Below are 57,671 nucleotides of genomic sequence, written 5' to 3' on the forward strand. Positions count from 1 at the left end.
GAGCCCGGCGCCGCTGCTCTCCCGCGCCTGGCTGGCGGCGGTCAGCGCTTGCTGGCTGAGGGTCGAGGTGGCGCGCTCGGTGGCAATCATCACGTCGGCACTGCTGACGATCTGCTCGGCCGCGTTGACTTGAGACTGCAGCTTGCCCGCCAGTTGCCTGACCGAAAACGCCACGGCCGCAGCAGACAGCGCGTTGCGGCTGGTGCTCCGGGACAGATCACGGGTCAGGCGCGTCATGTTGTCTTCGCCCGACTCTGCCAGGGCGACAGGCGTTCGCCCCGAAAAAAATCGCGGCACCCACAACAGCAACAGCGCAACGGGGAAGCACAGGTAGACGGACACATTACCCCAGGCCATCGCCGCGAACAGCAGACACAGCCCAAGGCTTTGCAGGGCGGGCGTCAGCCAGCGAGAACCGGTGACGACCTGCTGGTCGGCATCCCCGTGCGTCGGGTGAGAGGGTATTGCTGCGTGACGACCTTTCGCATCCATGTCCCGGACCTGCCCTGCTTTCATCATTGTGAAAGCATTAAACGCCCAAATAGCGGCCATGCGCCATGAGTCATTGGTGGTAGTCGGTCGGAATGTGCGGCGAAGGGGGCGTTAGAGGGGAAGAGCAAGGACGGTGCGCAGTGGAACGGCTCGACCACCCGTTGCGGGCGGTCGAACCCGATGGATCACGCCTGACGCTGGTGGCGGTCGATCTGCTCGTGACGTTCTTGAGCTTCGATGCAGTACTTGGTGGTCGGGCTGATCAGCAGGCGCTTGAGGCCAATCGGCTCGCCGCTGTCTTCGCACCAGCCAAAGGTGTCGTCAGTGATGCGGCTCAGGGCCATTTCCAGCTGTGGCAGCATGCGCTGGTCGCGGTCAATCACGTTCACCAGCCAGTGACGCTCTTCTTCCACGGAAGCTGCGTCGGCAGGGTCAGCCGGGGTGTCCAGGCTTTCGATCGCGATACGGCTCTGCTCGATGCGCGCGTGGATTTCGACTTTCATGGCTTGCAACAGGTCGACGAAGAACGCGTGTTGCTCGGCGTTCATGTAGTCATCGGCCGGCATCGCCAGCAACTTATCCTTGGTCATTGATTTCTCTATAAAAAAACGTGCATTAAGGCGATCTCAAAGGTGCGCCTCAACCTGGCATTAAACGCGCCGTAGTCTCGAAGCGCCGCTTGGCACTCAATTTACGAGGGGCGGCAGTCTAAGGCCGGGTTCGGTACTCGGCAACATAATTGATCAGGATTCGTCCAACAAGGGCTTGAATACCCGGTGGCGTTGGGTCGCGCCGGGGTTTTATTGCACACTTCGCCCGGCTTGGGCGTCCTCAAAAAGAGGCAGATGGTGTCTGACCGGCCGTGGCGTGATCGGTTCAAACCGATAAAAAAACGAAAAGGGCCTGCGAACAGGCCCTTTGTATTAACGCATGCTCGACTCAGCGCTTGAGCTTGCGCTTGTTGCGGTACTGATCGATGACCACGGCGACGACGATGATCAGGCCTTTGATGATGTCCTGCACGTAAGCATCCACGCCGACAAAGGTGAAGCCGCTGGCCATGACCCCGAGGATCAACGCGCCGATGACGGTGCCGGTGATCCGGCCGACGCCACCGGCCAGGCTGGTGCCGCCGATCACCGCCGCCGCGATGGCGTCCAGCTCGTAGGAAACGCCCATGCCGGCCTGCCCCGTGGCCGCCCGCGCCGAGGCCACCACCCCGGCCAGCCCGGCCAACAGACCGGCGATGCTGTAGACGATCACCAGATGACGCTTGACGTTGATCCCCGAGGTGCGCGCCGCCTGCATGTTGCCGCCGATGGCATAAGTGTATTTGCCGTATTTGGTGTAGCGCAGGGCGATGTGAAAGATGACCGCAACCACCAGAAAGATGATGACCGGCATGGCGCCCTGCCCGATCGCGGTGTAGGAATCGTTCAACATGCTGACGGGCTGGCCGCCGGTGTAATAGCGCGCCAGGCCCCGCGCCGACACCATCATGCCCAGTGTGGCAATGAACGGAGGGATCCCGGTAATGGCGATGATGCTGCCGTTGATCGCCCCGGCGAGCAGGCCCACCCCAAGTCCGGCGATGACCGGCGCCCACACCGGCAGATCGGTCAGCGACGGAAACACCGCGCGGGTGTAATCCGACGATTGCGCCAGGCTGGCGGCAATCATCGCCGACAGCGCCAGCACCGAGCCTGACGACAAGTCGATGCCGGTGGTGATGATGACCTGGGTGACGCCGATGGCCAGCAGGCCGATGATCGAGACCTGCAGAATCATCAGCACCAGCCGCTGGGAGTTCATCAGAAAGCTCTGATCACGGACGATCCAGCCGAACAGCTCGAAAATCAGGCCGATGCCAATCAGCACCAGAAAGATGCTCAGTTCGGTGGGCATTCGGCGCTTGTGCTTGCGAGGCGCCAGCGCGGGTTTGTTTTCCAGCATCGTGTTCATCTTCATGTGTGCCTCTTGTTCTTTTTCGACCCGACTGGGGCATTACGACTGGGCCGTGGCGCAGTACTCGAATCGGCGTTTCAGTCGCCAGAGATCTGGTGAACGGGGAGTCAGTGAACAGGGTTTCCGGACGCCAGGTGCATGACCCGCTCCTGGGTGGCTTCGGCGCGGTCAAGGGTGCCCATCATTTCGCCTTCGTGCATGACCATGACCCGGTCGCTCATGCCCAGCACTTCCGGCAGCTCGGAAGAAATCATGATCACCGCCATGCCTTCGCTGGCGAGCAGGGAGATCAGCCGATAGATCTCGGCCTTGGCGCCGACGTCGATGCCGCGGGTGGGCTCATCGAGAATCAGCACCCGCGGATTGGTCATCAGCCAGCGCGCCAGCAGGGCTTTCTGCTGATTGCCGCCGGACAGCGTGTCGATGCATTGCTCAAGGGACGGCGTTTTCACCCGCAGCTTCTTGCACATGTCTTCGCACAGCACACGCAGGGCTTTCTGGTGGACAAAACCGTTGCCGACGTAATGGGGCAGCACCGCCATCTCCATGTTTTCCAGCACCGACAGGCACGGAAACAGACCGCTGAGCTTGCGATCTTCGGTCAGCAGCGCAAAGCCTTTCTCGATGGCGAAGTGCGGGTCGCTGACACGGATCGGCGTGCCGTCGAGGAGGATTTCTCCCCGTGAACTCGGCGTGATGCCGAAGATCGTTTCAGCGACATTGGTGCGCCCCGAGCCCATCAGCCCGGCGATGCCCAGCACTTCACCGGCGTGCAGGTCGAATGACACGCCTTCGAACACACCGTCCAGAGACAGGTCGCGCACCGACAGCAGCAACTTGCCCACCGGCTGATCGCGTTCCGGAAACAGCTGGGTCAGTTCACGTCCGACCATCATCGAAATCAGGCTGTCGCCGTTCATGCTGTCGGCCCGCTGCAGGCCGATGTAGGCGCCGTCACGGAACACCGCCACTTCATCGGCGATGGCGAACACTTCGTTCATCTTGTGGGTGATGTAAATGATGCCCTTACCCTGGGCGCGCAGGTCGGCAATGATCGAAAACAGGTGGGCCACCTCCGTCTCGGTAATGGCGGAGGTCGGCTCGTCCATGATCAACACGTCGGAGTCGTAGGAAACGGCCTTGGCGATCTCGACCATCTGCCGTTCGGCGATGCTCAGGTTGCCGACCTGCTCTTCAGGATCGAGGTTGATGCGCAGGCGTTCGAGCAATTCTGCCGTGCAGCGGTGCATCGCGCGGTGGTCGACCATGTGCAGGCCGTTGAGCTGCTCGCGGCCGATCCAGATATTCTCGGCGATGCTCATGTGGGGCATCAGGTTGAGCTCCTGATGGATCATTGCAATGCCCGACTGCAGCGCCGCCAGCGGCGACTGGAACACCACCGGCTTGCCGCGCAGGCGGATTTCGCCGGTGTCGGGCTGGTAGATGCCGGCGATGATTTTCATCAGCGTGGACTTGCCCGCACCGTTCTCGCCCATCAGCGCCAGTACGCTGCCGGGGCGCACGCGCAGTTGCACGTTATCCAGCGCCACCACCCCGGGGAAGCCCTTGCTGATGTTGGTGATCTCCAGCAAATAAGGGTGCTCGGCGTCGTTCGCCGTCCCGGAGACGGGCGGGTTCGTTGAAGCCGAAGCGGTTGTGGAAGCGAACATGGTCACAGGCTCCTCGGGTGACAGGGTCGGCAGAGGCACGGCCGGGCCGTGGTCTGCCGGGTGTCAGTCGGTGTGAGGTGAGCGGTTATTTGAAGGTATTGACGTTGTCCGGCGTGATCAGCTTGAAAGGGATCACGATGGCCTGTTCGGGCAGCGTTTCCTTCTTCGCCAGTTTCACGGCCGCATCAATTGCGCCCTCGCCCTGACCCTTGGCGTCCTGGAAGACCGAGACAGAGAGGTCGCCCTTCTTCACCGCGCTCAGGCCATCCGGTGTGCCGTCGACGCCGGCCACAAACACCTCACCTTTCTTGCCCGCCTGCTTCAGCGCCATGGCCGCGCCGATGGCCATTTCGTCGTTGTTGGAGATGACCGCTTTGAAGTCGCCGCCCTGGGTCAGCCAGTCATTGGTGACGTCCATCCCCTTCTGCCGCTGCCAGGCGCCGGTCTGCTCCTGGGTGACTTTGATGTTGGGGTAGTTTTTCAGGACTTCTTTCACACCCGCCGTGCGGTCGCGGGTGGAGTTGTTGGCCAGCTCACCGAGCAAGATGACGACATTGCCTTTGCCGTCCATCTTCTTGGCCAGGTATTCCATCTGCATGCGCCCGGCTTCCTTGTCGTCGGAGGTCACGGAAGCAACGCCTGCGGGCAGTTTCGGATCGTCCGGGCGGCGGTTGACGTAAACCAGCGGGATGCCGGCGGCCGTGGCCATCTTGGTGATGCGGTTGGTCGCTTCGGTGTCGACCGGGTTGACGATGAGCGCATCGACTTTTTTGCCGATCAGCTCTTGCACCTGATCGAGCTGTTTGTTCACGTCATTGCGGCCATCGACGAACTGCAGATCGACGCCGCCCATGGCTTTGACTTTCTTGTCCATGTCCTCGCGCATGTAGGTCAGGTAAGTGTCATCGAACTGCGACATGGATACGCCGATCTTCAGGTCGGCGGCCAGGGTGGCGCCGCTGCTCAGCATCAGGGCCAGGGCGAGTGAGGTGAAACGGAGCGGGGTATTCATGAACGGTCTTTCTCCAGATTCTTGTTGTTGTAGTGGCAGGAATAACGACTGCTGGAGGTGCTGATACTTAGCGCGGAGCCATTGGCGCCGTGTCTGAGAGATGCGCGACCGACCCGCCCGATGGCCCGCACACCACAACGCCGCGGCTTTGGACGCAGAGCACGTGAGCGATGGTTTCAAGGGCGGATTCGAAAGCCGGGGCGGCGTTGGTCAATCTGTCGGAAACGGAGCGGGGAATGGCGGGAAGCGCGAGTAAGAAGGGACGGCAAGCCTTGGCGGCTGATCTGAAGATGTTCATCGGCGGTACCTGTCTGCGATTGGCTTTCTTGTTTTTGTGTCGCGCGTCCGGCCTGCTGCCGGGAGACCCGGCACCAGGCGCTGACGGCGATCGTCGGCAACCTGGAAATGACTCTATTGGAAAATAATTTCTACTTCAACAGCTTTTAGAATTAATTTCTATTTTGATGTTTTGTCGCCTGAAGCTCAGTTATCGGGGGGTGTACACGATGCCCTGTAGGCGCGAGCTTGCTGGCAAACACGGTGTGTCATTCACCTCCCCGGGTACAGGCCCATCGTGGGTTCGCCAGCAAGCCGGCTCCAACGGGTCGGGTGAGTCATCTCCATTTCTGGTGCAGACCCACCGTGTTCGCCAGCAGGCCGGCTCCTACGGAGTGAGATGCGTGCAGACCTCTCACAGCACCACCACCCTGCCCTCCATTGCGCTGATCCTCGCAGCATCCAGCACTTTGGCCGAAGCCACGGCATCGTTTGCATCCACAGGATTACGCCCCTGATTCATCACCGCCTCCTGCAGCTGCCGGTAAAATTCAGTCCAGCAGCCACGCTCCGACGGGACCCGCTCGCGGTGCTCGCCCTGCTCGAACCAGCCCCAGCGTCGATGTTCTTCCACGCCCCAGCGTTCGCCTTCTGACTTGGGAGATAAGCCTGCAAGTGCAGCGGCTTCCTGACCGTCGAGGCCCTCCACGGTATAGCAGCCCTGGGAACCGTTGACCCGAAATCTCGGGCCTTGAGCGTTCTGCAGGCAGTTGCCCCAGAGGTGCGAAACCACGCCATTGGCATGGGTCAGTGAAACAAAGAAGCCGTGATCGGCTTTCTGCTCCGGCGTGGCGAACTCAAGCTCGGCGTATACCCGCTTCACCGGCCCGAACAACAGCAGCGCCTGGTCCACCAGATGGCTGCCGAGATCGCGGAGAATGCCGCCGCCGCTTTCCTTGCCCACGGAGGACGGCGAATAGCGCTCGACCCGGGACTCAAAGCGGCTGATGTCGCCGAGAATGCCCTGATCGATCAGTTTGCGCACGGTGAGAAAATCCGAATCCCAGCGGCGGTTCTGGTACACACCCAACAGCACGCCTCGGCGTTCGGCGGCATCCACCAGCTCTTTTGCAGCCTGGGCATCCGACGCGAACGGCTTGTCGCTGACCACGGGGACGCCCAGTTCGATAGCGTCCAGAATCAATGCACGCCGGGAGGCCAGCGGTGTCGAGATCACCACTGCATCAATACCGGCGGCGACCAGATCGGCCAGGCTGTCGAAGGCCGGGACTTTGGGGTAATCGTTGCGCAGGTCCTGACGGCGTTCCGGCGAACGGGTGACCACGCCGGCAAACGTCACGCCGGGCTGGCTGGCAATCAGCGGGGCGTGGAAATAGCGCCCGCCTTTGCCGTAGCCGATGAGTCCGATTTTCATGTGTAATCTCCTTGCAACACCTTGTCTGGCTCCTACAGGACAAATGTGTCTCAGCAGGATGAAAGCGTTCCCACTGTAGGAGTGAGCTTGCTCGCGATAGCTTTCCGTCCGGTACATATATGTATCTGATACACCGTCATCGCGAGCAAGCTCACTCCTACAAGGGTCATATCCATTAATACTGACGCGCCTTGGCCAGCGCCGCTTTTTGCCGCTCATACGCCTCGGCCGTTGTGCCGGTGGTCGACACCTGCGCCACGCCCACGCGCCACCACGACAGGTAGCCGTGGATCATGGTTTTCGGCAGCACCTTGATGTCGATCAGCGTCGAAACCGTCTGCGTACGCGCATCGGCCAATGCCGCCTCCAGCTCCTGGGCGTTGCTGACCTTGTAGGTCTTGCAGCCATACGCCGCCGCACTCATCGCAAAATCCACCGGTACAAAGTCGCCATCCAGCTGACCGGTCTCGGGATTGCGGTAGCGGAACTCGGTGCCGAAGCTGCCCATGCCGTTGCCCATCTGCAAATTGTTGATGCAACCGAAGGCCATGTTGTCCAGCAGCACCACATTGATCTTGCGCCGTTCCTGAATCGACGTGGCCAGCTCCGAGTGCAGCATCATGTAGGAACCGTCGCCGACCAGCGCGTACACCTCACGCTCCGGCGCCGCCATTTTCACGCCCAACGCGGCGTTCACCTCATAGCCCATGCACGAATAGCCGTACTCGACGTGATAACTGTCGACACTGGTGCTGCGCCAGGCCCGCTGCAAATCCCCGGGAAGGCTGCCAGCCGCCGCGACGATGACGGCGTCCGCTGGCAATTGCTGGTTGAGCACGCCCAACATCCGGCTCTGGGTCAGGCATGACCCGGTCATCTCGATGAAATCGCGCAGCACCTGAGGGTCGAGATGGCCGCTGACTTCCGGCTCGAAAGCCTCGGTCTGGTATTCCACGGCGTACAGCCGGTCCACTTCCGCGTCCAGGGCGGCCCTCGCCTCTCGCGGCTGATCGCCCCATTGCGCGCGGTAGTCGCCCAACTGATCCGCCAGCGACTGCAACGCCAGACGCGCATCGGCCAGCACCTGCACGCCATCGAGTTTCTGCACATCGAATGCGCCGACGTTGAGGTTGAGAAATTGCACGTCAGGGTTCTGGAACAGGGATTTGGAGCCGGTGGTGAAGTCGCTGTAACGGGTGCCGACGCCGATGATCAGGTCCGCTTCCCGGGCCAGGGTATTCGCCGCCAGGGTGCCGGTCTCGCCGATACCGCCCATGTTCAGCGGATGGGCGGAGACGATGGCGCTCTTGCCGGCCTGGGTTTCGCTGAACGGAATGCCGAAGCGCTCGGCGAACGCCTGCAACTCGGCGGCCGCACCGGAGTAACGCACGCCGCCGCCACAGATCAGCAGCGGCTTGCGTTTGCCTTTGAGCAGCGCCACGGCGTCGTTGAGCATGGCTTCGGTGGGCGGACGTCGGTCGATGCGGTGCACGCGCTTTTGCAGGAATGAATCGGGGTAATCGTAGGCTTCGGCCTGCACGTCCTGGGGCAGCGCCAGGGTGACAGCGCCGGTTTCGGCAGGGTCGGTGAGTACGCGCATAGCGTTGAGGGCCGCGCTCATCAGTTGCTCGGGGCGGTTGATGCGGTCCCAGTATTTGCTCACGGCCTTGAAGGCGTCATTGGTGCTGATGCTGAGGTCGTGGAACTGCTCGATCTGTTGCAGCACCGGATCGGGCTGGCGGCTGGCGTAGACATCACCGGGCAGCAACAGCAGCGGAATGCGGTTGGCCGATGCGGTGGCCGCAGCGGTGATCATGTTCGCGGCACCGGGGCCGACCGATGAGCTACAGGCGTAGACCTTGCGCCGCAGGTGTTGCTTGGCAAACCCCATGGCAGCGTGGCACATGCCTTGTTCGTTGCGGCCTTGATGGACGATGAGCCCGCCGCTGTCCTGCTCCAGCGCCTGGCCCAGGCCCAGCACGTTGCCGTGACCGAAAATGGTGAACACCCCGGCGACGAACTTGCTCTGCACGCCGTCGACTTCGACGTACTGGTTATCGAGAAACTTCACCAAGGCCTGGGCCATGGTCAATCGAGTCGTGATCATGCTTGCACCTTGTTGTTATTAGAGGTGATTGCTTCATCTGCTCACCGCGATCCCCTGTAGGAGTGAGCTTGCTCGCGATTGCTATGTGTCATCTGCACAGGTCTTGGCTGATACCACGCAATCGCGAGCAAGGTGGAGCGCCACCCCGGTCACTCCTACAAAGGTGATGCATCGCAGGCAGGATTGATGTGGCCTCTTACTTCGCCGTCGGCATGCTGAATTCCGCGCCCTTGGCGATGCTGTCCGGCCAGCGCTGCATGACGCTTTTGTAGCGGCTGTAAAAGCGCAGGCCTTCTTCGCCGTAAGCGTGGTGATCGCCGAACAGCGAGCGCTTCCAGCCACCGAAGGAATGCCAGGCCATCGGCACCGGGATCGGCACGTTGATGCCCACCATGCCGACCTTGATGTTGCGCGCAAAGGCCCGGGCGATGCCGCCGTCGCTGGTGAAGCACGACACGCCGTTGCCGAATTCGTGGGCGTTGATCAGCTCCACCGCCGAAGCGAAATCTGGCACGTGGACGATACCCAGCACCGGTCCGAATATTTCTTCCTTATAAATAGTCATCTCCGGCGTCACGTCATCGAACAGCGTGGCGCCGACGAAGAAACCCTGTTCCGCTCCCGGCACGCTGAAGTTGCGCCCGTCGACAATCAGCTTCGCGCCTTCCTGCACGCCCTGGGCGATGTAGCCCTCGACCTTGGCCTTGTGCACCGCGGTGACCAGCGGGCCCATGTCCGAATCGGCGTTCATGCCGTTGCCGACCTTGAGCGCATCGATGCGCGGCAGCAGCTTGTCGATGAGTTTCTGCCCCACGTCACCCACCACCACGGCGATGGAAATCGCCATGCAGCGCTCGCCTGCCGAACCGTAGGCCGCGCCGATCAATGCGTCGGCGGCCTGATCCAGGTCGGCATCGGGCATGACGATCATGTGGTTTTTCGCACCGCCGAGGGCCTGCACGCGTTTGCCGTGTGCAGTGCCCTGCTGATGAATGTATTCGGCGATGGGCGTGGAGCCGACAAACGAAATCGCCTCGATGCCCTTGTGCTGCAACAGCGCGTCCACGGCGACTTTATCGCCCTGCACCACGTTGAACACGCCATCGGGCAGGCCCGCCTGTTTCAACAGCTGCGCCATCAGCAGGCTCGCGGACGGGTCGCGCTCGGACGGTTTGAGGATGAAGCAGTTGCCGGTGACCAGCGCCATGGGAATCATCCACAGCGGCACCATCACCGGGAAGTTGAACGGCGTCACGCCAGCGCAAACCCCCAGTGGCTGACGCAGGTTCCAGTTGTCGATGCCGCCACCGATGTTGTCGCTGTAGTCGCTCTTCAACAGGCTCGGCGCGCCACAGGCGAACTCGACGATCTCGATGCCTCGAACCACTTCACCCTTGGCATCGGAAAACACCTTGCCGTGCTCGCGGCAGATGATGGCCGCCAGTTCGTCATGGTGCTGGTCGAGCAATTCCTTGAACTTGAACATCACCCGCGCACGGCGCAGGGACGACTGATCCGCCCAGGCGGGAAACGCCGCCTGGGCAGCGGCAACGGCTTCGTCGACGGTCTTCAGTTCCGCCAGCGCGACCCGAGCCTGCACGGCGCCGGTGGCCGGATTGAACACGTCGCTGAAACGCTCGGCGCTGTCGTGAATCTGGCCGTTGATGTAGTGGCCGATGATCGGGGCGTTGCTCATGACGGGCTCCTTCAAAAAAATTCGGGTTACAGATCCAGCAGCCAACTGTGCTGCGGATCATTGTGAAATTGCCATGCGCGTTTGGGGCCGGCCATCACGTTCAAATAATAGGACTCGTAACCATACGGCACGGTGACCGGGTGATACCCCTTGGGCACGGTGACCAGATCATTGTTCTCAACGGCCATGGCCTGATCGATGCTGCGATCGTCGGTGTAAACGCGCTGGAACACATAGCCCTGGGGCGGGTTGACCTGATGGTAATAGGTTTCTTCGAGAAAGCTCTGGTGCGGTAAATCATCTGTGTCGTGCTTGTGCGGCGGGTAGCTCGACGAGTGGCCCGAGGGCGTGCGCACCTCCACCACCAGCAATGAATGTGCAGGTTCGGAATCGGGAAGGATGTCGCAGACGTAACGGGTGTTGGCCGCCCGGCCGCGCACGCTGCGCTTCATCGTGTCGGGCGTAATCAGCCGCGCGGGCAGGTCTTTGGACGCATCACCCGGCGCGACGCACACGGCAATCTGCACTGCGCTCAACGCCGTGACTTCGGCCTGACTCCCCGGCGGCAGGTACACAGCGAAAGGCGATTTGTCCTCGAACACGGACTGCCGATCGCCGAGGTTTTCCCAGTTGAAACCGCCCTGCCCCGGCGCCTCGCCGCTGACGCTGATGCGACCGCTGAGCAGCACCAGGCAGATTTCCTTGTCGCCCGCACTCACCGGCAGACGTTCGCCGACGCTGAGTCGGTGGGCGGAGAACCCGACGTAGGTCAACACGCCGTCGGCCAGCGCTACGACGTCGCGCCCTTCTGCTTTGCTCTTGACCAAGAGATTCATGTTCACAGGCTCCTGTGTTCAGGCGGTTGTTGAGGCGTGCTGTGTTGTTGAGCGGAGTGATTCACCTGCGCGGCGGCCAGCAACGTGCGCAGGGTCTCGTAGCCCTTCTTCGCATAGACATAGCTCGGCGCGACGGCCGGGTCCTGTTCCGCTTCGACCACCAGCCAGCCTTGGTAACCGGCCTGCATCAACACGTTCAGCAGCGCGGCGAAATCGATGTCGCCATCGCCGGGCACGGTAAAGGTGCCGTTGACGATGCAGTCCGGAAAGCTCCACAAGTTGTTGCGCGCCAGTTGCACCACCGGCTTGCGCACGTCCTTGAAATGCACGTGGCAGACGCGATTGATGTGTTTGCTCAGCACCTCCAACGGTTCGCCGCCACCCATGTAACAGTGACCGGAATCGAACAGCAGGCCGACTTCGTCGCCGGTCAGGATCATCAGCGTGTCGATGTCCTCAGGGGACTCCACGTACGCGCCCATGTGATGGTGATAGGCCAGGCGAACGCCCCGGGACAGCGTGAACCGGGCCAGCTCGGTGAGTTTGTCGGCGTAGGCCTGCCAGGCACTGGCGCTGTGGAAGCGCGGCCGCTCGACCAGTCGGATGCGCTGGCCCTGAATCGAATCGGCCACTTCACCGTAGACCAGCACCGTGGCGCCGCTGTGCTTGAGCAGTTCGACGTGGCTGGCGATGGCGTCGATTTCCTCGGCCGCCGAACGGCTGGCGAGTCGACCGGAATACCAGCCTGACACCAACGCCAGGTCATACGGGCGCAACACACCGGCCACGCCTTGGGCGTCCTTGGGGAATTTGCCGTTGAGCTCGAAGCCTGCGTAGCCGATCTCCTTGCCCTCACTAAGGGCCGTGCTCAGAGGCGTTTCCCCGCCGAGGGCCGGGAGGTCGTCGTTGCTCCAGGAAATCGGGTTGATGCCAATTCGGATTGCAGAAGCGGGCATGGCTGCACCTTTATTGTTGTTATCTCGTTCAACTGAAAACACAGGCCTGGCGTGCTGACGTCAGGCCCGGGCGTCGCGCCAGGATTCGATCAGGAAACCGAAGTTGCTCTGCACCCGAGTGATCAGGTCCGCGTCATCGATTTCGCCCTCCAGCCAGGCTCGGCTGGGCTCGTGAAAGATCGTGCGGCCTACGGCAAAACCCCGGCAGGTGGTACTTTTCGCCGCCTGACGAAAGCCTTCCGCCAGGGTTTCGGCGGGCGCGTTCAGCCCCAGCAACACCACGCCCCGGCAGTACGGATCGCGCTCGTGGATCAGCGCGTCGAGTTGCTCCCAGACCTCGGCAGTCTGCGATTCGATTTTCCACCAGGCCGGGTAAATGCCGAGGTTGTAGAGGCGCTTGAGGGAACGGTAGATGACGTCCGGGTGGGTCGAAGGATGATCCTTGGGCGGGATAACCTCCAGCAGCAGTTCGTGCCCACTGGCCAGAGACGCCTGATACAGCCCCAACAACTGCGCTTCCTGCTCCAGGCGCAGCATCGGCTCGTCGTCCGGGTGGTATTGCACCAGGCACTTGATGATTTGTTCCTGAGGCCAGGCCAGTAACGTGCTGCCCACCGAACGCCCGTGTTCGAACGCCAGCGGGCGTGAACCCTGCACTTCCACCGGACGGGCCACCCACCAGCCGCGCCCGCTGGCGGCATTCAGTGAATCCTGAGCAAAGCGCTGATCTGCAAGCACGCCGACATCGGCGACGATGCCGCGCTTGTGCAAGTCGGCCTCGACCCGCGCGACCGCCTGAACGAACAACTGCTTGAGCGGGCCGATGCAGGCCGGATCGCGCCCGGCCTTTTGCGCCAGTTCCACCAGTTGCCCGCGATGATCGAAGGCAAAAATGAACAGTTGCTGCCACTCGCGACGGGGCACGCTGGCACGATGCAGGCGTTGCAGCACCGGGTCTTGATCGGGTCGGGTAATCGGCACCGGGCTGTTGAACAGGTATTCCAACTCAGTCAGCGTCGGCATGGCCGGCGCGCAGGCGTGGCGCGATACCACCAGACCACCGCAGGCATTCGCCAGCTGGCAGCAGCGCTCGTCGCTCTCGTCGTTGAGCCAGCCCTTGAGAAAACCGGACATGAACGCATCGCCCGCGCCCAGCACATTCAACACTTCCACGCGCACGCCGGGGTAGATCGCGCCGTCTTCAAGATTCGCGGGAATGGCTCCGTGAATCACCGTACAGCCTTGAGGCCCGAGCTTCACCACCAAAGTCGCGGCACTGAGCTCGCGGACCCGGCGCAGGGCGCTGAGCAAATCGGTCGAGCCGCCAGCGATGAGAAATTCTTCTTCGGTACCGACGATCAGGTCGAAGCGCGGCAGGATGCGCTGCACGTGCTGGCTGACGGTGTCGTTGGCGACGAAGCGCGTCTCGCCGTCAGCCTTGCCGGCCAGGCCCCAGAGCACCGGGCGGTAATCGATGTCGAGGACACGTTTGACGTTGTGCTTTTCGGCGTAGTCCAGCGCCTGACTGCTGGCGCGGAACACCTGATCGGTGGAGAAATGCGTGCCGGTGATCAACAGCGCCTTGCTGGAGGCTATCTGCGCTTCTTGAATGTCTTCCGGTTGCAGCGCCATGTCGGCGCAGTTTTCGCGGTAGAACACCAGCGGAAAGGTTTCGCGGTCCTTGATGCCCAGCAGGACCATCGCGGTCAGGCGCTCGGCGTCGACCTTGATGCCGCTGATATCGCAGCCCTCCCGCGCCAGGGATTCCACCAGAAAACGGCCCATGTGGTCGTCGCCCACGCGGGTCAGCATGGCTGACTTCACCCCCAGCCGTGCGGTGCCAAAAGCGATATTGGCGGAGGAGCCGCCCAGGTATTTGGCGAAACTGCTGACGTCCTCCAGGCGCGCGCCGATCTGCTGCGCATAGAGATCGACGCCCAGGCGCCCGAGACAAATCACGTCCAGCTGACGCCCGGTGGCAAAACGAGTCTGGCCCATGCCGGCCCCTCTTCTTTTATTGTTATGGGTTTGATTGCTGATGCCCTCGCCCGCAAACGCAATGCTTGCACGCGAGTTCGTGGATGCAGACTAGAACGGCGCCGGGCCTTGATCAATGAATTTTTCTAAATTATTTTCAGGTGGAATATTTATTCCACTTTGCATTGCGGGTCGCAGCCTGCAAAACTGGCCGCCTGTCTTCTGCACAATTTGCCACGCCACAACCCGCCAAAGGATTCGCACGTATGCCCAGCCTCGATCAGCCAGGCTCTCCCGACACCGGAACCGACGGTTTGACGCCCGTCACCGCCGCGCCCGAGACCGCCGATGCACTGCTCAAGCTGATCACGGCCGAATACGAGAGCCTGCCGCGTCAGCTCAAGCGCATCGCCAGTTACATGAGCCAGCAGAGCGACCGGATCATGGTCGACCGCATCAGCGACATCGCCCGGGAATGCGAGGTGCATCCTTCGGCCATTGTGCGGTTCTCCCAGCGCTTCGGCTTCAGCGGGTTCAGCGAGATGCAGGCGCTGTTTCGCGAGGCCTACACCCACAAAACCACGCCCGTGCAGAACTACCAGCAACGCATTCGCAGCATGATCGCCAACAAATCCCAGAAGGCCAGCGCTGGCGACCTGGCCCGCGAATGTGTGAATGCCACGCTGTCGGGGCTGGAGCGGCTGGCGCTGGAACTGGACGACGAAGCGTTCGAGAAAGCCGTGGACCTGGTGGTCAACGCCGACAATATCTACGTGGTCGGGGTGCGACGCTCTTTCGCCGTCGCCGATTATCTGGTCTACAACCTGCAGCACACCAACAAGCGCATCCACCTGATTTCCGGCCTCGGTGGCAGTTACCGCGAGCAGATGCGCAGCGTGCGCGCCAATGACCTGGTGATCGCCATCAGCTTCACGCCCTATGGCAAGGAAACCCAGCATTGCCTGCGCATCGCCCAGCACCATCAGGCCAAGACGTTGATCATTACTGACAGCAACCTTTCGCCGCTGGCCAAGCGCGCCAATGCCGTGCTGCTGGTCAACGAAGGCAGCTCGTTCGCGTTTCGTTCGCTCAGTGCCACGTTGTGTCTGTGTCAGGCGTTATTCATTGCCGTGGCCTATCGACTGGAGCTGAAGGTGGACGAAATCTCCGAACAGGCCGGTTTCGACGACTGATAACCGACGACCCTGTACACACCCGACGAGCTGTACAAGCTTTGTATAGCTTTTGACATCACGTACGTGATTATCCGCTGCATTGCACATGGAACATGCATCTGAGCTGACTCTCGCTCGCAAGGTCATGGATCAGGACCACACCTCATCCACTTGCCTGAGCCGCCATCATGTTTTTCGACTCGTCCAAGAACAAAACCATCCAGGACCTGCATCTGACAGTCGCCCATCAGGCCAGCCTGCTGGAGGCGATCAATCGCTCGATGGCCAGCATCGAATTCGATCTGAACGGTGTGGTGCTCAAGGCAAACGACAACTTCTTCAAAACCATGCGCTACCGGCCCGAGCAGGTCATCGGCAAGGAACACCGCCTGTTCTGCACGCCGGAGTATGCGCGCAGTCCGGAGTACGCGCAGTTGTGGTCGCGCCTGCGTAACGGCGAGTTCGTGTCGTCAACCTTCCAGCGCATTGCGAGCGATGGCAGCACGGTGTGGCTGGAGGCCAGTTACAACCCGGTCAGGGATTCGGACGGCAAGGGTACGAAGATCAAAGCGCTTGGTAGGACCGGCTTTAGCCGGGAAGAGGCCCTCGCAATCGCTATCAATTTTGATCGTGCCCACGCTCCGCGTGGGTATGCATCCCGAGACGCTCCGCGTCCATTCAAGGCTGGAACCGATGCCGATGACTGCATGCAATGCTTTCTGTTGGACCGGCTTCAGCCGGGAAGAGGCCAGTTCAGGCGCTGGCGATTGCGCAATGTTTGAAGGGGACTCTGTTTGAAGGGGACTGATTTATTTACAACGCTTCACCGTAAATTAATCTGTCCCCGACCTGCAATCTGTCCCCGTGCTCCCTCCCCACGCGTCACCCGTCTTTACCTACAACTGCCCTTCATTCCGGCTACGCATGGCCTTCGCCCGCTTTTCCAACACAACGTAAACCACCAGCGCAATCATCAGCGGGATGAGGAAGTAGATCACCCGATAGCCAATCAACGCGGCCAGCAGTTGGCCTTTGCTGAATTGGTGTTGCATCAATGTGATGAACACCGTCTCAAGCACGCCTAACCCAGCAGGGATGTGGGCGATGACGCCGGCGATGCTGCTGATGAGCAGGATCCCGAGCACGGCCGGGTAGAAGGCTTTTTCCGGCAGCAGCACGTAGATCAGCAGCGCCATCAGCCCCCAGTTCAGCGCGCCCAGCAGGGCTTGGCGCATCGCCTGGTTGAGCGAGGGCAGCACAAACTGTTGCTTGCGAACGGTCCAGGTGCGTTTTCTGGAAAAGCGGCAGGCCAGAAAGTACGCCAGGCAGACCGCCAGCAGGACAAAGCCGATCAGTTGCAGCGTGGTGTCGCCGATCTTCCAGCCTTCGGGCAAGTCGACGAAGTCACCCGCGAACACAAACCCGGCCAGCAGCATGTAGCCCAGCCAGTTGGTGATCAGGCTCAGGCTGAGGATGCGGGTGATGGTCGGCACGTCCAGGCCTAGCCGCGAATACAGGCGGTAGCGAAGCGCGATGCCGCCGACCCAGGAACTCAGGTTGAGGTTGAACGCGTAGCAAACGAAGGTCACCGGAATGATCTGTTTCACCGCCAACTTGTGTTCGGTATAGCGCCGGGCCAGGACGTCGAAGCAGCAGTAGGTCAGGTAGCTGCCTGCGGCGATGACAAAACCCAGCGCCAGGGTACTGAGCTTGTAGGACTCCAGCGCGTGCATCACCTCGTTCCAGTCGAGGTTTTTCATCAGCGTGAAAAGAAGCACCGGCACGGCGATGAAGAAGAACAGCGTGAAGGCGCGCTTGGCCCATTTCAGCCAGGGACGATGCTTCCCCGCGTCGTCCGACTTCTGCTCGTGGGTAGAGGCTTGAGAGACACCGGTCATAGGGATTTCTCCTGTTCGGCCGGCAGCTCGTTTTTGATCGCAGCGGCTTCCGGCAGGGTTTCCGGGGCGCGCACGGGTTTCAGGCGCGGGCCGTGGACCGGGAACAGGCCGGCGATTGCCGGGAAGTGCCGCAGGAAGTGGAAGCTGAGGAAAATCATCGGCGCGCGCCACCACTGCCCTTTCGCCAGGCCCTTGAGGTTGACCTGTTTGCTGTGAGTCATGGCGAGGTCGCGCAGGTGTTCGTGCAAGCGCTGGTTCAAGGCGTGGTCGCGGATGAACAGGTTGGCTTCCAGATTTAGCGCCAGGCTCAGCGGGTCGAGGTTGCTGGAGCCGACGGTTGACCACTCGTGGTCGATCAACGCGACTTTGCCGTGCAGCGCCCGTTGTTTGTATTCATGGATGATCACGCCTTCGCGCAGCAGCCAGGTGTAGGTCAGGCGCGAGCACACGCGCACGAACGGCATGTCCGGCTTGCCCTGGAGGATCAGCGTGACCTTCACCCCGCGACGGGCCGCGTTGCGCAGTTCACGCAGGAACCGGTAGCTGGGAAAGAAGTACGCGTTGGCGATGGTGATGCGCTGAGTCGCGTTGCGCATCGCCAGCAGGTATTGCTCTTCGATGTCGGTGGTGTGATGACGGTTATCGCGCTCAGCAAGCAACATCCGTGCGCTGCCGGCCTGACGCGTCACCGGCTTGAGCGGCGTGAAGGTCTTGCGCACGGCGGGGCCGAGCATGCCCAGGGTCGAGCGATAGATGTCCGCGACGATCGGCCCGCGCACGAGCACGGCGTAGTCCTGTTTGGCAGTGATGCCGGTGTCGGCCATGTGGTCAACGCTGTAGTTGATGCCGCCCATGAACGACGTCTCGCCATCGATCACCACCACTTTGCGGTGCAGGCGCCGGAACAGGTTGGTGCGCATGCCCATCAGTTTAGGGCGCGGGTCGAACAGCTGAATCTGCACGCCGGCTTCGATCATTTTGCTGACAAAAGCTGTGCTCAGGTCGCTGGTGCCGTAGTCGTCCACCGTGATGACCACACGGACGCCACGGCTGGCCGCTTCGATCACGGCCTGCTGCAAACCCTCACCGACGCGGTCTTCGAAGATGATGAAGGTTTCGATCAACACTTCTTCGCGCGCCGCCCGGATGGCGTCGAACACCCGGGCGAAAAAGTCTTCGCCATTAATCAACAACTCCACCGAGTTGCCATCCCGCCAAAGGCCACACATGGCGCCCATCGCTTTCATACCCCTCATAGCGTTACCTCCACCGCCAACGGCGCATGATCGGAAAGGTGCGACCAGGGACGATTCGACATCACCCTGGGCGACCGGATGTGCGCGTTGCGCACGTAAATGCGGTCCAGGCGCAACAACGGAAAGCGCGCCGGGAAGCTTTTCGCCGGCGCACCAAATGATTCAACAAAGACTTCGCGCAGCCCGGCAGGATTCAACACGCTATCGGCCTTCTGCCGCCAATCGTTAAAGTCCCCCGCCACGATCACCGGCGCGTCGGCAGGCAAGCGGCCCACCAGATCCGCGATCAACTTCAGTTGCTGCTGTCGGTGCCCTTCTTTCAAGCCCAGGTGCACACACACCGCGTGCAGCTCGCCGAAATGCGGCACATCCAGCACGCAATGCAGCAGGCCCCGTTCTTCGGTGCCATGGATGGAAATGTCGAGGTTTTCGTGACGAATGATGGGGTATTTGGACAGCAACGCATTACCGTGGTGACCATGGGGATACACGGCATTGCGGCCGTAGGCGAAATCCTTCCACATGCTGTCGGCGAGAAATTCGTACTGCGACGTGGTCGGCCAGTTCTTCACGTTCTGCGCGTGGTCCTGATGTTCGCCGTGGACTTCTTGCAAAAACACGATATCGGCCGACACCGTGCGCACCGCGTCGCGCAGCTCGGGCAGGATAAAGCGCTTGTTGAGGAAACCGAAGCCCATGTGCATGTTCATGGTCAACACGTTGAGCGTGACTGACGCCGACGCATTGTGTCGTCGGCCATTGAGGTCTTCGGGAATCAGGGCACTGGTCACAACGTGGCTCCATGCAAATCGCCTGGCGCAACTTCCAGGTTTTCAGTGAGATTGAAACGCTCAAGCAACCGGCGCGCGTCGTAGGGGGCGCGGACCTTGATGTCGTTATCGAAATAGCAATAAACGTCGCGGGACTTCCGCGCTCGGGGGGCTTTGTCCACGATCAGTTGAGCATCCTCGGGCTGCGCGCCCCGCTGCCAGGCATCGATGCGGTTGCCCCAATGCCTGATCGCCTCTTCGGAATAACCGCTGGCGTACAGTTCTTTGTCGCCATGCAGGCGCACGTAGACGAAATCAGTGGCGAGGTCTTCAACGTGGGGCCACTTGCCGGCGGTGTCAGCGACCACCAGCGCTACCTTGTATTTGCGCAGCAGCGCGACAAACTCAGGTACCAGAAAGCTTTCATGGCGGATTTCAACGGCGTGGCGCAGTTTCAGCCGCGCCGGAATGTCCAGATAACCCGGCTGCTGCAAACGCTCGGCGCATTGGCTGGCGCAGGCCTTCGCGGCTTTACCGTTGTGGGGCAACAGCTTCAGAAAATGCTCGAAACGCTCGGCGTCGAATTTGAAGTTGGGCGCGAACTGCCAGAGGATTGGCCCCAGCTTTTCTTTGAGCTGAAAAACGCCGGAGGCGAAAAAGTTGGCGACGGGCTCGTCGATTTCCTTGAGGCGGCGGACATGGGTGATGTAGCGCGGGCCCTTGACGCTGAAGACGAAGCCTTTCGGCGTGTGGTCGTACCAGCGCGCATAAAGGTCAGGCGACTGCAGCGAGTAGAACGAGCCATTGATTTCGATGCTGTTCACGGCTCTTGAGGCGAATTTCAACTCGTTTTTCTGCGTCAGGCCGATGGGATAGAAATCCCCGCGCCATGGCGTGTAACGCCAGCCTGAAATGCCGATACGAATGTCGCCCATGCCTGTGCTCTCTGATGTCCTGCCGCGGCACCTGCCCCGACACTTCTGAACTAGAGATAAGAAGCTTGAGAACGTGGCAGGTTCCCTGGCTTTTTGCCGCCGTTACGGCGCAGATTGCCGCAGCCTCAAACACCGCTTGCGCTCAGGAGTCGACCATGGCCCTTTTGACCTTTTCCCGCGCGCCGCAGACATTCATACGGCACCAGCGGCGGCGACCGTTTTTCGACGTATCGAGAAACAGCCAGTCGCAATCCGGCGCGGCACAGGCCTTGAGCCGGGCCGTGTCGCCGGAGGTGAGCAGCGTCGCCGCCTGCACCGCGAGACGACCGATAAACCCGGCCGTCATCGAACCCAGGTCGTCACCGACACGCCAGCGCCAGATCACACCCGGTGGCGTCAACACCAGCAGGCGCTGGTCGGCGGTGTCGGCGAGCGCCTGATTCAACGCATCAAGGCTGCCCGGGTCGGCATCGTGGTCCAGCGCCATGGGCTGCAACAACCGATACAGCGCTTCGCGGAAATCGATCAACTGTTGAAACGCCGTCACTGTGCGCCAGGAAGAACGCCGCACCAGCGCGACGAAGTGCTGATGCTCCTGATCGTCGATCAGCCCGGCATGGCGGAACCAGTGGACGATGTCCTCCAGATTGCTCAGCGCGTCGACAACCTCCCGCGCCCCCGTGCCCGGCCGACCGCCGTCACAGGTATTGAGGTAATCCAGCACCGCTGCGCCACCGACGAGATGGATGGCGTTGATCTTCAGTTGTCCGATAGACATGGCATGCCCTCAGTTTGAGGCGATGAGGGAATGATGACAGAGAAGTGAGGGGCTGCTGAAGTGTTGCAGGGTTGTGAGATGGGTCTCACCCCACATCTACTGGGCTCGCCACGCCTATCAACTCGTCCTCCCAAGCTGAGCAAGACTCGCCGCCAGGTCGCTCTCGCGGAACGGCTTGGTCAGGCGTGGCAAATCCGGATCAAGCCCTTCATGCTCGGCATATCCTGAGACGAGCAAAATCGGGGTCCCTGGCCGGGCGTTTCGGACGCGTCTGGCCAGGTCGGTACCACTGATGCCCGGCATGAGGTGGTCGGTCACGATCAGATCGACTCGCTGCCCGGTGCTCAGCAGTTGCAAGGCTTCCTCGCCGGAAGAGGCTTCGATCACGCGATAGCCTAGACCGGCCAGCATGTATGAGGTGCTGGCGCGCACCAGTTCTTCATCGTCGACCAGCAGCGCAGTCCCGCGCAGCGAACGGCGCTCCGGGGCCTCGTCGATGCGCAAAGCCGCCGCCGGCACGGTCATGCTCCGCGGCAGCCACAGCTCCACGTTCGTGCCGAGCCCCGGCGAGCTCTGGATCGTCAGCGCGCCGTTCAGCTGAGATGCCAGGCCATGCACCATCGACAGCCCCAGCCCCGTGCCTTTACCGACGCCCTTGGTGGAGAAGAACGGTTCCACCGCCCGGGCAAGCGTGGACGCATCCATGCCAATGCCGGTGTCCGCAACGGACAGACAGAGGTAATCGCCGGTCGGCAGCCTGGACCGGTGTCCGGTGCACACCCATTCGGCGCTCGCCGAGATCCTCATCGTGCCGCCTTCGAGCATGGCGTCACGTGCGTTCACGGAGAGGTTCAGAAGCGCCATCTCCAGCTGGTTCGGGTCCGCGATCGCGGCAGGCAGATCAGCCGGCGCATCGACGACGACGCGGATTTGCGGTCCGGTGGTGCTGGCGACGAGATCGCCCATGCCGTTCACCAGTTTCGCCACGTCGACCGACACCGGCTGCAACGGCTGACGGCGCGCGAAGGCAAGCAAACGCTGCACCAGCGTCTTTGCGCGATCAGCCGATTGCACGGCGCCGGAAATCAGCCGCTGTTCACGTTCGCCGCCCACGCCTCGACGCTGGAGCATGTCGAGGGTGCCGACGATCGGGGTGAGCAAATTATTGAAGTCATGGGCCACGCCGCCGGTCAGCTGTCCCATGGCTTCCATCTTCTGACTCTGGCGCAGCGCCTCCTGGACCTCTTCCCGCTCGGCGATGGCCTTGGCAATCCGTCCTTCCAGCGTGGCGTTGAGTTCGCGCAGGCCCTCCTCGGCGTCTTTGCGGGCGGTCACTTCAACCACCGTGCCAGTGACGCGCAGGCAGCGGCCGGCCGCGTCGAACACGCCCCGCCCCTTGGCGGCCACCCAGCGAATCACACCGTCGTCCCTGCCGACGGTGCGGTAGTCGACGTCATAAAGGGCGCGGCGTTCAGGATCGCTGGCCGACGTGAATGCCTTGATCGTTGCGTCTCGATCCTCGGGATGCAAGCCGTCATAAAAGTCTTGAATCGTGACCGGCACATCAGCCTGGATGCCGAACATGGCTTTGGTTCTGGGCGGCCAGATCAGCGCGTCGTGCACGATGTCCACGTCCCAGAAACCGATATCGGCGTGTTCGACGGCAAGGCGCAGACGCTCTTCGCTCTCGCGCATGCGCATCTCGGCGCCCACCCGCTCGACATGCGCCCAGCAGCGCTCGACGACTTCCCTGACCAGCAGGACCTCAGAGGGCAACCAGTCGCGAGGCTGATCCTGATGAACCGCCATCATGGCTGTCAGCCGGCCATTCTTGACCAGCGGGCAGCAGATGATCGCGTCGATGCCAATCCCGCGAAAGGTCTCCAGGCCTTCGCCGGGACCGAGTTCTGCAACGGCGTCGCGCACAATCAGGGTTCGGCCTTCGCGCATGTCAGCCGCCGTCCGCGGGCCGAAAAGATCGAGGCTGTAGGTGCCGACCGAGCTCTGAATGCCAGCCGCGTTGTAGTCGCTGCGAATCCAGAAGCGGTCATGATCGATGTCGACATCCGCGTAGGCGCAGCGCGACACGTTGAGCCTGCGGCCGAGCAACTCGGTCGCGGCGAGCATCGCGTCTTCGGCCCGGCGGATACTGAAAAGGCGGCTGTCCAGCTCATCAAAAAAACTCAGCCGCGCCGCGCTGTCTTGCAGCGCCGCTTGCGCCTGATGCTCGGCCGTGCAGTCGCGGAAGATTTTCACGAAACCGCCCTGATCCATGGCCAGCGGCATCATCAGTCCCGATCCCCAGAAGCGCGCACCGTTTTTATGAACGTGCCAACGCTCATTGACGGCCCGCCCCTGCGCCCTCGCGCGTTCGAGCTCGCCCTGAAACACTCGTTCGATCTGCTCAGAATCGGTGTAGAAGAGATCGCCGTCGCGGCCCATGACTTCCTCGGCGCGGTAACCGACGATGCGCTGGGCGCCGATGTTCCAACCGGTAATCGTGCCCCGCGCATCGAACGTGATGATCGCGAAGTCCTCTGCGCCCTCCACTATCTGGCGGTAGCGCGCCTCGCTGCTGCGGATGGCGGACTCGGCGCGCGCACGGTGCACGACCAGTCCCACCGTTTTGACCACGAAATCACCGATCTCGATATCCGCCGGTAACGGCTCGCGCAGCTCGGCGTGGTACATGACAAAAGTGCCGAGCATGGCGCCCTGGGCCGACCGGATCGGGATGGACCCGCAGACGTGCAAGCCGTGTCCGACGGCCAGCGCCCGTAACTCGGCCCACTGCGGGTCGTTTGTGATGTCGGAAACCGCCGCCCGCGGATTCGGGGTCGCCACGGTACTGCCAGAACCTGCACCTGCGCCGACATTGATGCGTTCGACCGCGTTGATAAACGGAAGGGGCAGGCCCGGTCCGGCGCAATGCTGCAGCTGACTGCCCTCCTCGTTCAGCAGCAGGATGCAGCCCAGGAAACGAGACGGCGACAGCGCCTCCACCTCGCGGACGATTGCGTCCAGCGCGACATTCAGCGGCGTTTCTTCAACGGCCAGCTCAAGGATACGGTTCTGGGCGGCCCCGAGTGCCGCCGCGCGATTGCGGGCCTGGGTCAGGCGCGCATTCTCGATGGCGATCGTTGCCAGCCGCGCCAGACTTTCCAGACGCTTGACCGTGTCGTCATCGTGACGGCGGACCTGCGACCAATAGGCGCCCAGCGCCGCGACCGGCACAGGCCGACCGATAGGCGCCATGATGAGGCTACGCACGAACGTCGGCGAATAGATGTCCTGCGGGATGCGTGGATCGAGCCGAATGTCGCTGATCGCAATCGTCTCGCCGCGACGCATGACCCACCCGGAAACGCAGTGATCGGCCGCGAAGGTCTGGCCCTGCCAGAGCGCAGAGACCGCATCTTCGGCTATGTAAGAACATCGCCCTTCGTCCCGAATCACAACGGCAATGCCCTCCGCGCCGAGCGTGGCGCGCGCCACGTCTCGCAGCACGGCGACGACCTCGTCCACGGACTCCGCCATTACCAGCCGCTCACTGGCATTCAGTACATGAGACAGGCGCTCATCGCCGCTAGGGTCGACTGGAACAGTAGTCAAACGGATCTCCCGACATCTCCACGGCATCAACATCCCGCAGACTGGTTCGAACTGGACAGGGCTAAAGTGGCAGTGTATCGGCTATCCCTTGGATCTCTACACGGCTCGATTCAGGTTTTATCAGAAAGGCGACCAACGCGCGCACACTTGCCACTCTCCAGAATGATTCATGAAACAACTACGGCCATTGTCAGAAAACAGACCAACCAATCCGCGAACTCAGCAACTCCAACGCCGCCATTCCGGCGAGCGAATTCCCTGCAGCGTTCAACTCCGGCGACCACACGCATACGGTGAACTGCCCCGGCACGATCGCCACGATTCCGCCCCCTACCCCGCTCTTGCCCGGCAACCCCACGCGATAGGCAAAATTGCCGGCTTCGTCATACAGCCCGCTGGTGGCCATGATCGAGTTCACTTGCTGGGTCTGGCGCGGCGTGAGGATCTGCTCACCGCTGTGTTTGCAGAACCCGTTGTTCGCCAGAAAGCAGAACGCCCGGGCCAGATCGAGGCAGCTCATCCTCAGCGCGCAGCAACTGAAATAACTGCGCAGCACGGTCTCGACCTCGTTATGGAAGTTGCCGAAGGACTGCATCAGGTAGGCCATCGCCGCGTTACGTGCGCGGAATTGATATTCGGAATCCGCCACACGGGCATCGATCAATACCTGAGGGTTGCCCGACAGCCGCCGCACGAAATCGCGCATGGACAAGGTCGGTGCCGCGAACCGCGACTGGTTGATGTCGCAGATCACCAAAGCCCCGGCATTGATAAAAGGGTTACGCGGGCGTCCGCGCTCGAACTCCAGTTGCACCAGCGAATTGAACGGCTGGCCCGACGGCTCATGACCCAGGCGCTCCCAAATGCCTTCACCGGAATGGCCGATCGCCTGAACCAGGCTGAACACCTTGGAAATGCTCTGCACCGAAAACGGCTCAAGCGCGTCGCCCGCGCAGTAATAGGTGCCATCGTTACCGTAGACGGCAATGCCCAATTGCTGCGCTGGCACGTCGGCCAGTGCGGGAATGTAGTCAGCCACCTTGCCCTGGCCGATCAAGGGACGCACTTCGTCGAGAATCTCGTTCAACAGCGTTTGCATGGAGGGTCCTGGCGTTGATCCCCTGACGGCAGCAGGGGTTAGGGTTCATGACGAATGCTGAGAGGGCGGGATCACACATTTGGGCAGGATTTTGGTTTTTTTGTGGTGAGTGGGTTGGCGCTCTCAGGTCGGCGGAGACTGGTTGGCCGCCAGCGCTTATGGGGCTGATTTCTGGAAATAGGCCCTGCCATCACATCGAGGTGTTGGCTCCGAATGCTTGCCGCAGCACGGTGATGGCTTGTTCAATTGATGGGCCTTCTATGGGCGGTGGGTCGGGACGCTCACAGAATTCTCGCCATACGAAGAGGGTCAGTTCTGCCCCGTCGGTTTGGTTTGAACAGTCAGGGAGCGAGCCGAAGGTTTGCAGCGATCTGTAGCGTTCGTCCGCCCAGAACAGCGCTTCGACCCATGGGTAGATCGGGATGAAATGGAAATGAATGGCGTGGCCCGCATCATGGCCGAAACGGCCGATGTAGAGGCGTTTGGGGTGCAGGCGTGTTTCGATGGCTTGCTGGATTTGGGCTTGCAACACACCGAGCTCGGCTAGGGCTTGGGCTGGCAGGTTTGCCATTGAGTTTGTTGTCTGCTTGGCGACAAGCATCAGGTAGCCTGGGAGGTGGCTGTCCGTGCGGTGGTTGATGAGCCAATGGGTGGTTTCGTGGATGACGAGGCTAGGGGGTATGTCCATTGGGCGGCCATTGGTAAGGGTCGGGGCAGTCTGGTAATTCAAGCAGGAATTCAGTTAGTGTTCTCGCCACAATTTACGAAAGCAGGGAGCTAAGCATGGCATTTGATGCATTTATGAAGGTCGACGGTGTTGAAGGCGATTCGCTGGACGGTGACCATATAAAGGGCTACCGAATTTGTAGTTCCGCTTACTACTGCTTCGCTGTACAACGCATTTCGAGTCTCATCAGTAAGAGCAGGTCGGATATCTGTTGTCACCAGTGAAAAGCCACTCCAAGCTTCAAAGAAGCTGGGCGGTGGGCATACGATCTTCAAGCATGTGGGTAAGAATCTTGATGAGTTAAAAACACGATTCGCATCGAAAAAGGTCCACGTCTCATCCACATTCTATGATCTCGAAACTGCCGAATGGGCGGTCAGTCAAGCACTTCAACGAAACAGACTCAAAATATTGATGCAGTCCAAAGCCAGGCTGATTCTTAAAGAAAAAAGATTTGAGATCTCGACGACCTTAGAAAAGCCGGTTGGTTGGGGTGTGACCAGAGAAGTACCCAACACTGCGGTGAATATGTCAAAGGTCACGATTGCAATTAAATGCGTGAAATACAACCATATGCATTATTTTATAATCACTGCTTTTCCATCACTGTGAGACTAAAACCATGGCATACGGATTAATAACAGACTTCATTTATGAAGTCGGCGATGGTGTCGGTGAATTTTTACCTGACGATGAGAAAACGCTATTCTCGCCACTAACCCTAGATCAAATAGTTAAAGAATATATTGACGAACGCAACTTATTGAATGTCTTTTTTTTAAAAAGACAGATTAAGCATTACATCAAGAACCATATGACCCCAGAAGGTCTAGAATATGTGCATCCGCCATTTGGGCAAGACACATCTTTCGTTGAAGATTATTTCGACGGAGATCTGTATGTTTTTCTGACTAACACCTTGGGTTTGCTTGACAAAGAGTTTAAAGCTCGCGCCCCTAAGGTCATATCGAAGTTTATGGAACTTGGGTGATCATGCCCGTATCTTAGCAATTCCTTTACTTTAGATGGCCGGCATGTCGACGCCTCGCCATTCAAGAACATCTTCGTCGTAACTTCAGTTGACCTGGTTCAAAAGGAGCTATTAGACAGTTATCCATGTTGCCTGAATCGGTTGTATTGCACTCACATCGAGCACCCCGACCTTTATTGAACCCGACGAGTACTAAAAACAGTTGAGTGCGCAGGACAGCGCACCGCTCCGATCGTCTCTCAATTGCAGCAAACTCGAAGTGAGGTTTAAACGGCGCAAATGCAAGCAGCACGGATATTGGGCGGCGCGATTCCCGGGCGCCCATGGGTCAATGCTGGCTATGGCCTCGGTGTCATGCGGGGTTCGATTGACGGCGGGCTAACCTGTGCAGCCACACTGGCTGCGGACCTGGCAGCGTCATTGCCGTTTACCCCGGATGCGACGCCTATCCACAAAGAGTCTGCAAGCCCTAGCGATCAACCTTGCGTGTGACGTCATCCTCTGCCGAGGACTGAAGAAAACCTCGTGCCAATTGTTGGTACAACTCAGGCCCCATTCTCGAGCTGACGCCTTTGGCGATCAACGCAACCGCCATAAGGCTGATCACCATGCCGTGGCTGTCGATCATTTCCATCACGATGATCGCGGACGTGATCGGCGACTGGGTCACAGCGGCCAGAAAACCCACCATGCAAAGGGCAATGATCGGCTGCGCAGCCAGACCGAAAAGGTCAGCGGCGTTGGCGCCGACTGCCGCCCCTACTGCCAGGGACGGTGCAAAGATGCCGCCGGGAATACCAGAAAAATACGTGACCACGGTGGCGAGAAATCGCGTGACAGGCGCGTGCCAGGGCAAGCCGATGTCGGAGGCGATGACCTGAGAGGTAATGCCGTAACCGCTACCGAAGGACATCCCTCCGCTGAGCCAGCCCAGGATCGCAACAATCAGCCCGCAGGCGCCGGCAAACCATACCGGGTGCTGGCGGCGCCATTCCCAGACGACAAAACCGCTATGACGCTGGGGCCACAGCAGCATCCGGCTGAACAATCCGCCGAGCAATCCACAGCCGATACCGATCGCCAGGACAGGCCCGAGGATATCGACACTGATGTCCGGAACATCGAAGTGACCGAAATAGTTGTAGTTGCCCTGCAAGGCGATGGCGACCATCCCCGACAGAATGATGGTGCTGAGCAGGACACCGCTGGTTCGGGTTTCGAGCTTGCGGCCCAACTCCTCCACCGCAAAGGCGATGCCGGCCAGCGGCGTGTTGAACGCTGCAGCGATGCCAGCCGCTCCCCCTGCCAGAATCAGGTCTTCGGCGCGAACGATGCGTGCGTTGGGCAGAAAACGGTGAAAGAAATGCATGATCGAGGCCGCCACCTGCACCGACGGGCCTTCACGGCCTGCGGAAAACCCGCCGGTCAACGCCAGCGTGCCCAGACTCATCTTGGCGAACGCAATGCGCAGTGACAGCAGTTTGTCGACACGCTTGCCCTGATGCACCAGCCGGGTGGCTGCGATGACTTGCGGAATGCCGCTGCCCTGGGCGCCGACGAAGAACCGGGTGGTGAGCCACACAACCAGCATCCCCACCAGCGGGGTATAAACGAACGGCAGCCAGGGCCGCTCAGCGGTGTGCAAGGAAAACTGTGCCAGTGCGAGGTCGGCCATGCGGGCGAACAGTACGACAAGCAGCCCGGCAAGCGTCGCCGCTGCCCAGAGCGTGACGCGGGTGCGCCATCGCATGGAGGCGAAACGACGGCGGATCAGCAGTAGAGGTTTGATCACCGGTGGGTTTCCCATTGAAAGATCAGCGCAATGCGATCGTCAGACTACCCAAATAAGCCATGACCTCCAAGGTGCTGTGATCCCGGGCCCGCCCCCCCTCATCTTAAAGCCAGCCCGAGTGGCCATGATGCGGCTGAGCGCTGTTCGAACGGGCTATTCACTGCACTGGCTTCAAACCGCTGCGTTCTATGGCGTCATGGCCCTTCTGCGATCCCATGTAGTCCAGCAAGGCCTTGGCTTCGGTGGGATGGGCACTGTTTTTAACAACGGCACCTGAGTACAGAACCATCTGCTGCACGTTGTCCGGTATCAAGCCCACGATGTCGATGCCTTGAATCGGCGTGAGCCCACTCAACTGCTGAAACCCCAATTCTGCTTCGCCTCGGGCCACGACATCCCCCACCGGTTCAACCGACACGACCTTGCCCTTGAGCATGAATCGCGGGTAGAGCTTCATGTGCGGGAACAACCAATGGGAGAGATAAAGGCCGCTTGCGCTGTCGGAATAGGCGACCGATTCTGCGTTCAGGAGCGTCTCGCGAAAGGCTTTCATACTGCCAATATCCGGCTGTGCTGCGCCTTTGCGCACCGCCATGGCAATGAATGATTTCCCCAGGTCCACCCGCGTAAGTGGGTCGACCTGATTGCGGGCGGTCAGCGTGTCCAGGGAAGAACCCAGTGTCAGCACCACGTCGGCTTCTTCCTTGCGATCGAGACGGTTATCAATTGCCTGCGGCGCGGGGCCGCTTGCCTGAGCCACCGTTACCTGCAGCTTCACCCCACTGGCTTTTTCGTATTCGGGGGCGATGGCGAGTATCGCCCCCTTGAAGCCACTGGAGCTGAGGACCTTGAGCGTTACTGGCAGCGTTTTGGGTGCATCGGCGGCGTGGATGACGCCCGTACTCAACAACGCACAGGACAACACGAAAGGTTTGAATAGAAGGCGCACGGCGAGCAGTTCCTCGTCTGGAAAAAGACCCTACGCTAAAGGAGCCTTTGCCCCGGCCCGCGTTAACCCGTGTTAAGAAAGATTTACTTTCACGGTGGGGTGTACCGGCCCAAGGTGCACCTGCCGTTAGAATGAGCGCCCTTCTCAGCCTGGAGATCCGAATGATTCGTGCACTGGTCATCGAGGATGACGAAGTCACTGCGCAGGCCATCATCGCCGAACTTGAGGCCCATGGATTCAGTGCGCAGTGGGCCGATAACGGCCGCGCTGGCCTGGCAATGGCGATCGCCGGAGGCCATGAGGTCATCACGCTAGACCGCATGCTGCCTGATTTCGACGGGCTGACCATTGTCAGCACTTTGCGCCAGTTGGCGATACAGACCCCCGTCCTGATGATCAGCGCGCTGTCGGATGTCGACGAACGTGTGCGCGGTCTGCGCTCGGGGGGTGACGACTACCTCACTAAACCATTCTCCATGGTGGAAATGATCGCGCGCCTGGAAGTCTTGCTGCGCGGTCCCTCCCTGGACAACCACGGGCACTGTCTTGAGTTTGGCCGTCTTCACGTCAACTTGATCGAGCACTCCGTCACGCTGTACGAAGAAGCCGTCGTGCTCCTGCCTACCGAGTTCAAGCTGCTCACCTACCTGATGCGAAATGCGGGACAACTGGTCACGCGAACCATGTTGTTCCAGGAAGTGTGGGGCTATCACTTCGACCCTGGCACCAACATCATCGATGTGCACATCGGCCGCCTGCGCAAAAAAATAGAACGCAGTGGCGCGCCGACTATCCAGACAATTCGTGGATCAGGTTATGTTCTCGTCGAAAAAAACTGATCGCTGGCGCTCCAGCAACAGCCGCCTGATCGGTTTGTATGCACTGTTCTTCGTGGCATGGGGCGGCGCCTTCACCGGCGTGCTGTATTGGGAAATTTCCGCCTACCTGGGCACGGTGGCAGAACGAACGTTGATGCAGCGTGCCCATTACTACCAGAAGGTCCCTGATGCGGCACTGGTGGATGAACTGGCTGGGAGCGAGGTGTATTCCACCCCGGGAATCGACGCGTACGGTCTGTTCGAGGCCAGTGGTAACCATCTCGCCGGCGACCTGCTGAAGCTTCGCTCCAATTTGCCTGACGATGGCCGCGTGCACTATCTGGAGCGCGGGTTGAGCATCGCCTTGCCCAACGAAGAAACCCGTAGCAGTTACGCGCTCAGGCTTAATCGGCCGGATGGACGCATCCTGATTCTCGCCCGCGATGGCGGATCCATCTCGGCAGTCGGCGGCATCATCGGGCAGGCGCTGTTCTGGGGACTGTCACTGACGCTGATCCCCGGTCTGATCGGCTGGCGATTGCTGCGCAGGCGACCCATTCGCCGGGTCGAACGGCTGCAGCGCAGTACCGAAAGCATCGTTTCAGGCAACCTGCGCGAGCGTCTTCCACTTTCCCCTCGCCGGGATGAACTCGACATGCTGGCCAGCGCCGTGAACACCATGCTCGAACACATCGAGCAATTGATGCTTGAAGTCAAAAGCGTTTGCGATGGCATAGCGCACGACTTGCGCACGCCCCTGACGCGGCTTCGTGCTCGCTTGTATCAACTGCAAAAGCTGCCGCTGCAAGACGCCCACGCCCAGACATTGAATCTGGCGCTGGAAGAGAGCGAGTCGATCATGTCGAGATTTCAGGGGCTGCTGCGCATCTCCGAGCTGGAAGATACTCGGCGGCGCTCGGCGTTTCAGGCATTTCAGCCGGAGGCGCTGCTGCAACAGGCCCATGAATTTTATGAGCCGCTGGCGCAAGAAAAAAACCAACGGCTGATGTTGTGCCTTGGCGGGGAATATCCGGCCCTGCAAGGTGACGTTTCCCTGCTGTTCGAGGCCTTGGTGAACCTCATGGACAACGCGATCAAGTTCACTCAGGCCGGGGGCGAAATACACTTGAGTTGCTGGCGCACGAAACACAGCCTGACTATCGAGGTGCTCGACAACGGGCCCGGGATCCCGGTCCACGAAAGAAAGGATGTCACCCGACGCCTTTATCGCGGCGATGCAACAAGGCAGCAACCCGGCAACGGCCTGGGCCTCTCGCTGGTCGCAGCCATCGCGCGCCTGCACGGATTTGGTTTGAGCATTAAGGCCGGCAATGAGGGCCGTGGTACGCGTGTCGTTCTCGACTGTCCGCTGAGTGGCGTCACAACGGGCTTCTTAAACAATTATTAACCCTGCTTAATTTGAGGGTCGCAGGCAGTCCACCTAGGTTGACGAACCTTTCGAAGACCAAGGCTCCACGCTTGTGAAACACCTGACACTGCGCCTCGCTTTGACACTCATTTGTGCGCAGGGGGTGTCGTCCTTTGCCGCCCCCGTACCCTCAGGGCCGATGACCCCCTCGCCTCCCCGGCTTAACGCCAAGTCCTGGGTGCTCATGGACGCCGTCAGCGGCAATATCATCACCAGCCATGACGCCGAGGAGCACCTGCCCCCCGCCAGCCTGACCAAACTGATGACGGTTTATGCGGCCACCAACGAGATCCAGGCAGGCCGACTGAAGCCCGATGATCTGGTGACCATCAGCGAACATGCATGGCACACCGAGGGTTCGCGCATGTTTCTGGATCCGCGCAGCCAGGTCTCTGTCCATGACCTGTTGCGCGGCATCGTGATCGACTCGGGAAATGACGCCAGCGTGGCGCTCTCGGAGCACATCGCAGGCAGCGAAGACAGCTTCGCGGGGCTGATGAATGTCACGGCCAAACGCCTGGGGCTGGATGACACGCATTTCATGAACCCTACCGGCCTTCCGGCGCCTGAGCATTACTCATCGGCGGGTGACATGGCCAGGCTTGCCCGCGCGATCATCACCGACGAATCCGCGTACTACTCGCTCTACAAGCAGAAGCACTTCACCTGGAACGGCATCCGCCAACCCAACCGCAACCTGCTGCTCTGGCGCGACAGCTCGGTTGACGGTCTGAAAACCGGTCATACCGAAGCCGCCGGTTACTGCATGGTGACCTCAGCCGTGCGTGACGGTCGCCGACTGATCACCGCAGTGTTTGGGTCCACGTCAAAAACCAATCGGGCCAACGACGCCGAAAAGCTGCTGACGTACGGATTCCGCTTCTTCGACACCCAGACCTATGCCAAAGCCGCTGAGGTCATGGCCAACCCAATGCTCTGGAAAGGCGAAGCGCGCACGATGCCGGTGGGGGTGCTCGACGAAATCACGCTCACCCTGGCCAAGAGCAGGAACCGCAAGGTGGAAACCCGCTTGACCATCGACCAGCCTCTGGTTGCGCCCATTGCCTTGGGAACTGTCGTCGGCAGCGTGACGATGTACGACGGAGAGCAAAAACTTGTGACGCGACCGTTGATTGCGTTGAAAGAGGAAGTAGCAGGCAGTTGGTGGAAACGCGTCTGGGACAGCATTCGGTTGTTCTTTTTCAATACGTTCAATACAGATGCATCCGCTCAATGAGTACCCAAAAAGAGAGCCAATCGATGAACACGGCACTTTAGTGCAGCACACGGTTGCTTCGCCGTGCCACTGCTGCTCGGCAACCGCCTACCTGAACGTCATGCCCTCCCCCGAAGTCATAAACAGAACTTCAGCCACGCCCATCAAGGTGCCTTATGCGTTTAATACCCGAACTGAACAGCGAAGCTCACGTCCTGATAGCCGGAGCCAGCCGAGGTATCGGCCTGGCACTGTGCGCGGCGTTGCTGGCTCGCGATGATGTGGCTCAGGTGTGGGCAGTAGCGCGGGCAGCCAGCACTTCCCCTGAGCTGGCAGCGCTTGCAGCGCAATATGGAGACCGTCTGAAACCCGTCGACTGCGACGCGCGCAATGAGCAATCCCTGGAAGCGCTCGTGAGCGATGACCTTGCAGGATGCGAGCATCTGCACCTCGTTATCAGTGCGCTGGGCATTCTTCATCAGGACGGCGCCAAAGCCGAAAAGGGGCTGGCACAACTGACCCTTGCGAGCCTGCAAGCGAGCTTTGCGACCAACACCTTTGCGCCGATCCTGCTGCTTAAACACCTGCTTCCGTTATTGCGCAAACACCCTGCTACCTTCGCGGCGCTCTCGGCGAGGGTTGGCTCTATCGGCGATAACCGATTGGGTGGCTGGTACAGCTACAGAGCCAGCAAAGCGGCGCTCAACCAGTTGCTGCACACGGCCAGTATCGAATTGAAGCGGCTGAACCCTGCTTCGACTGTCCTCTCCATTCACCCAGGCACGACTGATACCGAGCTGTCTCGGCCCTTCCAGGGGAACGTGCCTGACGGCCAGCTGTTTGAACCGGCGTTCTCGGCGGATCGCATTCTTGAGGTGGTCGGCGCACACGGGCCGGCCGACAGCGGGACCTTTTGGGACTGGAACGACAAACCTATCGTCTGGTGACGTGTCCCACTCGCGAAAACATGACTTCAATAATTACTTCGCCAACGCCTTCACCAACGCTGGCGTCACGTAATGCGGACCATCGAACAGGTACAGCGGGTAGCCGTCATAGGCGGCCAGCTGCGGTTTGAGTTCGGCGGCCGTTGCGGAGCGGAAGCCGCCGCCGTAGTTGGGGCGGAAGGCTTCGACGATGATGCGCACGCGGTCCTTGCCCAAGCGTTCACGCAGGGTGTCGGCGTAGGTGCGGGCGACCGGTGCGGTGCGGGCGTAGACGCCAACGCCGTCCTGAAAGAACACGCCGATGTCGTCTGGCAGCCATTGCTTGAGCCAGTCGGCTGTGGCGGCCGGGCCGATGTTGGCGCCGTCATAGACGCTGATCCACAACGGACGCGGAAGCTTGGCCAGCAGCGCGGGCAGCTCCCTGGCGCGGGTCCAGCTGGGGTCGACTTCCGCCGGGAAGTAATAGCCGGTCACGTGCAGCGGCGTCGGCAGTTTGGCGATGCGCTCCGAGACGGCGGCCAGTTGCTCGATGTTGTCCCGGGAGCGGTTTTCGCTGAAGTATCCCGCCAGGCCGAGGATCACATCCTGAGCCCAAGGCTCCTTGGCAATACGTGCCCAATCGGGCAGGACCGGCACGCTGGGCAGCCCGGTCCCGGGCACGAAAGCCTGATCGTCGACCACGTTCCATTGCACCAGCAATTCCCTGGCGCCGAGCTGATCCCAATGCCCCTTGATGCCCACGGTTTTGTTATCGGGCTGCCAGACAATGCCAACGATGCCGGGGTCCAGCCGTTTTTGCGTAGTGACGTACATGGCGGTGCCGGAGACCAGTGTCGCTGCGAGCAGCAGGACACCTAGGGTGGTACGCCCGAGCCCCCCTGGGAGAATCTTCAAGGAAGCGCCTTCGTGATGCGCTGGTGCCACTGTTTCAGCGAAGTCACACCCTTGGCGTTCCATTGGGCGGCGGCATCAGGGCCGAGATGAAACTGGCCCTCGTTGAACTGCCATACGATCACTTGCGGCTTGTGCTGCGCAAAGTCCGGTGATTCCAGGTATTGCAGCAGCGTCGCCCACGGGCCGACGTCGCCGGGGTTCCAGGTCAGCGTGACCGGGCGGTCCAGGGCATTGGACAGTTTCTGGGTATACCCAAGGTAAGGCTGCACGAAGCTGTTGCCGATGACCTGAACAGGTGCCGGGGCGTCGTCGATCAGCAGGTCTTTCTCGACCTGATGGCGCACGGTGTAAATGTCCCGGCCGATGGCTTTACGCTTGATGGACGGCAAGAAGTTGCTGGCCAGATCGCCGAAGGCACGCTTGTCGAACCATTCCCCCAGCACGGCACCGCCGCCGGCTTCACCCTGCAGGCGATAGCGTCCGGTGATCAGTTTCGCAGTGGCGTCGGCCGTGTTTTCGGCGCTCCAGGCGGTCCAGTGATAATCGGCGCGGTAAAACGCCGTCTGCTTGCCTTGCTCGGTGGCTTGCAGTATCGGCTTGATGTTCAGCGTCGTCAGGCCGGACTTGGCCAGTTCGCCTTGCAAACGGTCGTAGCGCTGCGCCACGGCCGGGCTCAAGGGTTGGTCGGCGGGCAGGCGCTGGGCGTAGAACGGCGCTTTCATCGGCACCACCAGCACCACCAGCGCGATGTTCTCGTGCTGAAGTTGCTGTTGGACGTCCTTGATCAGGGCGATGCTGCGCACAGTGCCTGGGTTATCGACTTTGTTCAGGCTTTCCCACGCGGGAAATAACCAGCCGCCCTGCCCGGTGATCACAGCCGACTCAGCGTGGGCGGCTCCGCCGGACAGGCTCAGCAGCAGCCCGGCGATCAGGCCGGACACCGGCGGGCGGCGGAGGATGTGACGAGGTTTTACTAAAAGGGTCATGGGGCAGTCTGGTCTACGAGGCCAATCAGGCGGGGGGTCTGGCGTGAGCCGACCAGGAACAGGCTGTAACGGTCACCGGCCTTGAAGGGCTCAAGCTTGAGCGGCAGGCTGGCGCTTTGATCGCAGCTGGCAATCAGGGTCGCCTGCACCGGATTGATGGTGCGCTGGGCCTGGCCGTCGAGCGGCAGTTGGCTAAACACGCTGGAACCGTTGGCCAGCTTGATCTCGGCTTTTTGACAGCCGGCGCTGAGGTTGTAGACGTTGAGTTCGGCGCGCAAGTCTTTGCCCCGCGGCTGCGGGTCGATTACCACCCGGGGGGCGGCCGCCGGATCGCTGTCCAGAATCACCGTGACGAAGGCGTTTTTCGGGACGTCCAGGCCCTTGATCTCACGCTCGTTGATCGTAAGACGCAGCGGTTGCCGCGAGTCCACCACCTGGTAAGGAGTGGCCACCACCGACTGCGCAGACAGGGCAACACCGGGCTTGTGGTCCAGGCTCACTTGTACGGCGCCGTCGACAGGATTGACGACCCGCACCCAGGCCGAGCCTTCCGGCAGTTTCGGCGCGTAGAGTTGAGCGATTTCCGACGCGGCCTGGGCCACTGTCGACGCCATGCCCAGGCTCAGCCCGAGCCCCATCAGCCAATACATACGAGAGTGCATATCCGTCCTCAATAGGAGTAAGTCAGGCGAGCGAAAACACCTTTGGCGCGGTCATCGCCAGACACTTTCACTCGGTATTGCAACGAAAAATCTACATAGGAGCGCGGCGCGTTGTAGGCGTCTTCGCGGAACCAGTAGCGCACGTTGTTGCCCACGCCGATGCCGGCGGCATGGCCGGATGAGTATTCGGTGCTGCCATCGGCCCGGGTTTCGCTGTCCATCTTCGAGTCGTAGTCGAAGGCGGCCACCACGTGGGGGAACGTCACCCAGCGCGAACCGGCGCCGCCAATGGCGTAGCTGCGACCACCCTGCCATTCGCTGTTGATGTAATTGCGCGAGTCGTTGACGTAATGACCGGTCTCGGCGAACAACTGCGACGTCCACCAGCTGGGGACATCAACCCGCAAATCGGTACCGATGCTGGAGCCATAACCCAGGCGCAACAGCCAGTCGCCGTCGACGTCAGAAGATCCCAGAGGAAAGGTGCGTTCCACGGCCGCCATGACGTTCAACGAGGTGAACGGCTTGACCCGCACACCCAACGCGCCTTGCAGCGCATCCAGGCCGGTGTCCGAATCGCTGTTCTTGCTCCACAGCGTGTCGGTGACCCGGCCATACAGTTCGACGAAACGGGCGTTGCGGTAACCCAACGGACGCCACGACAGTTCGGTGCTGTTCTGCAGGCTGTCGTTGCTGCTACTGCCGCTCCCGCTATTGCCATTATTGCTGCCAGTGCTGGGCGCCGAGCTCAGGCCACTGGTGGAACTGTTGCCGCGATAACTGGTGGTGCTGGTCAGGCCCCAAGTGCGCGACACATCGGCCACGGCGCGGCGGGTGTCGAACGCCTGCTGGTCGGTCATGTCCAGTTCGCCGCTATTTTTGGCGTCGATAACCCGCTTGAAATAGCCGACAGCGTGTTCGTCGTCACTGACCCGCATTGCGTTGTAGGCCGCGTCCTGAGTCGCTGTCGGCGCGAGAGGCGCGGCAGCGTCAGCCTTGCGGAATGACTCATGGGCGCTGTCGTCGTCGCCGGCCTGTACCGACAGGTAAGCCACTTGCAGATCGGTCATGCCATCCAGTTCGCCAGCGTCGCGGGCGACCTGAAGGCGTTCCCGCGCCGTGCGACGTTGGCCCAGGGCAGCATAGAGGCTGGCTTCTTCATACGTGGGCAGGCTGCCCAGGGCCAGGGCCTGGGTGAAGTCCTGGCGGGCACCGGCATCGTCTCCGGTCTGCTGGCGCAACCGACCGCGCTGGGCCAGCAAACGGGCGTCGTCACCATTGGCTTGCAGGCCATCGCTGGCCGCAGCTATGGCTTCGGGCAGGCGCTTCTGGTCGGTCAGGGCGCTGACCAAGAGGCTGCGATACGCCGGGTTCTGCGGCGCCCGGCGAATGGCTTCGCTGGCCAGGGCCGCCGCCGAAGCCGAGTCCTTGCGGGCCAGCGCAGCGTAAGCCTGCACGGCCGTATCCGTGCCGCCATCGCGCTGGTTGCCCGGCCAGATATCGCAGATCAGGCCGAATGCGCTTTCCTGGCAGTTGAGGGCCGGGGCCGGAAAACGCGTCGCGGTTTTCAGGCCATTGGCCTTCTGGCGCAACGCGACCTGAGCGGCGGCGCGACGGCGGGCGACTTCACCGCCCGTGTCGGCGGGCAGTTTTTGCAATTGATCCAGGGCCTGTTGCGGCTCGTTGTTGGCCAGCGCCAGGTCGGCGGCGAAAAAGCGAATCTCGCGCACTTCAGAATCCAGCAAGCCTTCGATGGCCAGGGCCCGGTCAAGGTCGGCCTGTGCCGCCTGGGTCTTGCCCTGACGATCCAGGGCGTAGCTGCGCAGAATCCACGGCGCGGTTTCGCCATCGTCCTGGGCCAGCGCGCCGGTGGCGGCCAGTTCGGCGGCGCGGTAATCCTGGGTCGCGATCAGCGCGCTGACCAGCAACTGCTGGTGAGCGCCGATTTCCGGTGCCCAGGCCACGGCCTTGCGGGCCTGATCCACGGCCAGCGGCAGGTTGCCCTGTTCCAGCGCGCGATAACCGGCGATGGCCAGTGGCGCGGCCAGTTGGCGGCGAATGGCTTCGCGGCGCATCAGCAACGTGTCGTCATCCGGGAAAACCCGCAGGGCTTCGGTGGTGGCCTGATCGGCTTCCTCCAAATGCTGTTGGCGTTGCAGGGATTCGATCAGCAGCAGACGGTAATCCATGCGCTTGGGTGCCTGGGCGATGGCTTTGCGAGCGGACTGCGCGGCGACGCCGAAGTTGTCGCGATCGTAGGCCTTGAACGCCTGGGCCGCCGCACTGAAACCGGGGGCCTGTCGCGAAACCGACTGCGGGTAGCGCCTGGGGTTGTCGCGTTGTTCCTTGTCTCGTTGCGCCTGCACGATCAGCCGGTTCAGACGGGTGACATCGGCCCGCTGACGCAAGGCTTCGCGGGCCTTGGCGATGGCCAGGTCGTAGTCCTTGCGGTCGTAGGCGCTGTAGGCTTCACTCGCCGCCTGGTAAGCGGGACCGGTCAACGGCAGCGGCAGAATTTCGCCATGTACCAGCGCAGGCAAAAGGGTCAGCCCCGTGGCCATGAGCGTCAGGAAGGGGCGGTTCATGCCGGAAGCTCCGTTGGGTAATGACTGTGCTGACGGGCCACGGCCTGTTCGATGGTGGCCCGAGGCAGCACGCCGCTGTCGACCAGATAGTCGCCGATGCGGCCGTGGTGCTGCGGGCGGTAATTGAGCATGGTGCGGTTGAACACGGCGCGGTCCAGCAGACCCATTTCGATCAACAGGTCGCCCAGCATCGGCGCGCGGGCATTGGGCACCGGTTGGCCGTCGAGCGCGTTGACGTTGCGCAATTGCGCGACGATCTCGCTTTCACGGGCAATCAGTTGCACCGGCTCGCTGCCCAGCTCATCGCTGATCTGTTGCAAGCCTTCAGCGGGCAGCGGGCTGGCGACGGCGATCTGAGCACGGCCTTCCTCGTTGGTCCCCAGCGGCACAACACGCCAGCGCAAAGCGAACTCGTCGGCCAGCAGCGATGCGTCGGCTTTGTGGGCCACATCGAACACCCGCGGAAGGTCGTTCTGGAACGCGATGGCTTCAGCCAGGGTTTCGTCATCCAGCCAGCCGTGGCTGAGCAAAATGCGGCCCAGTGGCATGTGGCGGGTTTGTTGTTCGTCCAGTGCCGTCTGCAGATTGCTGTCGTTGATGGCCTGCCAGGACAGCAACACGCTGCCCAGCTTGCGCGGTGCGGCGGCGACCAGGTCGGTGGACGGGAAATCGTGCATGGTCTTGTCCCAGACCAGCTTGCGATTGAGCGCCTTGCCCACCAGGAACATGCGCCACGCCCGGGAGGCGGCCATGAAGTTGACGAAGTTGCCCACCACCATACGCGGCAGCGAGAGCAAACCGTGCTGCCAGCCATACAGCACCGTCGTGAAGTAGCAGCGGTGCAGGATGCGCCAGCCCAGGGCCAGGCCGTTGGCAATCAACAGGTACTTGATCCAGCCGTTGGATTCGAACGGCGTTGGAAAGCTCACGTTCCACAGCCCGCTCTGGCGCAGGATAATCAGCGCCACCAGTTGCACGAGAATCACGTAGGCCAGGATGCTGACAAACGCTGTGACCACGCCCTTGCGGTCGCGAAACAGCAGATAACGATTGGCCAGCGAGCCGCTCCAGCCCATTTGTTCCCAGCCTTGCAGGCCGATGCCCAGGGTCCAGCGCGCTTTCTGGCGGAACGCCGTGCGAAAGGTGTCCGGGAAGAACTCGCGCACACACAGCGGCATCTTCAAGGTTGATTCGTAGGGTTTGCGGAACCACGATTTGCGCAGCACCCGGAACTCCACCGGGAAGCGTACGAAAATGGCGTTCATGCCGACCTTGGCCAGGCGTGCGCCAACGTCGTAGTCCTCGGTGAGGCTGTCGGTGTTGAACGGCTGGTTCTGGGTTTCCCCGGCCAGCACTCTCAGGGCCCGGTGCGAGAAGCAGGTACCGACGCCGGCCGAGGGCACGGTATCGGTCATGCTTTCGCGTACCACCAGGTCCTTGCCGTGCCATTCGGCAAACTCGTCCATGTACGTGCCGGCCACCCATTCATACCAGTTGCGTTCCAGGGAAACGACCGGCAGCTGGATCATGTCCTTGCGGGGCAACAGGTAGTTGAACAGGCGCAGTTCCAGCGGGTGCAACACGTCTTCGCTGTCGTGCAATACGACACCGGCGAAGGTCATGCCGTGGGTTTTTTCATGCAGGAAAATTGCCTGAATCACCCAGTTCAGGCAGTCAGCCTTGCAGGTCGGCCCGGCATGCGGGACTTCCACGCGGTGCAACTGCTTGTACCGCCGACGCATGCGCTCCACCTCATCGATGGTGCGCTGGTCGTTGATGTAAGTGCCGACGAAGACCACGTAGTTCTGGTAGTCGAGGGTCGACACCATGTTCTCGATCATCGGCGCGATGACGTCGTATTCCAGCCAGGCTGGAACCATGATCGCCAGTGGCTGTTCATCCCGGTCCAGCAGTTGCTGGGCGGTCAGTGGCCGGTATTTGCGGTCCACGGTGAACTTGCGGAACAGGCGGCGAGACCAGTACCACAGGTCAATGAACAGATCGTCCAGGCTGGAGATCAGGATCAGCACCGCGACCGCAATGGTCGCGACTTCCAGGAAGCTGTAGTAATGAGCCAGCCAGTAGGGCCAATAAAGCGACGTCATCGAAGGGTTCCGTTACTGGCGATTGCGACGGGCGCTACGGCCAGCCAACATCAGGATGAGCACCAACAGGATGCCGCCGGGAATCAGCCACAACAGCGAAGGCGTGCGCCAGGCGTCCAGGCCCTTGGGCTCTTCTTTGTCGATGAACTGGCTGCCGCTTGGATCCTTGCTATCGAAGGTATTCACCACACCGTTGTCGCCCAGGATCGAGACGTCGCCGCGGGTCAATAACACCGGCTTGGTGAACACAGGGGCATCGCTGCCAAGAACGCGATAGACCAGACCGTGCTGGCCGCCGGCATCCACCGCCTGCAATGACGCCAGGTGGTTGAGCGGCGACAGGTCCAGCAGCGGCTGATCCTGGTGGTTGACACGCAGGCGACCCTGGTCATCGACCCGGACCGATTCCTTGCTGTCCTTGAGCGGCAGCTCGAAGGCCAGGAAGTCTTTGTCCGGCGTGACCGTGGCTTTAGGGTCGCTGCTGACTTTCAGTTCAGCGCGCAGCGGCGAAACGCCTGCACCGTCAGCCACCGAAATCACTTGCGGCAAGCTGCTGGCCGGGTGATCCAGGTAAGCCTGGGGCACAAGGATCTGCGCGTTCGCGGCGTAACGGGCGGCCATGCCGGAGAAACCGTCATCCAGTGAAATGTTGTCCAGCACGATGTGGCTGGTCGGCAATACCGAGACCGGGAACGCTTGCGGCGTTTCCAGGCAGCGATCACTGACGGGCTGACGCTGGAACGAAACCCGCAGGACGTTCTTGGAACCCAGGGCGTAGCTCGGGATACGCGCTTCGATGCGTTGTTTCTCGCCGTTGGCGACCAACTGTTGCGCGCCGATCAGGTAATCGTTGAGGAACACAGACGCCACTGGAGCGGTGTCCGAAGCGCCAGGGGCAGCGGACACATCCACCACGGCCTTGACTGGCAGGCGACCGTCGTACGCCACGCTGCCCAGCGGGAACGAAGCGCTCCAGTCAGACTTTGCGAGCACGTCGATGGTGCCCGGGTTACCGCCCAGGTTGGTCAGGGCCACACGGCCGTCGGCACTCAATGGCATCTGCGCTTCGCTGACGGTCAGCGTGCGACTGCGGGCCAGTTTGTTCCAGGCGCTGCTGAACAGGGCCATGGCCTTGCCGGTCGCTTCAGGGGCAATCATCAGCACCGGACGGGTGCCGAGCAATGCCAGACGCACGTTGTCCGTGCCCTTGGCGGACATACCGGCGTTCACGTGACGTTCGCGCCATTGCGTGAACGCGGTGGCTGCTGTGGCATCCAGACCTTGAATCTGGCTTTGCAAGGCGTCCAGGGATTCGTTGATCGCCTTGAGCAATTGCGGGTCATTGATCGCCAGGTCGGCTTGCACGTCAGGGGTCTGGCCGAGCATCAGCAATGCGCCGATTTCCGCCGGATTGGCCAAAGCATGCATGCCCTTGCCATTGAGGCTGGCGAAGGCCGGAATGCTCTGCAGCTCGGCCGGAATGCGCAGTGCGCTCAGGTCAACGCTGTCCTGCACGGCAGGGAAAGACAGGATGCGCGCATGTTTGCCGATCCGTTCCAGCGCAACGCCCAGGCGCCAGGCGGCGTCGTACGTGCCGACTGCCAGGCTGCCCGGCGCGACCATGATGCCCGGCTTGGCCGGCAATGCGGTCCAGGCCGCGCCGACGTCCTGCAACAGGTTGGCGTCGTAGCTGTAATTGAGTCGGGTGTCGGGTTCGATGCGCAACACGTTGCCAATCGCGCGTTCGTCTTCACACAGCACGCGCGAAACGATCGACGACCAGGCCACGCCCAGGCGTACCGAGCCGCTGTCGCGAGCGGCCTTGTCCACACCCAGCGTGGCGCCGGCGTTGCCTTGCGCTTCGCTGAGCCCTTCGGCCCGTACCGGATAGCCATCCAGGGACAGCAGCAAGGTGTTGCGACCGCCCTCCCCGTTCAGGTAGCTGGCATCGAAGGTCAGCGACGCATCGGACAACGGCACGCCCGCCGGAACCGGCAGGTACAGTTCGCGGCGCGAATCCGTGGAACCGAGCACGATGGGGGCGTCGATGCCCAGATCGCTCAGGCGAATCTCCCGGTGTTGCTGGGTATCGGCATTGAGTCGGTTGATCGCCTCGGTGAGCGGGCTGTCCGCCGCCAGGGCAAAGTTGGGCATGATCGCGAGCAGGCTCACGCCACAGACAAGGGCGCTTATCGCGCCCGTTTGGGTGGCAACGGAAGACTTCATTCAGGCAGATCTCAAGCTAATAGAGGGGGCGGACGGTTGTTATTGGTAGGTGGACGCCGGGCGGTTGCTGTCCGGTGCCGGGGCGCGTTGCACATGCTCAAGGTATTTGGGCACGTGCAGCTGGCCGACCACGAAGTCATTGACCGGGCGGCCCATCAAGGCATCAACGATGCGCGAACTGGCCTTGCCATCGCCGTAGGGGTTAGCCGCCTGGGACGCGCGGCGCCACAGCAGGTCATCGTCAAACAGCGCGGTGACGCCGCTGATGATCGAGTCCGGTGAAGTGCCCACCAACCGCACGGTGCCCGCTGCAACGGCTTCAGGCCGTTCGGTCACATCGCGCATGACCAGCACCGGTTTGCCCAGGCTCGGCGCTTCTTCCTGCACGCCACCGGAGTCGGTAAGGATCACGTGGGCGCGCTGCATCAGGCGCACGAACGCCAGGTAATCCAGCGGCTCGATCAGGTGCACATTGGCCAGGCCACCTAAATGCTCGGTCACCGGGCCCAGGACGTTAGGGTTCAAGTGCACCGGGTAGACGATCTGGATATCGCTGCGCTGGGCCAGTTGGCGCAAGGCTTTGCAGATATCCAGAAAGCCGTCACCGAAGTTTTCCCGACGATGGCCGGTGACCAGCAGGACCTTGCGGTCGTTGCGCAGGAAGGAGAATTGCTGGTCCAGCCGGGTACGCAGTTCAGCGTTCTGGTCGATGCGTTGAGCGGTCAACTGCAGGGCATCGATCACCGTGTTGCCGGTCACGTAAGAACGCCCTTGCAAGCGCTCGCCCAGCAGATTGCGGCGCGATTCATCGGTCGGGGCGAACAGCATGTCGGCACTCAAATCGATGCAGCGACGGTTCATTTCTTCCGGCCATGGGCTGTAGATGTTACCGGTGCGAAGACCGGCTTCGACATGGCCCACAGCGATCCGGCGATGGAAGGCACACATCGACGCAACCATGGCGGACGTGGTGTCGCCATGCACCAGCACACGGTCCGGCCGGGTGATTTCCAGCACCGGATCAATGGCGCCGTACAGCGCGGCGGTCAGCGAGTTGAGTGTCTGGTGCGGCGTCATCACATCCAGCGTGAAATCAGCTTTCAGATCGAACAGCTCCAGCACCTGCTTGAGCATGCTCTGGTGCTGGCCTGTGATGCAGATCTGAGAGTGAATGCCCGGCTCTGCAGCCAGCGCCTTCACCAACGGAGCCATCTTGATGGCCTCAGGACGTGTACCGAAAATCGACAGGATCTTAATCCCGGGTTGACTACGAGCGATGATGCCCTCCTCACGCGGATATCCCGCGCCTACTCGCTGCTCAAGGCGTGACCGCATCTTGAGCGAACAGAGAATCGAGTTTATTGGGCCGGGGACTTAATCAGAATGGAGACTTGATATCACTTCGTGTGAGGTGGCGCATTGCCTTGCTTCCCGGAGCAGGCCGGATTATTAACATTAATATCGATGACTGCAAAGGCAGATGTGCAAAATGAATGTTTAATTCGCACGTGTGAAACTTTTAAAGTTGCAGACAGTCATTTAGAAGTTTTGATTTTTTTGGAAGTTGGACTTCCATAACAACTTGAGGGGCGTTTGGCCCTTTGTTTCCGGGGCGGGAAGATTAACACATGCCGCTCGTCTAACGACTTGGATCTTTTCTCATAGCGCGTTGTCTCGTCAGAGGCCATATAGAAATACTTAATCTGACGCACTTACGATAGTCACCCTAATGGCGCCTGTATATTGTCGAAGCCGAGAACCGCAGTGTCGGGCAATAAATGGCGAGTTGCAAGCCTGTTATGTATCGAAACAGAAATATATAAAGCCGCCACGGGGAGGCTTTGATGAAGTGCGCAGCATTTCGAGAGTTCGACCTCCTCAGCCTGAGGCTTTGGAGGTGAAAAAGCTCGCTTCGAACTGTCAGGCTCAAGGCCGGTTTGTGCATCAAGCCGGACCTCGTCCAGATCCCTCGCTACCCTATACCCCGCCATCAGCCCAGCCGATAAGCCCACGTGGCAGGCCAGGGCAAATGTCTTCCTGTCCGGCCCGCAGGCAAGCCTTGCGCACCGGTATCCACATACACACCCGTTCTGATAGCCCTACAAACGGAACCGAGCCACTTCTTGTTTGAGCCCTTTGGCCAACTGATTCAGATCATTGCTACTGCGCAGAAGATCTTGCACTGACAGATTATTTTGCTCGGCCATTTGTGCAGATCGCTCGACGTTACGTGCGACGTCCTGACTGGCCTCTGTTTGCTCGCGCAATGCCAGCGAGATCTGTTCGACTACCACGAGCACCTGGCCAGAACTTTCACTGATTTCGGTAATTGCCTTGCCCGCCGACTCCGCCATCTCCACGCCTTGGCTAACCTCCATCACACCGCTGCGCATGCTCTCCACGGTATCGCGGACCCCGAGCTGGATCTTGTCGATCATGCTGGCAATTTCCTTGGTGGATTTACCGGTGTTCTGCGCCAGCAACCGCACCTCGTCGGCCACGACTGCGAACCCGCGGCCCTGCTCTCCCGCCCGAGCGGCCTCGATGGCAGCATTGAGTGCAAGCAGGTTGGTTTGATCTGCGATGCCCTGGATAACACTGATGATGGTAGATATCTGCTCGGAATGTTGACCCAACTCCGACACTTTGGTCGACGCATGCTGCACGGTCTTCGCGATACCGTTCATGCTGGTAAGGGTATTCTGAATAACGGTCGATCCATCCACTGATTTCTGACCGGAGCGACTGGCAAGGCCACCGGCCTCTCCCGCATTGATGGACACATGGTTGATACTGACCGTCAGTTCTTCAACCGTGGCTGCCATCGAAGATGCTGCGTTTGACTGTTCACTTACCGCGCCGGAAAGCTGCTGCGAAGCGACCGAGATGTTCTGTACGGACTCAATCAACTGGCTGGCAGCTTGATTGATCTGTTGAATCATTTCCCGCAAGCGGGTTTGCATACGAGCAAATGCCTTGGGCAGTTCATCGCTGGTGCTGGTATCAATCACAGTGTCCAACCTGCCCTCGGCGACGGCCGTCGCCGCGTCGATAGCCACTTGCAGGCGGGCACGGACAGTGCGGCCCAACGCGTAGGCCAGGATGATTGCCAGAACGGCGGCAATCAGGCCACCGGCCAACAGGATCGTAATCGCGCGACTCTTGGCGTCGTTCATCTCTTGGGTACGTCGAACCAGCAGGGTTTCTTCCGCCTGCGACATATCTGAAATGATCCCGCGCATCCCATCCATTTTGGCTTTGTCTGCGCCAGCATTGATGCGCTGATCGAGCGAATCATCGGAGCTGCCGCTTTGGGTCAGTTGACGCCGTTGCGCGATGATCGGATGAACGTCTTCGTCCAGCCAACGGGTTTGCAACTGTGCCAGTGAGGCCAGCCGTTTCTGTTGCTCGGCGTTATCAATCGTCAAAGCCTTGAGCGAAGCCAGCGTGCTGGAGAACTTGCTTTCACCGGCAATCTGCGGCTCGAGAAAGTTGTCCTTGCCAGTAATCACGAAGCCGCGCATGCCGGTCTCGATATTGATCAACTGTTCAAGGGCCATCTGGGACTGACTTAAGACCCGATAGGTGTGGACGTTGCTGCTGATTGCGCTTTCGACCTGGCCAAAACCACGATAGGCGCTGAAGACAAGGACGCCGAGAAGGACCACGATAGCGGCGAAACTGAGGTAGAGCTTTTGGGAAATACTGAGTTTGCTATACATATGCACGCACTCCATTAGCGGAGCATCCTTGGCTCGGGCTTTTAGTTTTTTTCATGAACACGTCTTCCGATGTCATGTCGATATCACCCTTATCGACTGCTGGAGTTAGAGCTTGAATCCGGCTTTCATTACGCCGCTAACTTTCAGGATCACGCAGGAAATCCACGTGTAAGCGCAGCAGGGTTCGAGTGATCACCACGTGCAAGACATACTTCGCCAGGACGGCGCAAAGGGAGAGAACGGTCAGACACCGCCGTCGCTTGCGAGCCTGCAAGCGAGCACAACGGCCGCTCCTGCCGAGCATGTCCCCCGAAAAGGAAACATGCGGCAGGAATCGTTTAGCGCATGCCCGCTACGTTGCGCACCTCTACTGGCGCAGCTTTGGTTTCTGACAAGGCGCCGGTATAGGCGCCAGCCGCCATGGCTGCCGGGTTGCCGCCACCGCCGATCATGCCTGCGGCCGCGCCTTTGGCGATATGCGCCCCGCCTTCGACTCCGCCTTTGAGCATCCCGACAGGGCTGCCATCAGACTCGCCGACTCCCGTCATGAAGCCACTCAAACCGGGCACCATCCACATCGCTTTGCCCACTTCGCCAGCAGCGGAAGCCAGGCCGTTCTTGTCTGCGCCTTTTTCGGCCATAGGGGCATCCCTGGTCTGAGTGCGAGCAGAATCGCCGGCGGAATGCGAACTCGCCCCGCCACCGAACGGCTGCAACAGCGCCCCAATCAACTTATCAAGCAACTGTAGCAAGGGAGAAGACGGCTTCGACGCTTCACCGCTGTTGCTTTGCCCCTGACTGTGCTCGGCCAGAGGCTGGTTTTGCAGAGCGGCCGGCGCGCCACTCCCGGCAGGGCTGCCATAGTTGACCGCGCCCGCGGGGGACTGCGCGGCGTATTGGGGATTCTGAGTGCTTTGGTCAGCCCGATAGATGGCCGAGCCGCCGCTGGCCAGAGCCCCGCCACCCTGGGCCACATTGCTGAAATTGCCGGTGGCTCGGCTGCCGCCGTTACCGGAATCGTTGGGGCCATTCGTCGGTTTGCCCGCGTCGGGCGTTGGTTTGCCGCCCGGTTTGGAAGCATGGGGGGTGATATCAGGTGTCTTGGGCGACGAGGCGCCGAGTCCGGGTAATTTCACGTTTTTTCTCCAAACTGAAAGGTCGGTTGGCAGTGCCCCAGGCCCACTCTTGACCGCTTGCACAGGTGCAGGCGTGCTGGATGTTGTAACGGGGCGATCGCGGTGAGGTTCGCGTGGTGAGTGGGTAGCCCTTGTGTGGCGCTGACGGCCAGATCGGTTCCCCTGAAAAGAACCGGGGCGCAACGCTGCTCACCGTCCCGGCAGATGACAGGGTGGCAGGCGCGGGATTTGAAGCGCGCAGTACCTTAAAGCTCCCCCGTCAAAAACTGCGCCCGGCCGTGGCCAAAGCTCCAGTCTGCATGCGTGTTGGTGACGATCGAGACCATGAGGTCATTGGCCTCGATACCACAGTCTTCCTGCAGCGCCTGGGCGAGTAGCTGATAAAACCTGACCTTGGATTCCTCAGTTCTGGGGCGGCTGGTCACGCTGATCACCACGACCTTGTCCGTGCGAGGAATACCGAGCCCCGTATCTTCAACAATCATTCGGCCTGGCCGATGTTCGTTGACGATCTGATAGCGATCACCTTGAGGCACCTGGAATGCTTCAACCACGGCGCGGTGTGCAGCATCCAGCAGGATTTTCACTTGTTCATCGGAACGGCCTTCAATGAGGTCAATGTTGATCAATGGCATGGTTGAAATCTCGTCATGGAAAGCGCCGGGCGGCGCCAGAAGAGATCACACGATAAAGCGCCAGACTGTTCACGAACAGATAAGATAATTGAATTCATTGTTTACATATGAGAACAATCGCCCCATGAAAAAGTCGGAGATCGAAGGCTTGTGGACGCACATCCACTGGCTGTCTGTGCTGGAGGAGCAAGGGACCTACACAGCGGCGGCGACACGATTGGGCGTCAGCAAATCTGCAGTCAGCCAACGAATCAGTGAGCTAGAAGAGGCCACGGGTTTGCGTCTGGTTTTGAGAACCACACGCAGCGTTCGCTTGACTGAGGCAGGTAGCTCGCTTGTCACAGAGGTGCGCGGTGCTTACGCGCATATCGCCAAAAGTTTCCTGGACGTCAGGGATTCTGCGGGCGCTGTGCGTGGGCTTCTGAGATTAACTGCACCGGTCGCCTTCGCCCGGCAACAATTGGTGCCACGCCTGGCCGGCTTTCTCGAAAAATATCCCGAAGTCCGGTTGCAGCTGGACGTTTCCGACCGCATTAGCTCGATCGCCACCGATGGGTACGACCTGGCTGTTCGTCACAGTGATCAGGTGCCGGACACGCATGTTGCCTGGAAGCTCTGCGACACCCGGTCTGTACTGGTCGCCACCCGCAGGTATCTGGATCGCTGTGGCGAACCCGAAACGCCCGCTGATCTCACGGAACACAACTGCCTGTTTTATCCACGGGGCAGCGATACCCCAGCGTGGACGTTCGAGGGCTCTCCAACAGGGAGGGAATTGCGTGAGCGGCTAACAATCCCGATCAAAGGGACGTTTGCCACCAACAACAGCGAAGCCCTTCGTGAAGCGGCTCAGGCTCACCTGGGCATCGCGCTGCTTCCCGACTTCAGCGCCCAGGCAGCGTTGGCAGAAGGTTCGCTGGTTCAAATACTCGACCACTGGGACCTCAAGGGAGCCTTCTCTGACGAGATCAATCTGATCCGGCCTTACTCGCCTCAGATTCCCAAGGCCGTCACCGCACTGGTGGCGTATCTCAAAGACCAGCTCTCGCAAGGTTTCCAACGAAGACACTGATCATTGTTCCGGGACGATTACATCAGGCCGCAGGCATCGTCGTCCTGCGCAGCAACAGTTGCTTGCCCAGCCTCTGCCCTTTGAGCTCGACATAGTGATACGTCGCGCTGGAAATGGTCACCACCACCGCCAGAATCAGCAGCATGATCAAGTTATTCAGCCAGACATGCCCGGTATCCAGGTAGCGGGTATTAGCGATCATCGGCGCGGCTTCAAAGCCGGTTTTTTTCTGCACCACCATGAAAGCGGAAATCACGAAGAACAGCACGGCCAGATGGGTCAGGTAGATCGAGTAGGACAACCGCCCCAGGCGAGCGAAGAATTCGTGCTTGAGCACGTACGACAGCACACCGCCATCGAAGGCGAACAGCACGATGGTCACGCAGAACACCGCGCTGGCGGCCAATACCTTTTGCTGCAACTCACTGGTCAATATCGCCCAGATGGCGATTACGGCCAATGCCTCCAGTACGCTGAGCAAGGCAAAACCCGGCTCTATCCAGCGTCTGAGGCGGTTGAAAACGGCGTAGGTCAATGCACCGGCAAAGAAGCAGCCCAGGCCTTTTTGCGCGTAGAGGGTGAGCACATCGGCATGACTGTAGAACAGAGCAAATCCGGCAAAGGCAATGACGGTCCACAACAGGTATCGACCACTGGACGCCACGATCATGGTCGAGGCGAAAATCATATAGGTCCAATACTCGATGCTGATGCTCCAGGCGGCGGTATTGAATGAGAGATTTTCTGTCAGGTGCGTCCAGCTTTGCAGCAGCAGGAGATTTGGCAGGATCTGCGATGGCGCGTAGGGGCCGGTAAAGGGGGTTTGATTGAAGCTGAAACCCTGCTTGTAGGCGACGTACTTGAGGAGTTCCAGGGCAATGAATACCCCGAGCATGAAAGCATGCAGGGGTAACAGGCGAAAGGTGCGCGAAATCAGGAAGTGGCTGAAGTCCAGTTGGCGCTTGCTGCCGTAGGCGTGAGCCATGACGAAGCCGCTGAGGACAAAGAAGAACTCGACGAACAGGTCGGCATTGGAGAAAAAGGCCCACTCCGTGATGCTGCCGACAAGATGGGTGTGGTAAAGGACAACGGCTATTGCGCAGATGCCGCGCAGGCTGTCCAACGCGTGAAATCGTTTCACGTTTTGCATGCAAATCCCCGATCAGATGCCATCGCTCGAAAGCGCCTAAAGCAACCCATCGGGTTCGGTCGCGTTATTACCAAAGACCAGACGATAGCTCAGTGCGGCGGTTGTGCAAGGGATCTTGTTGAACGGGTAAGGCACCAGGTTGTTTTGCTGCATCGGGCCGGGGACGCGGGCGCGGGTGATCATGACAATGCGCCTGCCTGGGGCAGCGTCAGGCATGGGCCTGGTGGATGATGAAGTCCACGTTCATGACGTCGTAGATCGGTTTGAAATCCCCATACGCCTGGGGAGCGCGGAAACCCGCCGCACGCAGTTCGTCCTGCAACTGGCGCAGGCGGATCGGGCACACCCGCAGTCGATACTGCGCACCGTCGGCAAAGCGATAGATGAACTCGCACACCGACTCGTCCACTTGGCCGAGGGCGACGCTGACGGAGTCGCCGCAGTCGTCATAACGCGCTGATGACCTGAAGCGGCCGGCGAGGATGGCTTCAAAATTGCGCTGATCGATCAGCAGCAGTCCGCCGGGCTTGAGCATCTGGCGAAACCGCTTCATCACGGCGATGCGCGCCTCCCTATCGAACACCTGGCCCAGCGAACTGCCGAGGCACAGCACTGCATCGAACTTGCCCAGAATGCGGGCGTCCAGCGCTTGCCAGTCGCAGCGATGGACCGGCACGTCGACGCCCAGCCGCTCGAAATTGCGCCGGGCACGATCCACCAGGGTCGGGCTGCCGTCGCAGGCGGTGACGTCGAAGCCCGCCTTGTATAAGTGCGCCGCGTGAAAGCCGCTGCCAGTGGCGGCATCCAGCACACGCCAGGCACCGGACCGGCGCAGCAGATCGTAGAAGAAGGAGCCCTCGCCAGCCGCGCGTTTGTCCCAGTCGATGAGTTCGTCCCGGCGCTCAATGAAGTCCGCCGCATCACGGCGAGCGTGGTCGATATCGGCGATCGCCAATCGATCAGCAGGCGAAAGCGCGATGACCGGTGGCATGGGCGGCCACTCCTGTGTGATGGCTGCTGGTGTGCTGATGGGTGGCTTCGGCGTAGGTCAGGTATTTGCTGCCAAGCTCCTCTGCCCAGGCAGCGGCATCGGACACGCGCATCTCGGCCATGACGAAATTGAGCTCGCGCTGCATGATCTGCATCTGCGCCTCGCCGAACACCGCCGTGCCGTCAGCGCGAATCAGTGTGATGCCGTCGAGCCGCTGCCCCGCTTCATTGACTTTGATCGCCTCTTCCCGCGTCACGCCGTACGGCAGGTCAAGCAGGACTTTGCCCATGCCGACCTTGACCGGGTAGCCGCCGGGCAAACCCTGAGGCCCGGGGCCGTGGACCCGCACCTCGTGGTCGGCATGGAGGTTTTCCAGCAACGTCACCGCCGACATGGCGGTGAGGTACTGACCGTCAACGCCACCCAGTTGGCTGAACTCCCGGGCGACGCAACCGAAAATAGCCTCCGCCGCGTGTTCGCCGGTGCGCTCTTCGCCGTCAATCCAGTACGTCAGGCTGAAGCTGGATTCCAGGCGCTGCGGCGGCAGGCCATGGCGGGGAACGCTGTGGCTGAAGTAATGATGGCCGACGAGTTTGGCGCAGACCTGCGTTGGCAGGCACTCAGCCAGACGCGCAATGGCGCAGCGCGTCGCAGGGATCAGGTTGGCGATGTTGCCGATGCCGATGTCCGGCGCCATGCCGACTTTGTAGAGAATCGGGTTGACCGCATCCGGGAACGCCGCGTTCACCACCAGACTTTTCGGGCAGGACTGTTTGACGGCTCGCATCAGGGCGTAGGCTGGCGCCAGGTACATCGGCAGCCAAGGCCCGAGCTGAGCCTGATCAAGGGCAGCAAAGCGCTCGGCCGGCAATTGTGTGATCACCCGCCACGGTTGCAGCGAGGCACAGTTGAGGATGATGTCCGGGCGGATTTTGAGCAGCGTTTCGGCATTACGGCTGATGCACGACTCACGCAGGTCCATGTGATGACTGTGGATGTCGACCGTCACGTTCTGTTGCAGCGCAGCCAGACGGATCAGGTTGCACAGGCGGGTTGTTTTCTCGCTGTCGCGACTGGCGACGTGGAATTCGAACTGATTGCGCGGGGCCAGGATCTGCAGGATTTGCAGACACAGGTTGCCGCCGCCAACGATGAGCAGTTTTTTGCGATGCATGGTGTTCTCCCTGGAATGCATGAGGGACCGTGGTGTTCCCGATCACTGGCGCGGGCAGGCGCCGTTATCCACTGCGATGACTTTTCCGGTGAGGTGACGGCTCTGCTCCGACAGCAGAAACAGAATGACGTCAGCCACGCCGCCTGGCTGGATGGGCTCCTCGATGATTTTCTGCCGTTCGTACCCCCTGCGGCGTTGCCCGGGAATACGGTCATGAATAGGCGTGTTGCGAACCAGCGCCGGGGACACGGCGTTCACCCTGACCCGTGGGGCGAAGTTCCAGGCGTTGGCTTTGGTCAGGCCGATTACCCCGGGCCCTGGTCGCGCCATACCGTGCATCCATGCTGCCCAAATCGCCCGTCACCGAGGTGATGTTGACGATACTGCGCGAGTAGCCGGCCGCCGATTCCCGCCGCGCGAAGTCTTTGGACAGGTACAGCAGCGACTTGAGTTTGACGGCCCAGATCTGCTCCACCGCCGAGTCGCTGTCGGCGCAGACACTTTCGCCGTGAGAGCTCCAGGCGTTGTTGACCAGGGCGTACAGCGCACGGTGGTTATGCACGTCGTACAGGTTGCTGATGAACGACTGATAGACGTGTGCCTGGGAAAAGTCCACCAGGTGAGTTTCCAGCCGATGCGGCGGCAAACTGCGCTGCAACATCTGAAGTCCCAGCCGGTCGATGTCTGCGGCAATGACGTAGTAGCCGGCGTTGACGCAGGCAAGCGTGGCAGCCTTGCCGATGCCGCTGGCGGCGCCCGTGATGACGATTTTTCTCATGACAGTCCCTGCAGGGTCGTTGGGTAACGCGCGATGCGAGGCGTGAAAGCTGGCGGATCGAGGGTGTCGGTGATGAATCCGTGCAGCCGTTGCATGCTCAGGCGGACGTCATTGCCTGCGGTCAGGAACGCAGGGTGACGGGCGTATTCGTCAGGGGTCAGGCCGCCCTCAAAATACGCCTGGTTGAAATAGGAAATGGCCAGAAGGCGGTCGAGAACTTTGCCGGGAATCTGCATCCATTCCGCCGCCGGTTCGATGCTGCACCCGGCCTGCTGGCGGCGTACGAGAAATTCGATGAGGTGGGGTGTCAGCGCGTACAACGTAGTGTCGGCGCCAGTGCGCTGCAGGTGCCAGCAGTGCTCGCGACCGCGCGTATCGGTGTCGACCTTGATGCTGCATAACAACAGTTGCGCCGGTGTCTCGCGCCGTCGCATCAGCGCCTGCATCGCCTGATACACCGCCAGTTCCGCCCAGCGTTTGTCCGAGCGGCCGAGATTGATACGACTGCCCCGCGCCTGGCGCTCGAATTCCGCTTCCGCACCCAGTCGACCGATCATGAAGCTGACCACGTAACGCGCCCGCTCAGTGTTCACACCGTTGGCGAGCGCCCGCTGACGCCCGGTGTGGATGGCTTTGAGGCAGGCATCCAGCTGGGAGACGGTAAAACAGAAGGTGTTATTGATCGAGCAGCCCCGCGCCACCAGATGCTCGATGGCGCGATAGCCCTGGGCGCTACCCGGGATCTTGATCATGACGTTCGGCGCCAGCGCCGCCAGCTCCAGCCCCCGGGCAACCAGCGCGTCCTGATTCATCCAGTGCCCGCCCTCGATCTGCGCCGACAGCCAGCCCGCCTGCTGCTTCGTTTGCCGGAATAACGGCAGCAGCGGCTGGGCGCTGTCGATGATCAGCTGGTCGTAGAGCTGTCGCAACCGGGTATCCGGCGGCATCGACGTCGGCAACGTGTGGAGAAAGTCCCGGTAATGGGCTGCATTGCTCAGAACGGCCTGACTGATCAGGGCCGGGTTGGTGGTGGCGCCGCTGATACCCGCCTCCGAGCGACCCGGTTCATCGGGCAGTAATTCGTTAATAAACTCGCGCATGCCTGGATAGGCGCGCAGCAACTTGCTTTGGCACTTGCTATATAGGGCGGGTGATGAATCGAACCAGACTTCCGAGTCAGAGTTATGACATTTTAAAAGTTGAATGAAGCTCGAACAGTCCATGGAAATGCCCTTCCCTTTCGATTGATTCAATGGCAATCAGGGCCCCGGGTGAGCACGGGCAAAATGCCAGCTTTTTCAAGCTGATAGTCAGGGATCTGAGCCTCAGAGGCATTAAGATGGATCCAATCAGATGCCCTGTCAAATGCAATTCGATGGGTTTTTGATGCTTAAAAGAAATAAGGAACGACTTTCTTATTTCTGATATGAAGTTGGATATCTATTGGCCTTCTCCCCTCAATTTGAAGTAATTCAAATGAATGAAGGGATGACCTTACATACAAAACATCCGCCAAATATTCAATACCAGAAGGCCGTCACTCATACCGCTACTTGCCATTTTTAAAGACGGTGCAACTCATTAACTTACCAGTTAGTTACAAGCGAGTTGCAATGTTGGAAAGCGCAGAGTGTGGTGCGGGCGCCGGGCCGCTACGATTTCCATCATCAATGCCTCCACGTGCCACTCGACGACCGTCAATCATTGGGTTATGAAAGCGCAGGGGCGGTCACTGGACCGCGCCAGTCAAAAAAACAGACCAAGGGACCTGACCGTGAGCAAACCTTCCGCTACCGAACGCTACAGCTACAAAGCCCGCTGGTTTCACTGGGTGATGGCGATCCTGATTGTCCTCGCCTACGCGCTGATCCTGAGCCGTACCCAGCTTGCCCGTGGCAGCGACGCGCGGACCTTCGTCGTGCAAACGCATTTCTGGGTCGGCATCGTCGTGCTGGTCATGGCGTTTTTCCGCATCGCCGAGCGCCGTCGCCATTCGCCGCCAGGCATCACCCCGCCACTGGAAGGCGTATTGCGCCTGGCCGCGACACTCTCCCATTACGCGCTCTATGCTTTTCTGTTCGCGCAGCCACTGCTGGGTCTGTTCACGGTGCTGCTGGAGCGCGGCGCCCTGCCGATTCCCCTGACCTCGCTGAGCATTCCCGCGCCGTTCGACATGTCCAAGGACACCGCCGAAACGCTGGAGCACTACCACGTCCTGCTGGGCACGATTTTCTACTACGTCATCGGCCTGCACGTGATTGCGGCGATCTGGCACCACTTCGTGCGCAAGGACAATACCGTCAAGCGCATGGTGTAGGCCGGACCGTTCATTCGGCGGCGCCGCTTGCGTCAGCCTGCTGCGGATCAGCGAGGATCGACTGAATCCACCCGCCCATCCACCGGGTCCGGCGGCACGGCGCCGTCCTGACTGGTGTCGATGCTGACGACCACCGACATCCCCGGGCGCAGCCGGTCCACGTCGTGCTGGTCGTCGTCGATGGTGATACGGACCGGGATACGCTGGGCGATCTTGACGAAATTGCCGGTGGCGTTGTCGGCAGGCAGCAGGCTGAACTCGGACCCCGCCGCAGGGGAGATGCGCTGCACCCGGCCACGCATCTTCAGGTTTTCCAGGGCATCGACGGTGAAACTTACCGGCTGGCCCAGCCGCACGTTGGCCATCTGGGTTTCTTTCATGTTGGCGATGATCCAGCGAGGACGCGGCACCAGCGCCATCAACT

General features: G+C 60.7%; 48 protein-coding genes and 2 pseudogenes (2 of these 50 cut by a window edge). 11 read left to right on the forward strand and 39 right to left on the reverse strand.

The genetic code is table 11. The features are described 5' to 3' along the window. The 11 genes from ACYAR8_RS24115 to ACYAR8_RS24165 all read right to left on the reverse strand — a co-directional run. Positions 1-552, reverse strand: partial view of a methyl-accepting chemotaxis protein gene (locus ACYAR8_RS24115; RefSeq protein ID WP_463581268.1) — the start only. The gene continues 1,131 nt to the left of window position 1, outside the view; 552 of the gene's 1,683 nt are visible here — the first part of the coding sequence; it begins with the start codon at positions 550-552; the stop codon falls past the left edge of the window. 125 nt (positions 553-677) lie between these two features. Continuing rightward, positions 678-1,082: a TraR/DksA family transcriptional regulator gene (locus ACYAR8_RS24120; protein ID WP_265386574.1), complete on the reverse strand. Its 405-nt coding sequence runs from the start codon at positions 1,080-1,082 to the stop codon at positions 678-680. 349 nt (positions 1,083-1,431) lie between these two features. Further along, the gene (locus ACYAR8_RS24125) at positions 1,432-2,454 is read right to left on the reverse strand and encodes an ABC transporter permease (protein ID WP_074891219.1); all 1,023 of its coding nucleotides are present in this window, start codon (positions 2,452-2,454) and stop codon (positions 1,432-1,434) included. A 110-nt stretch (positions 2,455-2,564) separates the two neighbouring features. Then, entirely contained in the window at positions 2,565-4,127 is a 1,563-nt protein-coding gene (locus ACYAR8_RS24130) for a sugar ABC transporter ATP-binding protein (protein WP_463581269.1), read from the reverse strand. 85 nt (positions 4,128-4,212) lie between these two features. Next, a complete protein-coding gene (locus ACYAR8_RS24135; protein WP_463581270.1) occupies positions 4,213-5,139 on the reverse strand; it encodes a sugar ABC transporter substrate-binding protein in 927 nt (308 codons plus the stop codon). A 691-nt stretch (positions 5,140-5,830) separates the two neighbouring features. After that, positions 5,831-6,850, reverse strand: a complete 1,020-nt coding sequence (locus tag ACYAR8_RS24140; RefSeq protein WP_463581271.1) for a Gfo/Idh/MocA family protein — start codon at positions 6,848-6,850, stop codon at positions 5,831-5,833. A gap of 175 nt (positions 6,851-7,025) precedes the next feature. After that, complete coding sequence (iolD, locus tag ACYAR8_RS24145; protein ID WP_463581272.1) at positions 7,026-8,957, reverse strand: 3D-(3,5/4)-trihydroxycyclohexane-1,2-dione acylhydrolase (decyclizing); 1,932 nt, start codon at positions 8,955-8,957, stop codon at positions 7,026-7,028. Between the two features lie 196 nt (positions 8,958-9,153). Continuing rightward, positions 9,154-10,653, reverse strand: coding sequence for a CoA-acylating methylmalonate-semialdehyde dehydrogenase (locus ACYAR8_RS24150; RefSeq protein WP_074891127.1), 1,500 nt, complete (start codon positions 10,651-10,653; stop codon positions 9,154-9,156). A gap of 26 nt (positions 10,654-10,679) precedes the next feature. After that, a complete protein-coding gene (gene iolB, locus ACYAR8_RS24155) occupies positions 10,680-11,489 on the reverse strand; it encodes a 5-deoxy-glucuronate isomerase (RefSeq protein ID WP_463581273.1) in 810 nt (269 codons plus the stop codon). 2 nt (positions 11,490-11,491) lie between these two features. Next, positions 11,492-12,445 (reverse strand): myo-inosose-2 dehydratase, encoded by a 954-nt coding sequence (iolE, locus tag ACYAR8_RS24160; RefSeq protein ID WP_463581274.1) that lies wholly within the window; start codon positions 12,443-12,445, stop codon positions 11,492-11,494. A gap of 60 nt (positions 12,446-12,505) precedes the next feature. Continuing rightward, positions 12,506-14,443: a bifunctional 5-dehydro-2-deoxygluconokinase/5-dehydro-2-deoxyphosphogluconate aldolase gene (locus tag ACYAR8_RS24165; protein WP_463581275.1), complete on the reverse strand. Its 1,938-nt coding sequence runs from the start codon at positions 14,441-14,443 to the stop codon at positions 12,506-12,508. Between the two features lie 245 nt (positions 14,444-14,688). Here ACYAR8_RS24165 and ACYAR8_RS24170 point away from each other — a divergent pair, with 245 nt between their 5' ends. Both ACYAR8_RS24170 and ACYAR8_RS24175 read left to right on the forward strand, forming a co-directional pair. Beyond that, complete coding sequence (locus ACYAR8_RS24170; protein WP_108121356.1) at positions 14,689-15,615, forward strand: MurR/RpiR family transcriptional regulator; 927 nt, start codon at positions 14,689-14,691, stop codon at positions 15,613-15,615. Positions 15,616-15,785: 170 nt separating this feature from the next. Continuing rightward, positions 15,786-16,163 (forward strand): annotated as a pseudogene (locus tag ACYAR8_RS24175) (PAS domain-containing protein); the annotation flags it as partial. A gap of 330 nt (positions 16,164-16,493) precedes the next feature. Here ACYAR8_RS24175 and ACYAR8_RS24180 read toward each other — a convergent pair. The 8 genes from ACYAR8_RS24180 to ACYAR8_RS24215 form a co-directional block, all read right to left on the reverse strand. After that, positions 16,494-17,495: a lysylphosphatidylglycerol synthase domain-containing protein gene (locus ACYAR8_RS24180; protein ID WP_074891140.1), complete on the reverse strand. Its 1,002-nt coding sequence runs from the start codon at positions 17,493-17,495 to the stop codon at positions 16,494-16,496. Continuing rightward, entirely contained in the window at positions 17,492-18,733 is a 1,242-nt protein-coding gene (gene clsB, locus ACYAR8_RS24185) for a cardiolipin synthase ClsB (RefSeq protein WP_108121469.1), read from the reverse strand. Before clsB ends, ACYAR8_RS24180 begins: the two co-directional genes overlap by 4 nt. A 14-nt stretch (positions 18,734-18,747) precedes the next feature. Then, complete coding sequence (locus ACYAR8_RS24190) at positions 18,748-19,542, reverse strand: endonuclease/exonuclease/phosphatase family protein (RefSeq protein ID WP_463581276.1); 795 nt, start codon at positions 19,540-19,542, stop codon at positions 18,748-18,750. Further along, positions 19,539-20,456: a DUF72 domain-containing protein gene (locus ACYAR8_RS24195; RefSeq protein ID WP_463581277.1), complete on the reverse strand. Its 918-nt coding sequence runs from the start codon at positions 20,454-20,456 to the stop codon at positions 19,539-19,541. The genes ACYAR8_RS24190 and ACYAR8_RS24195 overlap by 4 nt, the downstream gene beginning before the upstream one ends. A 142-nt stretch (positions 20,457-20,598) precedes the next feature. After that, on the reverse strand, positions 20,599-21,234 hold the full coding sequence (locus tag ACYAR8_RS24200; protein WP_463581278.1) for a CGNR zinc finger domain-containing protein: 636 nt from the start codon (positions 21,232-21,234) through the stop codon (positions 20,599-20,601). 117 nt (positions 21,235-21,351) lie between these two features. Continuing rightward, a complete protein-coding gene (locus ACYAR8_RS24205; RefSeq protein ID WP_463581279.1) occupies positions 21,352-24,759 on the reverse strand; it encodes a PAS domain S-box protein in 3,408 nt (1,135 codons plus the stop codon). A gap of 277 nt (positions 24,760-25,036) precedes the next feature. Further along, positions 25,037-25,945 carry a glutaminase B gene (gene glsB / locus ACYAR8_RS24210; protein ID WP_463581280.1) on the reverse strand — a complete coding sequence of 303 codons (909 nt, stop codon included), beginning with the start codon at positions 25,943-25,945 and terminating at the stop codon, positions 25,037-25,039. Between the two features lie 190 nt (positions 25,946-26,135). Next, positions 26,136-26,633, reverse strand: a complete 498-nt coding sequence (locus ACYAR8_RS24215; RefSeq protein WP_463581281.1) for an HIT family protein — start codon at positions 26,631-26,633, stop codon at positions 26,136-26,138. A gap of 306 nt (positions 26,634-26,939) precedes the next feature. Between ACYAR8_RS24215 and ACYAR8_RS24220 the strand changes: the two genes are divergently transcribed. From ACYAR8_RS24220 to ACYAR8_RS24230, 3 genes and pseudogenes are all read left to right on the forward strand, one after another. After that, complete coding sequence (locus tag ACYAR8_RS24220; RefSeq protein WP_463581331.1) at positions 26,940-27,284, forward strand: RNase A-like domain-containing protein; 345 nt, start codon at positions 26,940-26,942, stop codon at positions 27,282-27,284. Between the two features lie 10 nt (positions 27,285-27,294). Next, a complete protein-coding gene (locus ACYAR8_RS24225) occupies positions 27,295-27,663 on the forward strand; it encodes a hypothetical protein (RefSeq protein WP_463581282.1) in 369 nt (122 codons plus the stop codon). A 276-nt stretch (positions 27,664-27,939) separates the two neighbouring features. After that, positions 27,940-28,127: pseudogene (locus tag ACYAR8_RS24230) on the forward strand (serine hydrolase); the annotation flags it as partial. Positions 28,128-28,132: 5 nt separating this feature from the next. Here ACYAR8_RS24230 and ACYAR8_RS24235 read toward each other — a convergent pair. Together ACYAR8_RS24235 and ACYAR8_RS24240 are read right to left on the reverse strand one after the other, a co-directional pair. Then, entirely contained in the window at positions 28,133-29,455 is a 1,323-nt protein-coding gene (locus tag ACYAR8_RS24235; protein ID WP_463581283.1) for a chloride channel protein, read from the reverse strand. A gap of 157 nt (positions 29,456-29,612) precedes the next feature. Further along, the gene (locus tag ACYAR8_RS24240) at positions 29,613-30,404 is read right to left on the reverse strand and encodes a substrate-binding domain-containing protein (protein WP_463581284.1); all 792 of its coding nucleotides are present in this window, start codon (positions 30,402-30,404) and stop codon (positions 29,613-29,615) included. A 161-nt stretch (positions 30,405-30,565) separates the two neighbouring features. Between ACYAR8_RS24240 and ACYAR8_RS24245 the strand changes: the two genes are divergently transcribed. The 4 genes from ACYAR8_RS24245 to ACYAR8_RS24260 all read left to right on the forward strand — a co-directional run bounded on the left by ACYAR8_RS24245 (position 30,566) and on the right by ACYAR8_RS24260 (position 34,814). Further along, a complete protein-coding gene (locus ACYAR8_RS24245) occupies positions 30,566-31,243 on the forward strand; it encodes a response regulator transcription factor (RefSeq protein ID WP_074891153.1) in 678 nt (225 codons plus the stop codon). Beyond that, a complete protein-coding gene (locus ACYAR8_RS24250) occupies positions 31,221-32,630 on the forward strand; it encodes a sensor histidine kinase (protein WP_463581285.1) in 1,410 nt (469 codons plus the stop codon). The genes ACYAR8_RS24245 and ACYAR8_RS24250 overlap by 23 nt, the downstream gene beginning before the upstream one ends. Before the next feature lie 73 nt (positions 32,631-32,703). Next, complete coding sequence (locus ACYAR8_RS24255) at positions 32,704-33,888, forward strand: D-alanyl-D-alanine carboxypeptidase family protein (protein ID WP_463581286.1); 1,185 nt, start codon at positions 32,704-32,706, stop codon at positions 33,886-33,888. A 155-nt stretch (positions 33,889-34,043) separates the two neighbouring features. Then, positions 34,044-34,814 (forward strand): SDR family NAD(P)-dependent oxidoreductase, encoded by a 771-nt coding sequence (locus ACYAR8_RS24260; RefSeq protein WP_074891158.1) that lies wholly within the window; start codon positions 34,044-34,046, stop codon positions 34,812-34,814. A 33-nt stretch (positions 34,815-34,847) separates the two neighbouring features. Here the strand turns inward: ACYAR8_RS24260 and ACYAR8_RS24265 are convergent, their stop codons facing one another. The 10 genes from ACYAR8_RS24265 to ACYAR8_RS24310 form a co-directional block, all read right to left on the reverse strand. Beyond that, a complete protein-coding gene (locus ACYAR8_RS24265; RefSeq protein ID WP_463581332.1) occupies positions 34,848-35,627 on the reverse strand; it encodes an alpha-amylase family protein in 780 nt (259 codons plus the stop codon). Positions 35,628-35,704: 77 nt separating this feature from the next. Beyond that, positions 35,705-36,694, reverse strand: coding sequence for an alginate O-acetyltransferase AlgX-related protein (locus ACYAR8_RS24270; RefSeq protein ID WP_463581287.1), 990 nt, complete (start codon positions 36,692-36,694; stop codon positions 35,705-35,707). Next, a complete protein-coding gene (locus ACYAR8_RS24275; RefSeq protein ID WP_463581288.1) occupies positions 36,691-37,356 on the reverse strand; it encodes an alginate O-acetyltransferase AlgF in 666 nt (221 codons plus the stop codon). The genes ACYAR8_RS24270 and ACYAR8_RS24275 overlap by 4 nt, the downstream gene beginning before the upstream one ends. Positions 37,357-37,364: 8 nt before the next feature. Continuing rightward, on the reverse strand, positions 37,365-39,941 hold the full coding sequence (locus tag ACYAR8_RS24280) for an NfrA family protein (protein WP_463581289.1): 2,577 nt from the start codon (positions 39,939-39,941) through the stop codon (positions 37,365-37,367). Next, positions 39,938-42,046 carry a glycosyl transferase family protein gene (locus ACYAR8_RS24285; protein WP_463581290.1) on the reverse strand — a complete coding sequence of 703 codons (2,109 nt, stop codon included), beginning with the start codon at positions 42,044-42,046 and terminating at the stop codon, positions 39,938-39,940. Before ACYAR8_RS24285 ends, ACYAR8_RS24280 begins: the two co-directional genes overlap by 4 nt. A 12-nt stretch (positions 42,047-42,058) precedes the next feature. Continuing rightward, the gene (locus ACYAR8_RS24290; RefSeq protein ID WP_463581291.1) at positions 42,059-44,272 is read right to left on the reverse strand and encodes a hypothetical protein; all 2,214 of its coding nucleotides are present in this window, start codon (positions 44,270-44,272) and stop codon (positions 42,059-42,061) included. Positions 44,273-44,311: 39 nt separating this feature from the next. Next, on the reverse strand, positions 44,312-45,550 hold the full coding sequence (gene wecB, locus ACYAR8_RS24295; protein ID WP_463581333.1) for a non-hydrolyzing UDP-N-acetylglucosamine 2-epimerase: 1,239 nt from the start codon (positions 45,548-45,550) through the stop codon (positions 44,312-44,314). Positions 45,551-46,371: 821 nt separating this feature from the next. Beyond that, positions 46,372-47,994 carry a methyl-accepting chemotaxis protein gene (locus ACYAR8_RS24300; RefSeq protein ID WP_463581292.1) on the reverse strand — a complete coding sequence of 541 codons (1,623 nt, stop codon included), beginning with the start codon at positions 47,992-47,994 and terminating at the stop codon, positions 46,372-46,374. Between the two features lie 338 nt (positions 47,995-48,332). Further along, complete coding sequence (locus ACYAR8_RS24305; protein ID WP_463581293.1) at positions 48,333-49,130, reverse strand: hypothetical protein; 798 nt, start codon at positions 49,128-49,130, stop codon at positions 48,333-48,335. A gap of 245 nt (positions 49,131-49,375) precedes the next feature. Then, positions 49,376-49,765 carry a tautomerase family protein gene (locus ACYAR8_RS24310; RefSeq protein WP_463581294.1) on the reverse strand — a complete coding sequence of 130 codons (390 nt, stop codon included), beginning with the start codon at positions 49,763-49,765 and terminating at the stop codon, positions 49,376-49,378. A gap of 124 nt (positions 49,766-49,889) precedes the next feature. On the opposite strand from ACYAR8_RS24310, the gene ACYAR8_RS24315 reads away from it, so the two are divergent. Further along, complete coding sequence (locus tag ACYAR8_RS24315) at positions 49,890-50,837, forward strand: LysR family transcriptional regulator (RefSeq protein ID WP_463581295.1); 948 nt, start codon at positions 49,890-49,892, stop codon at positions 50,835-50,837. A gap of 22 nt (positions 50,838-50,859) precedes the next feature. Here the strand turns inward: ACYAR8_RS24315 and ACYAR8_RS24320 are convergent, their stop codons facing one another. From ACYAR8_RS24320 to ACYAR8_RS24350, 7 genes are read right to left on the reverse strand one after another with little or no spacing between them, the layout of a single operon-like run. Next, the gene (locus ACYAR8_RS24320; protein WP_108121372.1) at positions 50,860-51,987 is read right to left on the reverse strand and encodes an acyltransferase family protein; all 1,128 of its coding nucleotides are present in this window, start codon (positions 51,985-51,987) and stop codon (positions 50,860-50,862) included. Positions 51,988-52,023: 36 nt separating this feature from the next. Continuing rightward, entirely contained in the window at positions 52,024-52,170 is a 147-nt protein-coding gene (locus ACYAR8_RS24325; protein ID WP_158273377.1) for a hypothetical protein, read from the reverse strand. Positions 52,171-52,195: 25 nt separating this feature from the next. Beyond that, positions 52,196-52,978 carry a class I SAM-dependent methyltransferase gene (locus ACYAR8_RS24330; RefSeq protein WP_463581296.1) on the reverse strand — a complete coding sequence of 261 codons (783 nt, stop codon included), beginning with the start codon at positions 52,976-52,978 and terminating at the stop codon, positions 52,196-52,198. Continuing rightward, complete coding sequence (locus ACYAR8_RS24335) at positions 52,947-54,152, reverse strand: hypothetical protein (protein ID WP_074891181.1); 1,206 nt, start codon at positions 54,150-54,152, stop codon at positions 52,947-52,949. The genes ACYAR8_RS24330 and ACYAR8_RS24335 overlap by 32 nt, the downstream gene beginning before the upstream one ends. A 42-nt stretch (positions 54,153-54,194) precedes the next feature. After that, positions 54,195-54,482: an SDR family oxidoreductase gene (locus ACYAR8_RS24340; protein WP_463581297.1), complete on the reverse strand. Its 288-nt coding sequence runs from the start codon at positions 54,480-54,482 to the stop codon at positions 54,195-54,197. Further along, positions 54,364-54,930 carry an SDR family NAD(P)-dependent oxidoreductase gene (locus ACYAR8_RS24345; protein WP_463581298.1) on the reverse strand — a complete coding sequence of 189 codons (567 nt, stop codon included), beginning with the start codon at positions 54,928-54,930 and terminating at the stop codon, positions 54,364-54,366. Before ACYAR8_RS24345 ends, ACYAR8_RS24340 begins: the two co-directional genes overlap by 119 nt. Continuing rightward, positions 54,927-56,030: a transaldolase family protein gene (locus ACYAR8_RS24350; RefSeq protein WP_463581299.1), complete on the reverse strand. Its 1,104-nt coding sequence runs from the start codon at positions 56,028-56,030 to the stop codon at positions 54,927-54,929. The genes ACYAR8_RS24345 and ACYAR8_RS24350 overlap by 4 nt, the downstream gene beginning before the upstream one ends. Positions 56,031-56,704: 674 nt before the next feature. Between ACYAR8_RS24350 and ACYAR8_RS24355 the strand changes: the two genes are divergently transcribed. Continuing rightward, positions 56,705-57,247 (forward strand): cytochrome b, encoded by a 543-nt coding sequence (locus ACYAR8_RS24355; protein ID WP_178086353.1) that lies wholly within the window; start codon positions 56,705-56,707, stop codon positions 57,245-57,247. A gap of 47 nt (positions 57,248-57,294) precedes the next feature. Here ACYAR8_RS24355 and ACYAR8_RS24360 read toward each other — a convergent pair whose 3' ends face one another. Then, positions 57,295-57,671, reverse strand: the end of a protein-coding gene (locus ACYAR8_RS24360; protein ID WP_463581334.1) for an HlyD family secretion protein. 739 nt of this gene lie beyond the right edge of the window; only the last 377 of its 1,116 coding nucleotides appear in the window; the start codon falls outside the window, past its right edge — the gene reads right to left on this strand; its stop codon occupies positions 57,295-57,297.

Source organism: Pseudomonas sp. HP_01 (genome assembly GCF_055284355.1).

Coding starts and splice junctions, on each gene's coding strand:
- ACYAR8_RS24120 (WP_265386574.1), bottom strand. CDS start 1,082: ATGACCAAGGATAAGTTGCTGGCGATGCCGGCCGATGACTACATGAAC.
- ACYAR8_RS24280 (WP_463581289.1), bottom strand. CDS start 39,941: ATGAACCGCCCCTTCCTGACGCTCATGGCCACGGGGCTGACCCTTTTG.
- iolE (WP_463581274.1), bottom strand. CDS start 12,445: ATGCCCGCTTCTGCAATCCGAATTGGCATCAACCCGATTTCCTGGAGC.
- ACYAR8_RS24260 (WP_074891158.1), top strand. CDS start 34,044: ATGCGTTTAATACCCGAACTGAACAGCGAAGCTCACGTCCTGATAGCC.
- ACYAR8_RS24330 (WP_463581296.1), bottom strand. CDS start 52,978: ATGCCACCGGTCATCGCGCTTTCGCCTGCTGATCGATTGGCGATCGCC.
- ACYAR8_RS24180 (WP_074891140.1), bottom strand. CDS start 17,495: ATGACCGGTGTCTCTCAAGCCTCTACCCACGAGCAGAAGTCGGACGAC.
- ACYAR8_RS24225 (WP_463581282.1), top strand. CDS start 27,295: ATGGCATACGGATTAATAACAGACTTCATTTATGAAGTCGGCGATGGT.
- ACYAR8_RS24315 (WP_463581295.1), top strand. CDS start 49,890: ATGAAAAAGTCGGAGATCGAAGGCTTGTGGACGCACATCCACTGGCTG.
- ACYAR8_RS24300 (WP_463581292.1), bottom strand. CDS start 47,994: ATGTATAGCAAACTCAGTATTTCCCAAAAGCTCTACCTCAGTTTCGCC.
- ACYAR8_RS24285 (WP_463581290.1), bottom strand. CDS start 42,046: ATGACGTCGCTTTATTGGCCCTACTGGCTGGCTCATTACTACAGCTTC.
- ACYAR8_RS24350 (WP_463581299.1), bottom strand. CDS start 56,030: ATGCGCGAGTTTATTAACGAATTACTGCCCGATGAACCGGGTCGCTCG.
- iolD (WP_463581272.1), bottom strand. CDS start 8,957: ATGATCACGACTCGATTGACCATGGCCCAGGCCTTGGTGAAGTTTCTC.
- ACYAR8_RS24265 (WP_463581332.1), bottom strand. CDS start 35,627: ATGTACGTCACTACGCAAAAACGGCTGGACCCCGGCATCGTTGGCATT.
- ACYAR8_RS24270 (WP_463581287.1), bottom strand. CDS start 36,694: ATGACCCTTTTAGTAAAACCTCGTCACATCCTCCGCCGCCCGCCGGTG.
- ACYAR8_RS24245 (WP_074891153.1), top strand. CDS start 30,566: ATGATTCGTGCACTGGTCATCGAGGATGACGAAGTCACTGCGCAGGCC.
- ACYAR8_RS24335 (WP_074891181.1), bottom strand. CDS start 54,152: ATGCATCGCAAAAAACTGCTCATCGTTGGCGGCGGCAACCTGTGTCTG.
- ACYAR8_RS24290 (WP_463581291.1), bottom strand. CDS start 44,272: ATGAAGTCTTCCGTTGCCACCCAAACGGGCGCGATAAGCGCCCTTGTC.
- ACYAR8_RS24170 (WP_108121356.1), top strand. CDS start 14,689: ATGCCCAGCCTCGATCAGCCAGGCTCTCCCGACACCGGAACCGACGGT.
- ACYAR8_RS24320 (WP_108121372.1), bottom strand. CDS start 51,987: ATGCAAAACGTGAAACGATTTCACGCGTTGGACAGCCTGCGCGGCATC.
- ACYAR8_RS24325 (WP_158273377.1), bottom strand. CDS start 52,170: ATGATCACCCGCGCCCGCGTCCCCGGCCCGATGCAGCAAAACAACCTG.
- ACYAR8_RS24165 (WP_463581275.1), bottom strand. CDS start 14,443: ATGGGCCAGACTCGTTTTGCCACCGGGCGTCAGCTGGACGTGATTTGT.
- ACYAR8_RS24125 (WP_074891219.1), bottom strand. CDS start 2,454: ATGAACACGATGCTGGAAAACAAACCCGCGCTGGCGCCTCGCAAGCAC.
- ACYAR8_RS24275 (WP_463581288.1), bottom strand. CDS start 37,356: ATGCACTCTCGTATGTATTGGCTGATGGGGCTCGGGCTGAGCCTGGGC.
- ACYAR8_RS24150 (WP_074891127.1), bottom strand. CDS start 10,653: ATGAGCAACGCCCCGATCATCGGCCACTACATCAACGGCCAGATTCAC.
- glsB (WP_463581280.1), bottom strand. CDS start 25,945: ATGCAAACGCTGTTGAACGAGATTCTCGACGAAGTGCGTCCCTTGATC.
- ACYAR8_RS24310 (WP_463581294.1), bottom strand. CDS start 49,765: ATGCCATTGATCAACATTGACCTCATTGAAGGCCGTTCCGATGAACAA.
- ACYAR8_RS24130 (WP_463581269.1), bottom strand. CDS start 4,127: ATGTTCGCTTCCACAACCGCTTCGGCTTCAACGAACCCGCCCGTCTCC.
- ACYAR8_RS24340 (WP_463581297.1), bottom strand. CDS start 54,482: ATGGCGCGACCAGGGCCCGGGGTAATCGGCCTGACCAAAGCCAACGCC.
- ACYAR8_RS24250 (WP_463581285.1), top strand. CDS start 31,221: ATGTTCTCGTCGAAAAAAACTGATCGCTGGCGCTCCAGCAACAGCCGC.
- iolB (WP_463581273.1), bottom strand. CDS start 11,489: ATGAATCTCTTGGTCAAGAGCAAAGCAGAAGGGCGCGACGTCGTAGCG.
- clsB (WP_108121469.1), bottom strand. CDS start 18,733: ATGGGCGCCATGTGTGGCCTTTGGCGGGATGGCAACTCGGTGGAGTTG.
- ACYAR8_RS24195 (WP_463581277.1), bottom strand. CDS start 20,456: ATGGGCGACATTCGTATCGGCATTTCAGGCTGGCGTTACACGCCATGG.
- ACYAR8_RS24200 (WP_463581278.1), bottom strand. CDS start 21,234: ATGTCTATCGGACAACTGAAGATCAACGCCATCCATCTCGTCGGTGGC.
- ACYAR8_RS24345 (WP_463581298.1), bottom strand. CDS start 54,930: ATGAGAAAAATCGTCATCACGGGCGCCGCCAGCGGCATCGGCAAGGCT.
- ACYAR8_RS24140 (WP_463581271.1), bottom strand. CDS start 6,850: ATGAAAATCGGACTCATCGGCTACGGCAAAGGCGGGCGCTATTTCCAC.
- ACYAR8_RS24135 (WP_463581270.1), bottom strand. CDS start 5,139: ATGAATACCCCGCTCCGTTTCACCTCACTCGCCCTGGCCCTGATGCTG.
- ACYAR8_RS24215 (WP_463581281.1), bottom strand. CDS start 26,633: ATGGACATACCCCCTAGCCTCGTCATCCACGAAACCACCCATTGGCTC.